The sequence below is a fragment of the Streptomyces sp. NPDC006207 genome (genome assembly GCF_040613835.1).
Taxonomy (GTDB): Bacteria; Actinomycetota; Actinomycetes; order Streptomycetales; family Streptomycetaceae; genus Actinacidiphila.
Window position 1 is genome coordinate 1 of the sequence record NZ_JBEXSX010000007.1, and the last position, 55,613, is coordinate 55,613.

Genomic DNA, 55,613 nt, shown 5'->3' on the forward strand with positions numbered 1-55,613 from the left:
GGGCAACTCCGCCCGAGGCACAGAATCCGCAGGAACGCGCGTACTCATATACACCAGCATCCCCCCACACCCCCCGACCGGCGAATTCAGACACCGCACGGCCCGGACGGCACGCGGCCCCTTCCGGCCGGCCCGGCCGGAAGGGGCCCCGCACCACGCGGAGATCAGGCGGGAGATCAGGCGGGCGCGCTGCCGAACTTCGGGTTCGCGCCGTACTGGTTCTCGGAGGGCTGGCCCTCGGTGCAGAAGAACACCAGCAGGACGATCGCGCCGACGACCGGGACGAGGGCGATCAGGATCCACCACCCGGACCGCCCGGTGTCGTGCAGGCGGCGGACGGCGACGCCGAGCCCGGGCAGCAGCACCGCGAGCGCGTAGATCGACTGGAGGAAGTTGAAGTCGATCGCGCGCCCGACGAGGACGAGCACGATGCTGATCACCACGTTGAACAGCGCGAACATCCAGTACTCGGTGCGGCGCGCGCGGCCGCCGAAGACGGCGTACTTCCTGAGCACGTCCACGTACCAGTGCATGCGGAACCCCCCAAGCCGACGAACGGATGCCCGTCCGGAGCGGCCGGGCAGGCGGAATGTACGGTTTTGTAGTGCACAGGTCAAGACATACGGCGGAAAAAGGCCCTGATCCGTTTCACGGCCTTCGGGCCGTACCGTCCTCATGGCGGTCCGGCAGTCATACACCGCGGTTTCCGGGGTAGACGCGGGCGGAACGGCCGGACCCACCGGCCGGTACGCCCACCGCGGAGGTCCTCCGATGTCCCCCGAGCCCCAACCGGGTCGGCCCACGGCGTCCATGACGTTCGACCACATGCTGGAGCGGGTGCGGTACGACGGCGTCTACCCCACCCGGGAGCGGGCCGAGGAGGCCGTGCGGGCAGTGCTCGCCGCCCTGGGCCGCCGGCTCATCGGCGACGAACGCGTCGCCCTGGCCGCGTGCCTGCCGGTCGAGGCGGCACTGGTCTTCACCGCAGAGATCCCGGAGATCCTGCCCATCGCCTGCAGCGCCTTCGTCGAGGACCTGGCCGCCCGCACCGGCGGCAGCACCGCCACGGCACGCTGGGACAGCTGCACCGTGCTCGCCGTGGTCGCCCGTCTTGCCGGACGCGACCTGACCACGCGGGTCCTCCACCAGCTGCCGTGCGACTACGCCCCGCTGTTCGGCCGCGACGACCTCGTCAGCGCCGCCTGAGACGGCCGCCGGGAGCGGCTAGAGGTGCCGCATCCACAGGTTGGACTCGGCGTAGACGCCCTGGTCCCGCTCGCGGTCGATCTCCACGAGGTCGAGGGCTCCCGGGACGACGTAACCGCCGGTCCGCGGGAAGGCCATGCCGGCCCACGACTCCCACTCGGCCACGGTGCCGGGGATCACCATGGAGCGCGGCGCGGGCGCGAGGACCCTCGCCCCGAGCCGTTGGTGGGTGCGGATCCAGGGGTCCAGGTGCAGCCCGTCCGGGCGCGCCCAGCCGGCGAAGTCCTCCATCGCCGCCAGCGGGTAGCGCGCCTTGAGGGTCGGCCGCACCGGTGCGATCACCCGCCGCAGTCCGGCGTCCACGGCGCGGTCGCGCAGCGCGGTCAGCACCGTGCCGGCCAGTCCGCCCCCGAGGCGGTCCGGACGCACGGTCGCGACCATGATGCAGAGGGTGTCGGGCACGACGGAGGCCTCGTGCCCGGTCACCGCGGCGGCCATCGCGCCGTCGTAGCCTTCCGGCAGCGTGCCGACGTCCCCGTCCCAGCGCAACGCCACACCCGCGCCGCCGGCCACCACCTCCCCGCCGTCCAGCAGCAGCACGTCGAACCGCGGGAAGTACGCCAGCGCCCGGCGCCGGTACACGGCCGAGGACGGCGCGTGCAGGATGAACTCCGGCCACCCGCCCCAGAGCGCGTCCTTCGCCTGCTCACGGAGGTCGGGGCGCTCACCGGATGTCACGATCTCTGTCTCGGGCACCCGGGGATCCTAGAGGGATCACGGTGCGTGCGGTATCCCGTCCCCTGGCACCGGTCTCCCCTGCGGGGAGTCCGCCGGGGGCCGCCTCACGCGGGAAGGTAACTCGGCCACCACGGCGGGACGTTGTCCGTGCACCAGGGGCTCGGGTAGGAGTCCGGCATGCCGAGCCACGTCACCAGGAACCACGTGAACCAGACGGTGAAGGCAAGACCCGCGACCAGTGCCGCCCGTCGGTGGCGTCGTCCCAGGGTGCCGTGCAGGACGACGACCCATGGGATCGCCGCCGCGACCCATATGAGGGGCGCGAGGAAGAGCAGCGTCAACGAGTTCGCGCCCGCGTTGACGCCGACGTCGCACGCGGCCCATGCCCTGCCGATGCCGACGACGGAAACCACCGAGGTCAGCGCGCCGTAGAGGATGCCGAACCCGATCCCCCTGGACCAGGGGCTCGGAGGCACCCGGGTTCCCGATTCCGCCGTCATCCGCCCCCCCGTTGCCGCGCGGAGGCGCAGCCTACCAACCGGCCTCGCGCCGGGGGCCCTGGCCGGACCGTGAGCCCGACCGAACCCACGTGGCGGGCAGCGGTCTCCCGCACGATGCCCGTCGCACCCCCGGGACAGCCCGTGAAAGCGGTCGCTCACGACTCCCGTGCGGAGGTGTACGTGTCCGCGGGGTCCTGCTCCGGCGTCCGCGGGGCGCGCCCGCCGGACGCCACGATCCTCGACGCGGCCCGTGCGCTCCCGCGCCGGTGCCGGGCGAGGAGCCGGGTGGCGACCAGCGCGGCCGCACCCGCGGCGACGAGCACGGGGATCGCGACCAGACCGGCCCGGTGCAGCAGTTCCGTGGCGGCCGCGCCGGCGAAGTAGCCGAGCAGCACGTTGCCGACGCCCCAGACCAGCGACGCGGCGCTGCTGTAGGCGAAGAAGCGGCGGAAGGGCATGCCGGACGCCCCCGCGACGAACGGCAGGAAGGTACGGACGAAACCGACGAACCGGCCGGTGAACACCGCCGCCCCGCCGTGGCGCAGCAGGAAGTGCTGGGCGCGTCCGATCCGGCTGTCGGGCCGTATCCGGTGCAGCCACGTGCCCGGGTGCCGCTCGCAGTGCCGGCCCAGTGCGAAGCCGAGGCTGTCACCGGCCATGCCGCCGGTGACCACGGCGGCGGCGAGGAGCAGGGGGTCCAGGTCCCCCCGGCCCGCGATGGCGGCCGCCAGGAGGATGACGGTCTCCCCGGGGAGCAGCAGGCCGACGAACGCGCTGGTCTCCCCCGCCGTCACGGCGAACACGACGACGTACGACCACCAACCGGCCGCCTCGATCAGGCCGTCCAGGTGCATGGCCGTCAGCCCGCCTGCCGCAGCGGCGCCGCTTCGGGTGCGCGTCGCGCCCCCCGCCGGTACGGCACGTGGCGTGCGGTGAACCAGGCGAGCACCGGCACGCCCGCGGCCAGCAGGGCGCCCGCCACCGGGTCGTCGGCGGTCGCCACCGCCGCCGCGACCGAGGACAGGGCGATCGCCGCCACGGCGATCCGCGCCCAGACGGCCGGGACGGTGGCGACGACCGCGAGCGCCGTCAGCAGGTACCAGCCCGCTCCCGCGCCGGGCAGCGCGAAGTAGTCCGCCAGGTAGTCGCGGGCGGGGGACGCCTCGCGCACCGGCACGCGTCCCATGGACGCGGAGAGGGCGAGCCCGGCCGCGCTCGACAGCAGCAGCGCGACGGCGACGCGGACGTAGACCGCGGGTTGCCGGTGGGACAGCCAGAGCAAGGTCACCGCCATCAGCGGCCAGGGGGCCACGGCGTGGATCCGGTCGAGCACGTGCGCCGCGTCCTGCCCCAGTGCCGTCCAGCCATCTCTCGCGGATGGGGATGGGTTCACGGCGGCCTCCTGATCAGCCGGGTCCGCGTCGCCACGGCGGCGCGTCGACTTCGTCTTCCGATCAGGTAACCGGACTTGGCCCTCCACTTATTTCCGCCGTGACGCACCTAACACCGCACGGGCCCGACGGTAGGTCAGCCGAGGCCGCGGCCCTCGCGGCCCGGCGCCCGCAGGCCCTTGGCCTCCGCGTTCCCCAGCAGCGCGCGCTGGGTCTGCATCGGGGTCGGCGCGGCCGGCAACGGACCGGTGTGGACCGGCCTGCACGCCTCCAGCAGGAACGCCACCAGGCGCCGCCACGCGTGGGGGGCGGCGCCCCGGGTCACCTCGATGACGCCCGCGTTCGCCATGAGGAACAGGAGGACGTCCTCCGGAACGACGTCCTCGCGCAGGGCTCCGGCCTCCTGTGCCCGGCGCACGAGTTCGCCCACGGCGCGGTTCTGGCGCTCACAGGAGCCGGCGGCCACCCGCGAGTTGGGAAGCCTGAGGACGAGCAGGTCGCTGATGCCGCGGTCGGCCGCCATGGCCCCGCACAGCCGCTCGACGAAGGTGGTGAAGCCGGTCCACGGGTCCTCGCAGAGCAGCGCCTCCTCGGCGATGGCTCCCACCTGCGTCAGCTCTTCCTCGAAAGCGGCCTCGACCAGCTCCTCGCGTGTCGGGAAGCGCCGGTAGAGCGTGCCGGCGCCGACCCCGGCGCGCTCGGCGACCTCGTCCAACGGGGCGTCCAGACCCCGCTCTTCGAAGATCTGACGCGCGGCCGCCACGATCCGCTGCCGGTTGCGCACGGCGTCCGCGCGCAGTCCCCGTTCTGCGGATCGGGGGCTCTCGGTCGCTGCCATACGCCCAGCCTACCAACCGGAGAACCTGCTCCGGATGGCGTCGTACGCCCCGCAGCGGCCCGGACGACGCGGTCGTGGGCCTACCGCCCGGCCGCGTCGTCGTCGGAGGACGTGGCGGGCGGGATGGGGAAGTTGCGGTTGAAGACGTTCCCCGGGTCCCACTCGGCCTTGGTCCGGCGCAGCCGCGTGAGGGCCGGCTCGGGGAAGGCGTCCTGGAGGCGGGCCGGGTCGGTGTCCGTCTCGAAGCTCAGGTACGTCCCGTCCAAGTGCGGGTACAGGCGGGCCCACTGGGCGTTCATGCGCGGGACGAGATCCGGCGCGGTGGCGGCGAGCACGGAGAACTCCTGGGTGCGGTGCGACCAGGCCGTCGCGTCGACGGGGACGTCGTGCACGGCACCGCCCATCGAGCGGAACTGCATGATGAGGAGGTCGCCGGACCTCATCATCGCCTCGACGGTCTCCGCCGCCTCGCGGGTCATGTGCGCGAGCAGTCCGCTGCGTGTGTCCTCCAGGCCCTGCCCGCGGTGCCGGTTCCCGGGCGGCGCCACGATCGCGTGGTACGGGGCGAGTTGGGCCTGCTGGTCGAGGACCGGCCCGGTGCCCAGGAACGGGGTGAGGGCCTGCTGCGCCTCCTCGACGTCGTCCCCCGCGTACACCAGGGTGATCCGCGCGGTCACCGGCGCGCCGCGCCGTCCTGGGAAGAGCGACAGGAAGCTGCTGATCTCCCGCGGGGCGGCCTCCACCAGGCGCCCCCATTCCATCAGGAAGTCCGCGGTGTCGGTCGCGTCGACGACGAGCGTGGCGTAGGCGACGTCCTCGACCTCGTAGGCCTCCAGCTCGAAGGCCGTGACGACGCCGAAGTTGCCGCCCGCGCCGCGTATCGCCCAGAAGAGGTCGGGGTGATGCCCGGCGTCGACGCGGAGCTTGCGGCCGTCGGCGACGACGATCTCGGCCGCGTTGACGTGGTCGATGGTGAGCCCGTACTTGCGGGCCAGGTAGCCGATGCCGCCCGCCGTGGCGAGCCCGCCGACGCCGACGTCGCCGTAGTCGCCGGAGCTCATGGCCAGTCCGTACGGGGCGAGGGCGCGCGCGACGTCCCCCCATCGCGCGCCGGGCCCGATGCGGACGCGGCCGGTGGACCGGTCGAGGACCTCGACCGCGTTCATCGCGGAGAGGTCGATGACGACCCCGCCGTCGTTCGTCGAACGGCCGCTGATGCCGTGGCCGCCGCTGCGAACCGCGACGGCGACTTCCTGGCCGCGCGCGTAGGCGAGGGCCGCCACCACGTCGTCGGCGCTCTCCGCGCGGACGACCAGGGCGGGCGAACCGGTGCGGGTGTAGGTGTGGCGCACGTCCTCGTAGCCGCGGTCGCCGGGTTCGACGACCTTGCCGGCCAGAGACTCCGGGACGGCGTCGTAGTCGAGCGTGTCGTGCCGCGCGGCGAGGGCGACCGCCGGGCGCCGCGGGGCGGTGCCCGTGCCCGCGGCGGCCCGTTCGCGTGCGACGGCCTCGCGCAGGGCGGGCGCCACCTCCTCGCCGAAGGTGCGGATCACGTGCGGGTCGTCCCGGCCGATGAAGAAGCCGGAGAAGCCGTGCTCCAGGACGAGCGGGAGGAGTTCCTCGACCCACTGCGCCGGCGGGCCCTGGAGGTGGCCGCGCCGCACCGGGGAGAAGTCCACCCGGAAGACGTTGAGCAGGCGCCGGATCTCCCCGGGGTCGCGGCCGGCCGCGAGCGCGGCCTCGTCGATCGTCTTGTTGGCCTCCGCCATCCCCGGGGTCCGCAGGTACTCCAGGGTGGGCAGCCATCCGTCGGCCTTGCGGCCCGTCAGGCGCAGCATCCGCGGCTTGTAGGCGCCGAGCCAGACGCCGATGCCGTGGGCGGGGCGCGGGCCGCGCTTCATCCCGGGGACGGTGTGGTGCCGGCCCTGGAAGCGCAGGGGGCCGGGAGCGTCGCCGTCCCACACACCGCGGATGACGTCGAGGGCCTCCTCGAGCGCCTCGGTCCCCTGGCCCGGCGTCAGGCGCCGGCCGCCCATGCCGTGCACGGCGTCGGGGAAGGCGCCCGCACCGAGGCCGAGTTCGAACCGCCCTCCGGACAGGAGGTCCAGGCTCGCCGCCGTACGGGCGAGCATCGCGGGCGGGCGCAGGGGCAGGTTCGTGACGTTCGCCGAGACGCGCAGCCGGCTCGTCCGCGCCGCGACCCAGGTCATGAGCGTGTAGGTGTCCAGGAAGTCCGGATTGTAGGGGTGGTCCTGGAACGTCGCCACGTCCAGGCCCGACGCCTCGGTGAGTTCGGCCAGGGCCACGGCCTGCGCGGGGTCGTGGGCGGTCGGGGTGATGAACGTGCCGAGCAGGAGCTCGTGACCGTGGTCGGGCATGACCTCGTCCCTCTTAGTGTGCTGCCGGACAGCTTATCTGTCTCGCAAATAATATATATTGCAGCACATCTGTGAGCACACGTATTCCTCGGCTCTCCCGGGGCGAGGGTGGAGGGTAAGGACGGCGGTACGCGAAGCCGCCGCCGTCCGAACGGACGGCGGCGGCAAAAGCATTAGGGCGGGGGCGCCACCACGGCACCCCTGACGGTCAGTTCGCGGGACGCCGCCGTCCGCGGCGCGGTGCGCGCGGCGACTCCTCGGCGATGCCGAACTCGACGACCACCTGGCAGGGGTCGACCACCGGGTCGCGCCCGGTCACATGACGGGCGAGGGTGCACAGCATGCCGTGGAACGCCTCCCGCGACTCCTCCGGCAGCACGCCGAGCAGGTGCTGCTCGACCAGGCCGACCCGGGCGCGCAACTCCTCCCAGCGTTCGGCGCCGTGCTCGGTGGCGAACACGTGCCGGCTCCTGCGGTCGGCGGGGTCGGGCCTGCGCTCCACCAGACCTGCCTCCTCCAGGTCGTCCAGGAGGTAGGTCATGACCGTCCGGTCGACCCCGAGGCGTTCGGCGAGGGACTTCTGGCTGCCCGCCTCGCCCGAGACGGCGGCCGCGAGCACGAAGTAGCCGCGGGGCCCGCCGGGGATGTCACCGACAGCGGCGTCGACCGCCTTCGCGTAGGCGCGGAAGACCGCGCCGATGGCGAAGCCGAAGTCGCCGTCCAGTCCGGACGGTCCGCTCTCCGGGGCCTCCGCACCGAGGCCGCGCTGTGAAGTCACGAGGACACCCTAATTCACCTCGGTGCGCATATCGTCTGCTTGACAGATCATCTTGTCTACATAAGATCTGGTTGGCATCTTTCTCCGGGACCCGAGTGCCGTCCGGCCTCCCGGGCGCCGGGACCGGCGGAACCCGCACCCGTTCGCAGAGAAGGCCCCATGCCACCCCTCGTTCCCCCGCGTCCCGCGCGCCCGCGCGCCGTCCTGGCCGTCGTCCTGCTGGGCGTCTTCGCGTTCGCCCTGCTCCAGTCGCTGATCAACCCGGTGCTTCCCCGGTTGCAGGAGGAACTGCGCACCACACAGACGCTCATCACCTGGGTCGTCACCGCCTTCCTCCTGTCGGCGTCCGTCTTCACACCCGTCGTCGGACGCCTCGGCGACCGGTACGGCAAGGACCGGATGCTCGTCGTGGCACTCGCCGCGCTCTCCGCGGGCTCGCTGCTCTCGGCCGTCGCCACGGACATCACCGTGATGATCGCCGGACGGGCCGTCCAGGGCATCGGCGGCAGCGTCCTGCCGCTCGCCTTCGGGATCATCCGCGACGAGTTGCCACGGGAGCGGATCCCCGGCGCGATCGGTCTCGCGTCGGCACTGACCGCGGTGGGCGGCGGCAGCGGCGTCGTCCTGGCCGGACCGCTCGACGACGCCCTGGGCATCCGGGCGTTGTTCTGGGCCCCGATGGTCCTCACCGCCCTCGCCGCGGTGGCGGCACGGCTCGTGGTGCCGCCCTCGCCGTCCCGGAACGACGGGTCCGTCAGCTGGGGGTCCGCCCTGCTCCTGGCCGGCTGGCTGCTCGCGCTGCTCGTGCCGCTGACCCAGGCCTCGGCGTGGGGGTGGTCGTCGGGCAGGGTGACCGGCCCCCTGGTCGCGGCCGTCGCGCTCGGCGCGGCCTGGGTCGTGACGGAGAGCCGTTCCGCGAGCCCGCTGGTCGACATGCGTATGCTGCGCGTCCCCGCGGTGTGGACCACCAATCTGGTCTCGCTGCTGCTGGGCACGGGCGTCTTCGCCGTGCTCGGCTTCATGCCCGCCTTCCTGCAGAGCCCCCCGGAGAGCGGCTACGGCTTCGGGGCGAGCGTCTCCCGCGCCGGGCTGCTCCTGCTGCCGATGACGGTGGCGATGTCCGTCTCCGGTCCGGTGTCGGTGCGGCTGACACGGCGGCTCGGCGCGCGCACGGTGCTCACCGCTGCGGCCGTGCTCGACGTGGTCGCGCTGGCCGGGCTCGCCTTCCGGCACGACCGCACGTGGCAGGTGGTGGTCGCGATGGTGCTGCTCGGCACCGCCTTCGGGGGAGCCGTCGCCACGATGTCGAACGTCGTCGTCGCCGCTGTCCGCCCCGAGCAGACGGGAGTGGCGGGCGGTGTCAACGCCAACCTCCGCACCATCGGCGGCGCCCTGGGTGCCGCGCTCATGGGCGGGATCGTCGGCGCCCGCGTCGGCGAAGGCGGACTGCCCGCCGAGTCCGGGTACACGTACGGCTTCGGCGCGCTCGCTCTCGCCGGACTGGGGGCGGTCCTCGCCGCATGGCTGGTGCCCCGTCGGAGCGCGGCCGGGCACACGCCCGCGAAGGAGGCGGTCGTCGCCCGCTCCTGACGGGACGCCGGCGGCCCCCTCAGCGCTGGTGGACCTCGACGAGCCGGGGGACCTGGGCGGTCGGCCCCTGGTGCACGAAGTCCGTCAGGTCCTGGAGGTCCTCCGCGCGGTGCGCCTCCAGGCCGTAGCCACGGGCGAGGTCCAGGACACCGATGCCGGCGATGTCCAGGTAGTCGCCCTCCGGGACGTGGAGGAGCCGGGAGAACTCCTCCAGTGCCCCGTACCTGCGGTTGTTGCAGACCACGAAGGTGACCGGCACCCGGTAGCGGGCGGCGGTCCACAGGACGGAGGTGGTGTACTGCATGGCCCCGTCGCCGATCAGGGCGACGACGGGCCGCTCGGGACGGCCGAGCCGCAGCCCGATGGCGGCGGGCAGGCCCCAGCCCAGGCCGCCGGGGGCAGGGTAGAACAGCGACGTGGGCCGGGTGATGGTGAGCCGGTCGCGCGCCATGTCCGCGGACGTCCACTCGAGGGCGAACACGGTGTCGTCGCTCTTGCCGCGCTCGATCGCGTCGAGGATCGCCTCGGCGGTGAAGGCCGGCCCGGAGGTGTCCGCCGCCGCGACGGTGCGCTCGGGGGGCCAGGGCCGGTCGCCCGGTGCGGCCGCCTCGGCCAGACGCACCAGCGCGTCGGACGGGTCGCCCACGGCGAGGCGGCCGAAGGGGGCGCGGGCCGCTTCGTCCGGGTCGTCGGTGACCCCGTACACGCTGATGCCCGGCGGAAGGAAGTCGCTGCCGCTGGGGGCGTGGTACCGGAAGACGGGCGCCCCGAAGCAGAGGACGACGTCGTGGCCGGAGAGCACCTCCGCGACCGCGCCGACGGCGGACGGCAACTGGCCCTGGTAGCAGCCGTGTCGCGTGGGGAACGGCGCCCGCGGCGGGCTGGGGGCCACCCACACGGGCAGCCGGGCCCGTCGGCCAGCGCGACCGCCGCGGGGAAGCCGGTCTCGGTGTCGGCCCCCGGGCGAGGACGAGCACCGGCGACCCGGCGCGGTCCAGCACGCCGGCCAGCGCGTCCAGCACGCGCGGCGCCACCACGGGACTGCCCTCGACCCCGCGATCCATGAGCTGGGCCAGGTCACCTTCCTCGGCGGGCTGGTTCCAGTCGTCCAGCGGTACGGACAGGTAGACCACGCCGCGCGGCGCGGAGCCGGCGAGCATCAGGCCCTTGGAGACCAGTGCCGGGCCGTCCTGCGGCCGCGGCGGTTCGCCGGACCACTTGACCAGCGGGTCGCAGAGCTTGGTCGGGTCGACGTTGGTGAGCATCGCACCCACGGGGACGTAGCGCCGGGGCTGCTGGCCGGCCATGACGACCATCGGGGTGTGGCAGCTCGCCGTGTTGGTCATGCAGCCCATCGCGTTGCCGGTGCCCGAGGCGGCGTGCAGGTTGAGGAAGCCGGTCGTGTCCGATGCCTGGGCGAAGCCGTCGGCCATCGCGATCGCGGCGCCCTCCTGGAGGGCCAGGTAGTAGGGGATGTCCTCGGGCAGTCCGGTGAGGAACGAGAGCTCGTTGGACCCGGGATTGCCGAAGACCGCCTTCACCCCGTGATGGCGCAGGATTCGGTAGAAGGCATCACTGACGGTGACCACGGCCGTCCCCTTACGCAAGGTGATGGACCCTGTCCCATGACCGTAGAAGTGCCGCAGGGAATCGGTAAATCGGCACGCCACCGCCATCGCCGGGCGCCGCTCACGAGCGACCCGCCGGAAGCGGGGCCGGTGCTGAATTCCGCCTGCACGGGCGGGAATTCATCGCCGCGGAAAGGCCTGTCGCAGGTATGCCCGGCATTCCTCACCGCACATCCCCGGACGGTGCACGGAAGCCGCCGCCACCCCATATGCTTGCAGCGTCAAGTAGATACCGGTCGCCGTTCCCTGTCAACTCCACGCCGGGTACCTGGCGCATGAGCAGCGGTGACACCTCTCATCGGACGCATGGTCAGTTCACTTGACCCTCAAGGAAGAAGCGCCCGGCCTCCCGTGATCCCCCATGCCGCGACATGGCCGGCGCATCACGACGACTTCCTGTGATCTTCCCCACCGCGACCCTCCGGAATACGGGAAACGAAACTCCCAGTTGTTGCGATGCGTTCGAGCACAACTGAACCGGAGGCAGAAATGAACGGCCCACTCCCCTCGTCGGACGGCAGTGGCAGAAACACCGACGGCAGCCGGATCGTCGTCCCGCTGTGGCGGGCCCCGCTCGCGGGACCCGGCGTCCGCGCGGAGTCGCACCCAGGCACCCAGAGTGACCGGCAGGGCTTCCGGACCCCGCGATGAGCGTCATCGCCCCCTACGCGCACCGCGCCCGCCACCTGGCGTACGACGCCGTCTCCTGCCGTGCGGCCCATGACGGGCCCCCGGCCGCCACCGCGTCCCGGCTGGTCCCGCGGAGCGCGGTCGTCGTGGCCGCCGTCATCGGCTACTTCGGCGTCCGGGGCCTGACCGACGGTTCGCAGGGCACGGCCCTGCACAACGCCGCCCGGGTCCAGGCCACCGAGCGGTTCCTGCACCTGGACTGGGAGTCCCCGCTGCAGGACCTGGTCGTCGACGACCGCACCGTCACGCGGGTCCTCAACTGGATCTACATCTTCGGCCACTGGCCGGTCATCGCGCTCACCCTGCTGTGGCTGCTCTCCCGGCACCCGGAGGTGTACACCCGGGCGGCCGGCGCGATGCTGATCTCGGGCGCGGCCGGGCTCGTCGTCTTCGCCGCGTTCCCCGTGGCCCCGCCGCGACTGGCGGCGACGGGCATGACGGACACCGTCACGCAGCAGTCCCATGCCTACCGGGTCCTGCAGCCGCCCGCCTTCACCGACCAGTACGCGGCGATGCCGAGCCTGCACGTCGGCTGGAACCTCCTCATGACGCTGGCGGTCCTCGCCGCCACCCGGAAGGTCTGGTTCCGCGTCCTCGCCGTCGCGCTCACCGTGTCGATGGACGCCACCGTCGTCCTGACCGCCAACCACTACGTCCTGGACGCCCTCGCGGGCGCCGCCCTGGCCCACGTCGGCTGGTACGCCGCCGGACACCTCGGGTCCCGGCCCCGGCCGCCCCGGCTCCGGAGCGGCGGGATCGCCTCGGCGGTCAGCCGGCGGGGCCTTCCTTCCGCAACGGGGCTCCACCGGCGGCCAGGCGCATGAGCGGGGTGTCGAAGTCGACGTCGGCGGCGGTGCGTTCGGCACGCGTGGCGTTGCCGCCGAAGCGGTGCTGGTAGCCGGACCAGGCCCGGTCCGCGATCGTGTCGGCGACCCCGCTGGCCATCAGCGCCGCGAGCTCGACCGCCGCCCGGCCGATGCGGTCCCCCAGCGCCGACGCGCCCCAGTCCTCGGGGGCGGCGAAGACCGACGTCGGGACGGAGAGGGCGCGCAGGTAGGCGAACATGGGGCGGACCTGGTCCTCGACCACCAGCGCATGACGCGCGCTGCCGGCCGTCGCGGCGAGCACGACGGGCCTGGCGACGAACAGGTCGCCGTCCAGGACGTCGAAGAACGACTTGAACAGGCCGCTCACCCCGGCGGTGTAGACCGGGGTGGAGGTGATCACGCCGTCCGCGGCGGCCAGTTCGCCGATCGCCGCCTGCAGGTCCTCACCGGGATGCCCGGAGACGATCGCCCGGGCGATGTCGACGGCGAGCGGGCCGAGTCCGATCGACCGGGTCGTGGCCGTACGCCCCTGCTCACGCAGCGCGGCGACGGCCCGGTGGGCGATGCGGCCGGCCAGCAGCCGCGACGAGGAGGGATCGCCGACCCCCGCGTCGAGGACGACGAGGCTGAGCGGGCGGGTGGCGGACGCGTCGGCGGCCGGGGTTCCGGTGCTCATGGCTCAGCCTGCCAGGGGCCGGTGCGCGGCGACCGACGGATCGCTGTCCTGGTACGGCGAGGCGCCGGTGACGTTGTCCCCGCGGTTGGGGTTCGGCCGCGGCTGCCGCGGCTCGGCGTCGCCGTACTTCGCCCGCACCAGGCTCGCGTGCGTGGGCGCGTCCGGCACGCCCGGGGCGCGCAGCGAGCCCATCTCCTTGCGGAGCACCGGCACCACCTCGGTCGCCAGCAGTTCCATCTGCTCCAGGACGACCTCGACGGGCTGCCCCATGCCGTCCACGTTCCACAACTGGCGCTGGTAGTCGCCGAAGCGCTCCCGGAAGTCCATCGTCTTGTCGATGACCTCCTGCGGACTGCCCACCGACAGCGGGGTGAGCTTGCGGTACTCGTCCAGCGAGTGCCCGCGGAACAGCGGGTGGCCCTCGAAGTACGGGCGGAACGCCGCGACCGCGTCCTGCGAGCGCCGGGCGATGTGGGCCTGGCCGCCGAGGCCGACGATCGCCTGCTCCGGGGCGCCGTGCCCGTGGTGCGCGAACCGCTGGCGGTAGAAGGCGACGAGCCGTTCGAAGTGCCCGTACGGCGCGAGGACGTTGTTGGCGAAGAAGCCGTTGCCGTAGTACGCGGCCTGTTCGGCGATCTCGGGCGTGCGGATGGAGCCGTGCCACACGAAGGGCGGCACGTCGTCCAGGGGGCGCGGGGTGGAGGTGAAGCCCTGCAGGGCGGAGCGGAAGTTGCCCTCCCAGTCGACCACGTCCTCCCGCCACAAGCGGTGCAGCAGGTTGTAGTTCTCCAGCGCGAGTTCGACACCCCGGTGGATGTCCTGCCCGAACCAGGGGTAGACCGGCGCCGTGTTGCCGCGTCCGAGGACGAGGTCGACCCGGCCCTTGGCGACGTGCTGCAGCATCGCGTACTCCTCCGCGATGCGCACCGGGTCGTTCGTCGTGATCAGTGTGACGGAGGTGCTCAGCGTGATCCGCCCGGTGAGCGCCGCGATGTGCCCCAGGATCGTGGTGGGCGAGGAGGGGATGAACGGCGGGTTGTGGTGCTCGCCGATGGCGAAGACGTCCAGGCCGAGCTCGTCCGCGCGCCGGGCGATGCGCACGATGGCGTCGATGCGCTCCGCCTCGCTCGGCGTGCGTCCGGTGACCGGGTCCCGGGTGACGTCGCCGACTCCGAAGATGCCGAATTGCATGGTGGTTCGTCTTTCTGGTGCGCGGACGGACGCCCGGGGGGTTCCGGGGTCCGCGCCGGCAGGCCCGCACCCCACGTCTTTGACTCGTCAAGCATACATATGCTTGACGAGTCAAAGACGTGGGTCGGGCGCGTGCGTCACGGCACGCGAGCGGTCCATTCCGCGGTGCCGAACTTCGCGGCGACGAGTTCCTCCGCGCGTGCGAGCTCCTCGGCGCTGATGCTCCCGTCCGTGAGGCCGTAGCGGGCACGGAAGGAGTCGATCATCCGGTCGATGACGGCCTCGCGCGGCAGCCCGGTCTGGCGGCGCAGCGGGTCGACGCGCTTCTGTGCGCTGCGGGTGCCCTTGTCGGACATCTTCTCCCGTCCGATGCGCAGCACCTGGAGCATCTTGTCGGCGTCGATGTCGTAGGACATCGTCACGTGGTGGAGGACGGCACCCGCGCCCCCGTCGGGGGCGACCACGCGCTTCTGCGCGGCGCCGGCGATCTTGCCGGCCTCGGTGGCGATGTCGTTCAGCGGCTGGTACCAGGCCTTGATGCCCATGTCCCCCAGGGCGTCGAGCACCCAGTCGTCGAGGTAGGCGTAGGAGTCGGCGAACGAGAGCCCCGACACCAGGGAGGCGGGCACCGACAGGGAGTACGTGATGGTGTTCCCGGGCTCCACGAACATCGCGCCGCCGCCCGAGATCCGCCGCACGACGGTCAGGCCGTGGCGCTCGGCGTTCCCCGCGTCGACCTCGTTGGCGAGGGACTGGAAACTGCCGATGACGACCGCGGGACCGCCCCACTCCCACACGCGCAGGGTCGGCGGCCGGCGGCCGGCCGCGACCTGCGCGGTGACGACCTCGTCGAGGGCCATGTGCAGGGCCGGGGACTGCGGTCCCTCGTGGATCAACTGCCAGTCGTAGTCCGTCCAGTCCGTGGCCTGGGCGAGGGCCCGCCGTACGGCGACGGCGACCCCCTCCGCGGTCAGGCCGTACATGACCGTCCCCTCGGGCAGGGCAGCCTCGATCCGGGCCGCGAGGCCGGCGGCGTCGGTGTCGGCGGGAGCGCCCTCGAGCGCCCGGTCGATGGCGGTGATCGCCTCGTCCGGTTCGAGGAAGAAGTCGCCTGCGACGCGAACATTGCGGAGCATCCCGTCGTGGTCGTCGAGGTCCACGACCACGAGCTTCCCACCGGGCACCTTGTACTCACCGTGCATGCTGACGACAACCGTCCCGGCCGCCCCTTTACTCCCGGCGGGTGCGCCGGGCACGCGCGCGGTGGGCACCGGGCACGCCGCCGCGATGCGGATGTGCCTGTACTGACGGGCCCGGCGATGGAACACTGAATCCGCAACCAGTCGTCCAGGGGGATCCGACATGACTGCCGCCCGGCCGGGCCACGCGCCCGCCACCGGTTCGCCGCTCGCCGCGCAGCGCGGCGGGCCGACGGTGCTCCGCATCGTCCTGGGCACGCAGCTGCGCAGGCTGCGCGAGTCCCGGCAGATCAGCCGCGAGGCGGCCGGCGAGGCGATCCGCGCGTCGCACGCGAAGATCAGCCGCCTTGAGCTGGGCCGGGTGGGGTTCAAGGAGCGCGACGTCGCCGACCTCCTCACCCTGTACGGCGTGACCGACGCGCAGGAGCGCGCCGACCTGCTGGGGCTCGCCCTGCGGGCCAACACCCCCGGCTGGTGGCACCAGTACGCCGACGTCCTGCCGAGCTGGTTCGAGACGCACATCGGCCTCGAGGAGGCCGCCCACACCATCCGCACCTACGAGGTGCAGTTCGTCCCCGGCCTGCTGCAGACCGAGGCGTACGCCCGGGCCGTCACCAGGCTCGGCCACCCCCGCGCGACCGAGCGGGAGATCAGCCGCCGTGTCGACCTGCGGATGACCCGTCAGGACCTGCTCGCCAAGGCGGACGCGCCGCAGCTGTGGGTCGTGCTCGACGAGGCCTGCCTCCACCGCCCGCTCGGCGGCGTCGAGGTGATGCGCGGTCAGCTGGAGCACCTGATGAAGGTCGCCGCGCTCCCCAACGTGACGCTGCAGATCGCCCCGTTCGACATCGGCGGTCTGGCCGCCGCCGGCGGCCCCGTCACCATCCTGCGCTTCTCGGAGCCGGACCTGCCCGACATCGTCTACCTGGAGCAGCTGACGAGCGCGCTCTACCTGGACAAGCAGGACGACGTGGAGCACTACCTGACCGTCATGGACCGGCTCGCCGCCGAGTCGCAGCCGCCCCGCAACACCGGCCGGATCCTGACCCGCCTCATCGACCGCATGGGCTGAGCACCACCGCCGGGGGTGAACTGCCCACGACCTTCCCTAGGATGACGGTTGCCCGGCGTCATCGCGGAGAAGGATGGGTGTCATGACGGACGACGTCTCCTGGGTCGACCAGACCAGACCAAGCATCGCACGCGTCTACGACTACCTGCTCGGCGGCAAGGACAACTACGCCGTCGACCGGGAGATCGGCGACGTGTTCAAGAAGGACCTGCCCGGCTCGGTGGCGATCGCCTTCGCCAACCGCGCGGCACTGATCCGCGCGATCCGGGAGATCGCCACCACGACCGGTGTACGCCAGTTCGTCGACCTGGGCAGCGGTCTGCCGACCGCGGACAACGTCCACCAGGTCGCCCAGCGCCACTCCCCCGGCTCCACGGTGGTGTACGTGGACAGCGACCCGATCGTGCTCGCCCACGGCCGGGCGCTGCTGGAGCAGAACGACGACACGCGCGTCATCCAGGCCGACATCCGCGAACCCGAGGTCATCCGGAACCACCCGGACACCCTCGAGGTGATCGACTTCGACAAGCCCGTCGCCGTCATCCTCAGCGCCATCCTCCACCACGTCAACGACGACGAGGACCCGGCGGGCATCGTCGGCTACTGGCGCGACCAAGTGCCCTCCGGCAGCTACTTCTTCGTCAGCCACTTCCGGTCCGGCAACAACGCGGAGACCGCCGAGTCCGAGCGGATCCTCCAGCAGACCTTCGGCCGCGGGCGGTGGCGCACCGACAAGGAGATCGAGGACCTGCTGGACGGCCTGGAGGTCCTGGAGCCGGGGATCGTCCCCGCGTCGCTGTGGCGACCGGACGCGAGCGACGGTGTCTCCCGCATCGGCGACACCGAGCGTGAACTCACCGTCTGGGAGCGTCTCATCGCCGCCGGGATGGCCAGGAAGCCGTAACCGGCGGCCCTTCCGGGCTCGCCGCCGGCGCGCTCGTCCACCCGCCGCGTCGACCACGCGCCCGTGAACTCCGCGGCGGGCGCCGGGTCGTCCGGGCAGGGCAGGGCCGGGCACGGCGGGAAGAGCGGCCCGGGGCCGAACCGGGGGCCACTCCGGGGCCCCGGGACCGCTGTGTTCATCAGACACCCCGGGGCGCGATCCGGCGAGCCGGGCTGACCCACCCGGGGCCCCCGCGGCAACCCGGCCCGGTGCACGCGACCGTGACGGGGCGTCCGCGACGCCGGGGACGGTCAGCGGCTGTCGCCGTGCCAGTCCCAGTGGTCGGTGTCGCCGTCGCGAGGGGCGTACCGGGCGCGGCCGCCCGGACCGAAGCGGCCGATGTCGGTGCGCAGCTCCGCGCCCGCCGAGTGCTGCGGCGCGGTCCAGCCGGTCACGTCGAGCAGCAGTCCGTCCAGCGGGCCGCCGACCAGTTCCCGGTAGACGTGCCCCGGCTTGGGGCCGGGATGCGGGTCGTCCACGTCGGCACCGTAGACCCTGGGGTGTATCACCTCGTCCATGGTGTCCACGGTGCCACCCGGCACCGACAATCCCCGGGGAAGCAGCCTGCGCCGGCCCGGATGGGGGCCGGACCGGCGCGGGAATGAGGCGGGTGCCGGTCGCCGCTCCCCGGCGGCAGCGTGGGGGCCGGACCGCTGCGCGGTCCCCACGGCGCCAGGTCGCGTACTCCCGCCACCGGTCACCCGCGTTATGTGCAACCGCCGCGCGGACGATGCCATTCCCGTCGCCGGCGGCGGGACAGCCGCGCACCGGTGTCACTTGTGGTGCGCGATCGGTCACGCACGGCGTTTGTTCAAAATAGGGCATTCCGCTTATACCTGGATAAAGAGCCCATAAGGCCCGACATCATGCCGCCTCCCCGTGCACCCCTAGGAGTCCCGGATGTCCCACGGAGCACTCTCCGCTCCCGCCGTCCCGCATCCCGACCTGGCCGCGGCACGCAGCTGCACGGTCTGCCTCGGGTGGGGCACCCGGATCACGGCGCGGGGGCATCAACTGTGCCCCGCGTGCCAGCGACCGGCGGCGCCGCCGGTGCCGGGTGTCGACGGGCCGGTGCCGGCGGACCTCCGGCAGTGCCGGCCCCCGGCTGCCTGAGCTCCCCGTCCTGCGGCCCGCCCGCGCACCGCCGGGCCTCCAGCGTCCCTGCGAGGTCGGCCAGCACCGGGTGGGCGTTGACGTCGGCGGGGGTGACGTCGCGGTCCAGCAGGATCGCCAGGCGCACCGCGGCCAGTGAGGTGCCGCCCCGGTCGAAGAAGTGGTCACCGCGGCCGACGCGGTGCTCCGCGATTCCGAGCGCCTGAGCCCAGGCGGTGGCCAGGCGGCGTTCGGCCGCCGTGTGCGGGGGCTGGTGGGCACCGGCAGGCTCCGCACGGCCGGCGAGCGCGGCCAGGGCCTCGCGGTCGGTCTTCCCGTTGCCGGTCAGCGGCAGGCGCTCCAGCCAGTGGAAGGCCGCCGGGATCATGTAGGCGGGCAGCGCCGCCGCCAGGTGTTCGTGGAGCGCGGCCGCAGGTACCGGCCGGTCCCCGGTGCAGAAGGCGGCCAGCCGGCTCCCGTGGTCGGTCAGGACCACGGCGGCGTCATGGACGCCGTCGGCGCGCGTGAGGGTGTTCTCGATCTCGCCGATCTCGATGCGGAAGCCCCGGATCTTCACCTGGTCGTCGGTCCGGCCGAGGAACTCCAGCCGGCCCCCGGGATGCCAGCGACCGACGTCACCGCTGCGGTAGAGCCACGCCCCGGGGTGGTGGGGGTCGGGCAGATAGGCCTCGCGGGTGCGCTCGGGGTCGTTCACGTAGCCCCGGCCGACGCAGATCCCCGAGAACGCGATCAAGCCGGGGGCGCCCAGCGGGACGGGCGCCAGGTGCTCGTCGACGACGTACACGCGGACGTTGTTGACCGGCCGGCCGACGGGGACCCAGTCGGACGCGGGGGGACGGTCCATGACCGCGTGGTTGGTGTCGTCGCTGGTCTCGGTCAGCCCGTACGCGTTCACCAGCCGGGTCCCCGGCACGGCGGCGAACCAGCGCTCGACGAGGTCCTTCTTCAGCGCCTCCCCGGTCACCGAGACGCAGCGCAGGTCCGGCAGGCGCCGCGGCCGGCTCTCCAGCGCGGACAGCACGACGTCCAGGTGGGAGGGGACGAGCTGCAGCACCTCGACCGGTTCCCCGGCGACCGCGTCGAGGAAGCGGTCGGCGTCCAGGACCACGTCCTGCTCGACGACGAGGACCCGCCCTCCGGCCAGCAGCGGGGCGGTCAGCTGCCACAGCGAGATGTCGAAGCTCTGCGGCGCGGTCTGCGCGACGACCTGGCCCTCCCCGATGCCGAGGTCGTCGATCTTGGCGTAGAGGTGGTTGAGGAATCCGGCGTGCTCGCACATCGCGCCCTTGGGCTCCCCGGTCGAGCCGGAGGTGAAGTACAGGTACGCCAGCTGGTCGCCGGCCACGGGGACACCGGGATCGGACGGCGGGTGATCCTGCGCGCGGGCCTCCTCCACGAAGACGGTCGTGGTGCCGGGCAGCCCGTGCAGGGCGCGTTCCAGGGCCTCGGTGCTGCCGTGCTCGGTGATGACGGTCGTGCAGGCGGCGCGGGTGAGGACGGCGGCGATCCGGCCGGGCGGCAGGTGCGGCTCGACGGGCAGGTACGCGCCCCCGGCCTTGAGCACGGCCAGCACCGCGGCCAGCCAGTCCAGGTTCCGCCCGGTGACCACCGCGACCACGTCCTCGGCCCGCAGCCCGCGGGCCAGCAGGGCGTGGGCCAGGCGGTTGGCACGGGCGTTGAGCTCCCCGTACGTCCACCTCCGGCCGGCGTGGACGGCCGCCACCGCCTCGGGCCGGCGAGCCGCCCGCTCCTCGAAGAGCTCGTGGAAGCGCCGGTCTGGCAGCCTGCGCCGGGGCCCCGCCATGCCGTCGAGCTGCAGCCGGGTCTCCTCCGCCGTGAGCAGGCTCTGGCGCGCGTGCTCGGCGTCGACGTCGGTGGCCATCAGGGTGAGGGCGGTCAGGTGGTACCGGCGATCCGGGCTGCCGCCGGTTCGTCCAGCACGTCGGTGCGGTAGCCCAGCTCCAGTACCGGACGGCCCTCGTGGGCGCCCAGGCCCACCCGCAGCACCGTGGACCGGTCAGGTGCCCCGTCCGCGCCGGCCAGCCCGGCGCCCACGCCCGCCGGGTCGCAGACGGTCTCGAACAGCGGGCCGGTCATCCCGAGCTCCCGGCTCAGCTCACCGACCGGGTAGTCCTGGAAGGCCAGCACCTGCGCCTCCACCCGGTGCGTGGCCAGCACCAGCCCGCGCCACGTGGCGGCGGCCGCCGACAGCCGGCACGGGAGCACCCTCCCGTCCTCGACGGCGTAGCCGGTCACCACCTCCGCCTCCCCCGACAGGGCCGCCAGCACCTTGGCGTGCGCGGCCGGCAGCATCGAGCGCAGCGGCACGCCGAGGCGGTACGCCTGCCGTCGCAAGGCCGCCACCAGCCCGTCCGGGAGCCCCAGCCGGTGCACGGCGGTGCCCGGTGGGGACGGCCGGCAGGTCCAGCGCGGTATCGAGGTGAACCCGCCGGTGGTCACCATGGAGTGCCAGAACCTGCGGCCGGTGTGGGCGTACGTGTCCATCGAAGTCGTCCTTCCGGTGCGATGCGGTGGCGTCGGGTCGTCGGTGTGCCGGGGGCGCCGCCCTCCAGTAGGCACCGGCGCCGACGGCCTGTCCTGCCCCGGCAATTCGGTACTTGACGTGTCGGCGTACGTCCCGACAATCCGCCCGCCCCGCCCGTTCGGCGCCCGCCCGTAACGGCGCTCCCGGACGGCGTCAAGTCACGGATTCCGGTGACATGACGGACAGCTCCCGATGGGTGTCACTGGGAGCACGACCACCCCCGGAAGGGAGACACCGTGCCGGTCATATCCGCACCCCAGGACTTCAACGAGGACGATCTGTACGTCGACCTCGAACCCGTCCTCGCGCAGCGGCTGTTCCTCAAGTGCGAGGGCTTCAACTTCGCGGGGTCGATCAAACTCAAGGCGGCCGCCGCCATGATCGGGGCCGCCGAGCGCAGCGGACGCCTCGGGGCCGGCTCGGTCCTGGTCGAGTCCTCGTCGGGCAACCTCGGCGTGGCCCTGGCCGTGATCGCCGCGAACCGGGGCCACCGCTTCGTGTGCGTGACCGACACCCGCTGCAACCTGGCCACCCGGCAGATGATCGCCGCCCTCGGCGCCGGGGTGCACCTGATCACCGAACCCGCTCCCGTCGGGGGCTGGCTGCGGGCCCGCATCGACCACGTCCGCGCGCTGTGCGCCGCCGACGACGGTTACGTGTGGCTGAACCAGTACACCAACCCCGACAACGGCCGGGCCCACTACAGGACGACCGCCCCGGCCATCGCCGCCCGCTTCCCCGCCCTGGATGTCCTGTTCGTCGGCGCGGGCACGACCGGCACGCTGATGGGCTGCGCCCGCTACTTCCGCCGCCACCATCCCCGCGTCCGCGTCGTGGCCGTCGACACCGCGGGCTCGGTCACCTTCGGCGGCGCCCCCGGCCGGCGCATGATCCCCGGGCTGGGCACGAGCGTCCGCCCGCCGCTGCTCGACACCGCGTGCGTCGACGAGGTCGTCCACGTCGCGGAGGCGGACGCCATCCGCACCTGCCACCGCCTGGCCCGCCGCGGCTTCCTCTTCGGCGGCTCCACCGGAACCGTCGTCAGCGCCGCCACCGACTGGCTCGCCGACCGCGGCCACGACGACCTCACGGCGGTCGCCATCGCCCCCGACCTCGGCGAACGCTACCTCGACACCGTCTACCACACCCCCTGGGTCAGGGACCTCTACGGTGACGACGCGCTCGCCGGCCCCGACGACCCCGCACCGCGCCCCGCCAGTGCCTCCACCGCCACCCCGGCCCACTGAACCACCGTCGCCCGAACGGCAGTTGAGTGCGCCTGCGGACCCGTGGGCCCGCCTGCCGGCCATAAGATCCACTTCAGTCGGGTCAACAGGCAGGCGGCAGCGGAGGACCGGGTACACGTACATGGCCGAACACATCGCCACTCCCCCGGGCCGTGCGCTCGCCGTGCGCTGCCGTCGCGTCGTCGACTCCGAGTGGTTCGGCGTCACCGTCTTCGCCCTCGTCCTGGCCAACGCGGCCGTCCTCGGCGTCGAGACGTACGACGGCATCGCGGCACGCTGGCACGGCCCCCTGAAACTGGTGGAGCACGCCTTCCTGGCGGCCTTCACCGCCGAGGTCGTCCTACGGGCCTGCGCCCACGCCGACCGCCCCGGGGACTTCCTCCGCGACCCGTGGAACATCTTCGACCTGGCCGTGGTGACGCTGGCCTACCTGCCCTTCGCGCGCGAGAACACCACGGTGCTGCGTCTGCTGCGGATGGCCCGGGTCGTGCGCGCCGCCCGCTTCCTGCCGCAGCTGCGCATCATCATCGTGGCCATCGGCAAGAGCCTGCCGGGCACGGTCAGTTTCCTGCTCGTCGGCACGATGCTGCTGTACGTCTACGCCATGACCGGCTGGGTCTTCTTCGCCGACGACGACCCCGAGCACTACGGGTCCGTCGGGCGGGCCGCCCTGTCGCTCTTCCTGCTGATCACCCTCGACGGCATCGGCGACGCCGTCCGGGGCGGCCTGGAGATCTCACGTTGGAGCCTGCTCTACTACGCCTCCTATGTGCTGCTCGGCTCGTTCGTGCTGGTCAACCTGCTCATCGGCGTGGTCATCAGCTCGCTGGAGGAGGCCAGGCAACTGGAGCGCGAGCGCGAGTCGCCGCCCCGGCCGACCGAGGGCGAGCCGCCCCCCGACCTACGGGAACGTCTCGCCGCCGCCCGGCGGGCCCTGGACGAGCTGGAAGCCGGGCTCGATCTCGTGGGCGCGCAGAGCGCGGGCCCCGTAGCCGCCGTCCCGGCCGCCCCGTCCGGCGGGCGTCAGGCCGGGTCACCGGCCCCGACCTGAGGACGGGCGCTCCGGCGTCCTGGACCATGTGCCGCCGGCGACCGGTCAGAGCGTCAGGACCCGGCCGAACATGCCCACGGCGATCAGGAGCGTGACGGCGAAGATCGCCACCAGGGCAACGATCTCCCAGGTCTTCGGGACCTCCGGGGGCTCGGTGTACGAGATGCCCGCGGTGGTGCTCTCCTCGCAGGCCGGCGTCGGGGTGGGCGCCACCCGGTCCCGGTGCGGGCGCAGGGCCGGCGCGGGCTGCGCCCCGGTGCCGGTCGTGACGCCGAACGCCGGGCCGATCGTGGGGCCGATCACCGGCCGGGGAGGAATCAGTGTCTTGGACATGCTCACCACTCCGGACGTTCCTGTGGCGGACGCGGGAACCGCTCCGCATGGCGTCACCTCGGGCCGCGGCGGCCGGGGTCCACGGAGGTCTCCGCCGCACACCGCCCGGGCGATTCATCTTATATCCGCATGAAGGGATCCACGATCAGGGATCCCACGTGACCAGCGCGTCACGCTGGGTGGCCGATGACACCCGTCCTCCTCGCGGGACCGGACGATCCGGCCGCCACGGGAGAGGATGGGACGAGGGCCGACGAGGGCAACGCCGAGGGAGAGGACGGAAGATGACCGACGCACTGGTGCTCGGTGGCGGGGGCGTCGCCGGGATCGCCTGGATCACCGGACTGCTGGCGGGGCTCGCGGACGCGGGGCAGGACGTGTCAGGAGCCGACGTGCTGGTCGGGACGTCGGCGGGGGCGACGGTCGCGGCGCAACTGGCCAGCGGGCTGTCGCTGCAGGAGCTCTACGCCCGGCAGACCGAGCCGGAGCTGCAGTCGGCCGAGATCATGGCGGACGTGGACCTGGCGAACTTCGGCGCGGGCATCGCCGACGTGCTGCAGGGCGCGGCCTCCGTCCCCGACATGCGGCGCGCGGTGGGCAGGTACGCCCTGGACGCCGAGACCGTGCCGGAGGCGGAACGGCGGCGGGTGATCGAGTCCCGTCTCCCCTCACACGACTGGCCCGCCTCCCGGACGGTACGGATCGTCGCCGTGGACGCGGAGACGGGGCAGCCGCGCGTCTTCGACGGCTCCTGCGGCGTGGGCCTCGTGGACGCCGTCGCGGCGAGCTGCGCCGTGCCGGGCATCTGGCCCCCCGTGACGATCGAGGGGCGCCGCTTCGTCGACGGCGGCGTACGGTCCGCCACGAACGCCGACTACGCCGGGGGCGCGTCGCGCGTGCTGGCGATCGCGCCGATGGGGACCACGGACCTGTTCCCCAGCGAACTGCCCCTCGAGCGGGCCCTGGCGGAACTTCGGGCCGCAGGCGCCGAGGTCGCGGTGGTCGAACCGGACGAGGCGTCACTGGCGGCGATCGGCACGAACCCGCTCGACCCCGCCACCCGCCGGCCCGCCGCCGAGGCCGGACGGGCACTGGGGCGCGCGCTGAAGATCGAGTGGAGCCGTGCGTGAGCACCCCGCGGGTGGCGCAGGGACCTCGCCCTCGCCCCTCCCCGAACCAGGAGTCCTGAAGGAGGCGGCCAGGCAAGGAGGCGCGGCCCACCTGCCACCGCTGGTTCAGCTCCGTGTGAGGTGCCCCACGGCCGCTCACGACCGCACCCCGGCCAGCCGGAGCACCGCCTCCAGCCCCCGGTGCCCGCCGGGGGCCGCGCCTGCGGGCAGGACGTACGAACGCAGTCCCGCGCCGGCCGCGCCGCCGTCCTTGGCCGGGTGGTCACCCACCATGAGCGTCTCGGCCGGATCGACGCCCAGTTGACGGCAGGCGTGCCCGAACAGGACGGCGTCGGGCTTCTCGGTGTCGTACGCGTAGGAGTGCACCCACGCCGAGAAGTGGTGGTCGAGCCCGTGATGGGCGAAGGTCGGCCGCAGATCCCAGCCCACGTCGCTGACGACGCCCATGGCGATGCCCGCACCCCGCAAGGCTTCCAGCGTGGCCGCGGCGTCGGCGTACGGCACCCAGTGGCCGGGCGCCCGCAGCTGCTCGTAGAGCGCGTCGGCGTACGGGGCGAGTTCGGCCACGGAGGCGTACCACGTCGTGAAAGCGTGACGATGCGCCGTCGAGGAGACGTCCCGGCCCCGTTGCGCGCGCACCACCTCGGGATCCGTGAGCCCCGCCTCCAGCCCGTCCAGCAGCCGGTCCATCTCCGCATCGCCCACGGGCCGTTCCAGCACCGCGCGGATCCGGTCCGCGTACGACGCGATCTGGAACAGCGTCCCGGAGAAGTCGAAGAGAACGGCACGCACGGGTGCGGACCCACGGGCGACGACCGCGGCACGCAGGGGCCCTTCGGGGCCGCAGACGGGAGGCTGTGTCATTCGATCTTCCTACCGCACGCCCCACGGCAGCCACCAGGCCCCGCGGAGGGCCGGACGGTGACAGCTCAGGACTGCTGCTGGGTTCTGCGCCGGGGCAGCCCCTCCTCCCCGCTCGCCGGCAGGCACAGCACGCGGACCCGACGGCGCACCAGCGGAACCACGGCGGCGCCGAGCGTGACCAGGCCGCAGCAGGCCAGCGCCGGCCGCACGCCGAAAGCGTGGGCCATCGGCGCGGCCGTCAGGGAGGCCAGGGGGACGGGGGCGAGCTGGAGCAGGGTGGAGAACGCGATGACCCGGCCGAACGCCTCGTCGGGAACGCGGCGTTGGAGCAGCAGGGTCCACACCGTCGACACCAGTGCCTCACCTGCACCGGCCAGGAAGTACCCGGCCCCCACGGCCGGAAGGCCCGTACCGGCCGCCATGGTGAGCATGGGCAGCGCCATCAGCGCGGTCCCCGCGCAGAGCAGCCGGCCCACGCGGCGCACGTGCCACCACAGCGCCACGGCGGCGCCCACGAGGATCCCCGCGGTGAAGCCGGTCATGGCCAAGCCCCACGCTGCCGCACCACCCATGTGTTCCTCCGCGTAGGCGGGCCCCAGCGTCTGGAACGACACCAGCCAGACGGGCACCACCACCGTCCCCTGGACCAGCAGCAGCCGGAGCCACGGACGCGCGGCGATCTCCCGCCATCCCTCGCCGGGCCGCAGGCCGCCGGTCCGCCGGCGCGCGTCGGGCAGCCGCGGGGTGCGGAGGCGGGTGGAGAGGAGTCCCGCGGCCAGGTACGTGGCCGCGTCCCAGGCGATGGCCCACTGCGGCCCGGCCGCCGCCACCACGATGCCGCCCAGCGCCGGGCCGGCCACCTTCACGGAGTTCTGCGCCAGCCGCAGCAGCGCGTTGGCCTGCCGGAGCTGTTCCGGCGGGACCACCGCACGGAGCACCCCGCTCGACGCGGGCCCGATGAACGCCCCCGCCACGCCACCGAGCGCCGCCGACACCGCCAGGTGCCAGACCTGGGCGGTCCCGGACCACACCAGCGCAGCCGCGCAGCCCTGCCCCACGGCGGCGACGACGTTGGCCGCGACCAGCACCGTGGACCGGGGCCACCGGTCCGCCACCGCGCCGCCGACCAGCAGCAGCGCCGCTCGCGCGGCCATGTCGGCCGCCAGCACGACCCCGAGCCCGCCGACGCCCCCGCCGATCCCGAGCACGGCGAACGCCAGCGCGATCGGCGAGACCGCGGTCCCGGTCCACGACAGCACCCGCGCCGCGAAGTGCCGCCGGAAGAGGGGACCGGACAGCGGAAGCCATGCGGCGGTGAAACGGGCGGTGAAGCGTGCTGAGGTCATCGTCCCCATCCCCCGATGCGTTGTCCGACGCGGCGTCAACTTCGGGCGCCGTCCATCCCGAAGCGGGCGAGGCAGTGCCACACCTTCTTGAGCGCCTGGGGGTCGTGGCGGCCGGTCGCGGCGGCCGTGCCGAGGACGCGGGGGTCGAGCAGGCCGTCGACCGCGATCCCGGCGCCCAGGTCCACGTACTCCCGGCCGCGGTACGCGGGGCGAAGCCGGAGTTCCTCGACGGTGAGCCGGAAGCCGCCGTGCCACTCCACGGGGCAGGGCAGCCGGCGGGCCGCGTCCTCGACGGCGGTGCCCCGGTAGCAGGGGTCCAGGACCAGCGCCTCGACATCGCGGTCCAGACGGACCGGTCCGTGGACCTGTGCCTCGATGTAGTCGTCGAGGGCGTCCCTGGAATCGGCCAGGGCGAGCGCGACCAGGCCCATGCGGTCCCCGACGCCGAAGTCCGAGGGTTCGAAGAAGCTGTCCGGGTAGCAGAAAGTCGTCCGGGTCACCGTCCCTGCGCTCAGGCGGAAGTGGGCGGACCCGAACCGCGGCGCGGCGCCGACCGTCTTGCGGCGGAAGTTCAGCGCCCCGTAGACGGGGCGTTCGGCGGGCGGCGCGGCATCGTACGCACCGTTGAAGATGCGGCTCTCCCACCGCCACCGGTCACCGCCCGGCCGGGCGGTCAGGCCGCCGTTGCTCGTCCCCGTGACGAACTGCGAGTGGTAGACGCCGCCTTCGGACAGGGCCTGCAGCACCGGCTTGCCCCGCGCGGCCCGGTCCGGGTGGAAGTTCAGCGTGACCCGCAGCGCCGGATCCACCGGAGGTCCCGACGACAGCCCCGCGACGTGCCGCAGGGCCCGCTCCCGCGGGGTCGGGGCGGTGGCGTCGGTGGTCATCCACGCAGTGTCCCGCGGACGACGGGGAGTTCGCACATCCGCATCACCGGCCAGGCATGATGTGTCCATGCGGAGATCATCTTTGGGTTCAGTCACCGTCGCCCTCGCCCTGACGGCCGTGGCCGGCGCCTGCGGGTCGGGGGACAGCAACCGGGCACGCGGCCTGGCCCGTGATGCGTGCGGGACCTACGAGATGTTCCTCCCCGGCGGCTTCGACACTCCCGAAGACCGGGACACCGTCCGCGAGCGGGACATACCCGCTCTCGAGGAAAGTGCGCGCGAGGCCGCCCAGGCCGCCCGCCTCGACTCGGACTGGCGGGAACTCGCCCAAGGGCTGTCCAGGACGGTGGAGTGGGCCTCGGCGAGCCTCGAACTCGCCGACCTGAAGGCGGATGTCGCGCCGACGTCGGACGGCACGGACGAGGCGGACGCACTGCAGGCCCGCGTCCTCAGCCTCGGCAGCGAGCTCGACGCCCACGATCCCCAGGCGCAGTGCCAGAAGGCCCAAGCCTCCTGACGCCGGGAGTGGCCGACGCGGCCGGCCGCGGACGACCCCGGCCGACTCACCGGCCACGACGCACCTTCACGCGGGGCCGCCCAAGTGGGCGGGGAGGAGGCGCAGCACGTGGTCGATGCTCTGTTCCGGGGTGTCGCCCTCCGTGCACACGACGTGCGTCGCGACGGCACGGCACATGGGGTCGTGGAGCCATGCGCGAGGAAGTCATGGCCGTCGGTGATCCAGTCGGTCCCCTTGGACGCCATCGAGCGGCGGCGCAGCACGGTGAGGGCGCGCTCCGGATCCGCGGCGGGGAGCAGCAGATGGACCGCGGTGCAGGGGTGGAGGGCGGCGCGGACCTGTGCGGCGTGGCGGGGGTCGGCGTAGCTCGTGTGGCCCGCGCCGAGCGCGACCACCGCCCCGGGGTGGTCGGCGAGGACCCGCCGCACCGCGTGGACCCGGGCGGGCTCCCACTCGCGTTCGGCTGCCACGCGGCCGAGGGCGGTGATGCGCTCGCGCAGGCGCGCGACGCTCCAGCCGACCTCGCGGTAGTAGGTGTCGGCGACCGCGTCGAGGCCCGTGAAGGGGCGCCCGAGCCGGGCGGCGACGCCCCGCCCGACGGTCGACTTGCCCGTCGCGGCCGGGCCCACGAGGACGAGCAGCGGTGCGGCTTCCATGGCGGGCCATGATGCTGCATCCCCCGCGGCGGGGGGAGGGCCGGGACGCGTCGGGCCGCCCCCGGTCCCGGGGGCGGCCCGACGTGCGCACCGTGCGGGGAGGGTCAGAGGTCGAACTCCGCCGGGGCCAGGTCGAGGGCGTAGCAGGCCTCGCGGACGACGGCCTGCTCGGTCTTGTCGAAGTTGCCGTCGGCGCCGCCGATGACGATGCCGATCTGGATGACGGCCCGCGCCTCGGCGGGCTTCTTCCTGGCCTTGGCGATCTCCTGGAGGATGCCGACCTTGCCGAAGTCGAAGTCGGCGGTGAGTTTGTCGAGGCAGTCGTCGAAGCGCCGCTGCAGGTCGGCGGCCGGGAAGTTCTGCAGGACCTCGTTGGTCGCGATGAGCTGCGCGACGCGCTGTCGTTCGGAGGGGTCCACGGTGCCGTCCGCGGCGGCGACCAGGGCGCACATCGCCATGCTCGCGTCGCGGAAGGCGCCGCTCTTCAGGTCGTTCTTCTTGGCGACGAGCTGCGTCTGCATCGTCGCGGCCGAGTCCTTGATGCGGTCCCAGAGGGCCACGGTCTCTCCTCAGGTGATGGTCCGGCGTTCACCGAGGAGGTAACGCAGGACGCGCGGCGCGAGTGCCGCGCCGCGCGGCGGCCGCGCCCTCGCGTCAGACCGCCGTCGTCAGCGCCTCGTACTGCTCGTCGGTGAGCCGGATACCCGCTGCGGCGATGTTGTGCTCCAGGTGCGCGACCTTGGACGTGCCGGGGATGGGCAGCATGACCGGGGAGCGCCGCAGCAGCCAGGCGAGGGCGAGCTGGGACGGCTGGGCGCCGTGCGCCTCGGCGATGCGGTCCAGGGGGCCGCCCTTCCGCGCCAGTTCGCCCGTGGCAAGCGGGAACCAGGGGATGAAGCCCATGCCGTGCCGCTCGGCGTGGGCGAGGACGTCCTCGGCCGCCCGGTCGGCGAGGTTGTAGCGGTTCTGCACGGAGACGATGGTGGCGGTCCTCGCGGCCTCCTCGATCTGGGCCGTGGTCACCTCGCTGAGCCCGATGTGCCGGATCTTGCCCTCCTGCTGCAGCGCGGCGAGTTCCCCGACCTGGTCGGCGATGGGCACCTCGGGGTCGACGCGGTGCAGCTGGAGCAGGTCGATGCGCTCGACGCCCAGGTGACGCAGGCTCAGCTCCACCTGCTGCCGCAGGTACGCGGGCCGCCCGACCGCGACCCACTGTCCGGGGCCCGGGCGGGCGAAACCCGCCTTGGTGGCGATCACCAGGTCCTGCGGATAGGGGTGGAGGGCCTTGCGCAGGAGCAGTTCGGCGGTGAAGGGGCCGTAGGCGTCCGCGGTGTCGATGAAGGTGACGCCGAGGGTGACCGCGCGCCGCAGGACCCGTACGGCCTCGTCGGGGTCCGCGGGGTCGCCCCACACGCCCTCGCCGGTCAGCTGCATCGTCCCGTAGCCCAGCCGGTGGACGGGCAGGTCGCCGCCGAGGTCGAAGGTGCCGGAGTCGCGGGCGTCGGCCTGCGCGCTCGTGGATGTCATGGGGGTCTCCTCGCGTCGTGCCGGCGGACGGCTGCTCACCAGCTTCGGGGCCGCGTCCGCTCCCCGCTCGGCGGACTACGCCGACCGGCGCCCCCCGGCCGGTCCCTCAGCTCACCGCCTGCCCGCCCAGGGCGCCCAGGGCGTACGTCGCGGCCGAGGCGGCGGCGACGATCAGCGGCTGGCGTGCCGCGGTCCAGGCGGCCTTGCGGGGGCCCGCGCCGGAGCCGAGGCGCCGACCAGGAGCGAGGCGAGGGCGGTCACGGCGGCGGACGCGGCCGTCCCGGAGGTGAGGAACCACGGCAGCAGCGGCACGAGGGCCCCCGTCGCGAAGAGCAGCGGCGAGCTGACGGCAGCGACCATGGGCGATCCGGCCTCCCGGGCGCTGACGCCGAACAGGATGCGCAGGGTCGTCTGCCGGGTGGTGCGCTTGGCGGCGGCGATGCCCCCGCCGGCCCGGACCGCGGTCTCCTTGTCGGGGCCGCGGTCGCGCATGCGGCGCGTCATGTGCGCCGGCACGACGAGGGGGCGACAGCGTCCACGCCCGGTGGAGCGCGTCCTCCATGCCGCCGGCGATCTCCCGCCGGCCGCGTACGGAGACCCGCTCCCCCGCGGCCATGGACAGGGCGCCGGCGAGCAGGCTCGCGGGGCCGGTCAGCCGTACCGTCCCGGGACCGGCGCTCGTACCCGCGACGCCGAGGATCAGGCAGAGGTTGGTGACCAGGCCGTCGTTGACGCCCAGCAGGGCGGCCCGCCGCCGCCCGCGACGCGGTGGGCGGTGCGGGCGAGCGCGGCGAGTTCGGACTCTGCGGCGGCGTCGCCCTGCGCGCTGCGCCGGGCGGGGGGTCCCAGCGCGGCGCGAGCACCGAACGGTCAGGACCCGTCGATGCCCTGCACAGCCTCCTCGCCGTTCGTCGCATCAGGCTGCGGTCGTGACCGGTGCGGGGGCGGGAAGGGCGGCGGGGCGGTGTGCCGGGCCCGCCGGGGGAGCGGCCGGCCGTCAGCCGACCGCGTCCTCGAGGCTGTCGTGACCGGTGGCGGCGAGGATCGACTCGCGGACCCCGGGGCAGCCCTGCTGCGCGGCGGCGTCGAAGTCCGCGGCCGTGCGCGGCTGCTGCTCCGGGTGGTCGGAGACCCAGGTGGCCAGGTCGATCGCCAGGGCGGCCTGCGCCCCGACGTCGGAGCCGATGTCCTTCACCTTGGGCTGCTCATCGGTGAGGAAGGCGCAGAAGGCCGCGGCGTCGACCGGGTTGCCGTCGCCGTCCTTCGCCGGGTCCTGCGCGGAGGCGCTCCTCGACGCGCTCGCGCTCGCGTCCGGCGCCGGCGTGCCGGCGGAGGGCGATCCGCCGCCCGCTTCGGCGCCCTCGCCGCCGCACGCGGTCAGGAGCAGCAACAACAGGGCGGCGGGCACTGCGTACTTCATGGTTCCCCCTCCTTCAGGACGCCCCCACGACGTCCGGTGCCGCCATCCAACGCCATCCGCCGGCGCATGTCCCGCGGGCACACGGGTTCGGTGCCCGACGGTGACTGTTCCGGGACGTCGCGGCCGTCCGGCCCTGCCCCCGCTATTGGTTGACGCTTCATCACCGGGACATCCGGCGAGGCTCGACGTGTCACCGCGGTTCGGGAAAGATGAGCCGAGCATGTCAATCAGGCCGTGCATTCCCCCACCGCGGTCGACCAGGAGGAAGCAAGTGAAGAGAAGCTCGCGTACCGGCAGGGTCCCGGCTGTCGTCGGCAGCGCGGTCGCGCTGGTGATCGCCCTTCCGGGGACGGCGTTCGCCGCCCCGCCCCCCGCCCTGCCCGCCAACGCGGACGGCCTGGAGCAGACGTTCCAGCCGGCGTTCGACTACGACACGGACGGCTGCTACCCCACCCCCGCCATCGGCCCCGACGGCACCATCAACCCGGGCCTCAACCCCACCGGCGCCCTGAACGGCAACTGCCGCGACCAGTCGGACCTGGACAACACCAACGGCTACGCCCGCTACAAGTGCAACAACGGCTGGTGCGCCATCATCTACGGCCTCTACTTCGAGAAGGACCAGGCCATACCCGGCATCAGCCTCGGCGGCCACCGCAACGACTGGGAGCACGTCGTGGTCTGGGTGAAGGACGACCAGGCCCAGTACGTGTCCACGTCGGCGCACGGCAACTTCAACATCTACGGCCGCGACCAAATCCGCTGGGACGGGACCCACCCCAAGGTCGTCTACCACAAGGACGGCGCGGGCACGCACTGCTTCCGTCCCGCCAACACCAACGACGAGCCGCCGGAGAACCACTACCACGGCTGGCAGTTCCCCGACCTGATCGGCTGGAACGGCTACCCCGCGGGCCTGCGCGACAAGCTGAGCCAGGCCGACTTCGGCAGCGCGGTCTTCGGCCTGAAGGACGGCAACTTCAACGGCCACCTGGCCAAGGCCAAGCCGGCGGGCATCCCGTTCGACCCGAACGCCTGACGCGTGCGCCGGGACGGGGCGGCGCACCGCCCCGCCCCGTCCCGGGCACGGCCGTGTCAGACGGCGTCCAGCTCCGCGATCTCCTCGGCGGTGAGCACGAGTTCCACCGCGGCCACCGAGTCGCGGATGGTCTCCGGCCGGCTGGAGCCGGGGATCGGGATCACGTAGGGGGACTTGGCGAGCATCCACGCCAGGCACACGCGCTGCGGGCTGACCCCGTGGGCCTGCGCGACCCGGGCGAACGGCGCGTAGGACGAGCCGAGTTCGCCTGCCTGGGAGATGCCGCCGAGCGGGCTCCACGGCAGGAAGGCGATGCCGAGCTCGTGGCACAGTTCGAGCTCCGGCTCACTGGAGCGGAAGGCCGGGGAGAACTGGTTCTGCACGGAGACCAGCCGGCCGCCCAGGATCTCGTCCGCCTGCCGGATCTGCTCCGGGTCCGCGTTGGAGACGCCGGCCATGCGGATCTTGCCCTCGTCGAGCAGGTCGCGCACCGCGCCGACGGACTCGGCGTACGGGACCTTGGGGTCGGGGCGGTGGAACTGGTACAGGCCGATGGCCTCCACGCCCAGCCGGCGCAGCGAGTCCTCGCAGGCCCGCTTGATGTGCTCGGGCGAGCCGTCGAGGGTCCAGCGGCCGTCGCCGGGGCGCAGGTGGCCGCCCTTGGTGGCGACCAGGACGTCGGAGCCGCGTCCGTGGGACGCCAGCGCCTTGGCGATCAGGGTCTCGTTGTGGCCGACCTCGTCGGCCCCCAGGTGGTAGGCGTCCGCCGTGTCGATCAGCGTGACACCGGCGTCGAGCGCCGCGTGGATGGTGTCGATGGACCGCGCCTCGTCCGGCCGGCCCTCGATCGACATGGGCATGCCGCCCAGGCCGATCGCGCTGACCTCGGTGGCGCCGATGCGGCGAGTCTCCATGTGTCCGTGGCCTTTCTCGGCTTGCGTCTCGGTCTTGCGCACTGATGGCGTGCCGGCACGGCCGGAAACGGGCCGCAGCCGTGCGGGCACGCACCCAAGCCTCGCCGGAGCTGCACCCACACGTCCAATAGAAGAAAGCGAACACATTCAGGAGCTAGGCTTCTGAATCATGGAGCTACGCCATCTGGAGTACTTCGTCGCGGTCGCGGAGGAGCACCACTTCACCCGCGCCGCCGAACGCCTCATGATCTCGCAGTCGGGTCTGTCCGCCTCCGTACGCGCCCTGGAGCAGGAGCTCGGCACGCCGCTGTTCGTGCGCAGCACCCGCAGCGTGGAGCTGACCGCGGCGGGCCGGGCCCTGCTGGACGAGGCCTGCCGCACGCTGGCGAGCGTACGGGCCGCCAAGGAGGCCGTGGCGGCCGTACAGGGCCTGATGCGCGGGGTGCTCACCATCGGCACCGAGCAGTGCCTGGCCGGCGTCGACGTGCCGGCACTGCTGGCCCGCTTCCGGGCCCAGCACCCGGGCGTGGAGGTCCGGCTGCGGCAGGCCGGGTCGGCCGCCCTGGTGCAGGACATCACCAGTGGCCGGCTGGACGTGGCGTTCACGGCCCTGAGCGGCGAGGCGCCCGAGGGAGTGCGGCTGATGCCGATCACCCGGGCCCCGATGGTCCTGCTGTGCCACCCCGGGCACCGGCTGGCCGGGGCGGACTCGGCCGGCTGGGCGGACCTCGGCGGCGAGGAGTTCGTGGACTTCCACCCCGACTGGGGCGCGCGCGGGCTCACCGACCGGGCCTTCGCCGCGAACGGGGTACCGCGCCGGGTCGCCCTGGAGGTCAACGACGTGCACAGCCTGATCGACCTGGTCCACCACGGGCTCGGGATCGCCGTCGTGCCACGGCCCATCGCCCGCAAGGAGCACGCCGCGGGACTGCGCACCGTGACGCTGGACGGCGCCGAGGACCACGTCTGGGAGGTATCGGCCGCCCTGCCCCAGGAGGACCGGGTCTCCCCCGCCGCCCGCAAACTGCTGTCCTACCTGCCGTGACGTCACCGTCCACGCCTTCGCCGGCGGCCCCGCCGTGGACCTGCGGGCACCCGCAGCCGCGCGCACACTGGTGCCGGGCGCGCGGTGCCGCGCTCCCGGCACGTACCCCCACCCCGTTCTCCGGAGGGGCATGAACAGCACGGCCCACGACCCGTACGTCCGGGTGCGCGGCGCCCGCGAGCACAACCTGCGCGACGTCGACGTCGACGTCCCGCGGGACGCGCTGGCGGTGTTCACGGGGGTCTCCGGCTCGGGCAAGTCCTCGCTGGCGTTCGGCACCATCTACGCCGAGGCGCAGCGCCGCTACTTCGAGTCCGTCGCCCCGTACGCCCGCCGGCTCATCCACCAGGTGGGCGCGCCGGCGGTCGACGACGTCCTGGGGCTGCCCCCTGCGGTCGCCCTGGAACAGCGCCGCGGGGCGCCCACCTCGCGCTCCTCCGTGGGCACGGTGACGACCCTGTCCAACACGCTGCGGATGCTCTTCTCCCGCGCGGGCCGCTACCCGCAGGGGGCGGAACCCGTGGACTCCGACGCCTTCTCCCCCAACACGGCCGCGGGCGCCTGCCCAGTCTGCCACGGGCTGGGACGGGTGCACCGGGCCACCGAGGAGCTGATGGTCCCCGATCCCTCGCTGAGCGTCCGGGAGGGCGCGATCGCCGCCTGGCCGGGCGCCTGGCACGGCAAGAACCTGCGGGACGTCACCCGCACCCTCGGGTACGACGTCGACCGGCCCTGGCGCGACCTGCCCGCGCAGGACCGGGAGTGGATCCTGTTCACCGACGAGCAGCCGGTGGTGACCGTGCACCCGGTGCGGGAGGCGGGCCGGATCCAGCGCCCGTACCAGGGCACCTTCCAGAGCGCGCGGCGCTACGTCATGCACACCTTCGCCGACTCCAAGAGCCCGGCGCTGCGCGCCCGCGCGGAGCGGTTCCTGGAGAGCTCGCTCTGCCCCGCCTGCGACGGCAGCCGGCTGCGCCCGGAGTCCCTGGCCGTCACCTTCGCCGGCCGGAGCATCGCCGAGCTCAACGCGATGCACCTCGCGCGGCTCGCCGACGTGCTGCGCCCGGCCGCCCGCGGCGCGGTGGACGACCTCCCCGAAGGCCCGGAACGGCAGATCGCCACGACGCTGTGCGCCGACCTCGTCGCGCGGATCGAGGTCGTCACCGAACTCGGCCTGGGCTACCTCAGCCTGGACCGCACGACGCCCACGCTCTCCCCCGGCGAGCTGCAACGCCTGCGCCTGGCGACCCAGTTGCGCTCCGGCCTGTTCGGTGTGGTGTACGTGCTGGACGAGCCCTCGGCCGGGCTCCACCCGGCGGACAGCGAGGCACTGCTGACGGTCCTGGTGCGGCTGCGGGAGGCCGGGAACTCGGTGTTCGTCGTCGAGCACGACATGGACGTGGTGCGCCGCGCGGACTGGATCGTCGACGTCGGACCCCTCGCGGGCGAGCGCGGCGGCCAAGTGCTGTACAGCGGCCCGGTGGACGGACTGGAGGCGGTCGCCGAGTCCGCCACCCGCCGGTTCCTGTTCGCCGCGGGACCCGATCCGGCCGCCGGTCGCACCGCACGGAAGCCGTCGTCGTGGCTGGGTCTGCGCGGCATCACCCGGCACAATCTGCGCGGCGTGGACGTCGAGCTGCCCCTCGGGGTGTTCACGGCGATCACGGGGGTGTCGGGTTCGGGCAAGTCGACGCTGGTGGGCGTACTGGCCGGGGTGCTGACGGAGCACCTGGGGCCTTCCGGCACCGCGGACGACGCGGCCGTTCGCGCGGACGCCGCCGACGGCGACGGCGACGACGACGAGGCCTGGGAGGGCGCCGGCGCCGGGCCGGCGTTCGGCGTCCTGGCGGACGGCCTGCAGGCGGTGGACCGGCTGGTGCGGGTGGACCAGAAGCCCATCGGCCGCACCCCGCGCTCCAACCTCGCCACCTACACCGGCCTGTTCGACGCGGTGCGCAAGCTCTTCGCGGCCACCGACGACGCGCGGCGGCACGGCTACAAGGCCGGGCGCTTCTCCTTCAACGTCGCGGGCGGCCGCTGCGAGACCTGCCAGGGCGAGGGCTTCGTCGCCGTCGAGCTGCTGTTCCTGCCCGGCACGTACGCCCCCTGCCCCACCTGCCACGGGGACCGCTACAACGAGGAGACCCTGTCGGTCCGTTACCGGGGGCGGAACGTCGCGGAGGTGCTCGGCATGAGCGTGGACGCGGCGGCGGAGTTCTTCACCGGCGTCCCCGCGGTCGCCCGCAGCCTGCGCACCCTCCAGGAGGTGGGGCTTGGCTACCTGCGGCTGGGGCAGCCGGCCACCGAGCTGTCGGGCGGCGAGGCGCAGCGGATCAAGCTCGCCTCCGAGCTGCAGCGCGGCCGCCGCGGGCACACCGTGTACCTGCTGGACGAGCCCACCACGGGCTTGCACCCGGCCGACGTGGAGCTGCTGATGCGGCAGTTGCACGAGCTGGTCGACGCCGGCCACTCGGTCTTCGTCGTCGAGCACGAGATGAGCGTCGTGGCGGGTGCCGACTGGGTCATCGACCTGGGCCCCGGCGGCGGGGACGCCGGAGGGAAGGTCGTCGCCACCGGGCGGCCCGCGGAGGTGGCCGGGGCCGGGGGCAGCCGTACGGCGCCCTACCTGGCGCGCCGGCTGACGGGCTGACCCTTCCCTCCGCGGTCCGCCCCCGGCTTCACACGGCCCGCCAGCCGCTCCAGCGCCGTACGGAGATCTCCACCACGGGCCCGGCGGGCGGACGGCGCGCGTACTGACCGTACTTGGCGGTCAGCAGGGCGACGCAGCGGGCGGCCGCTGCCGATCCGCAGGTCGGTCCGCCGGCCGGTTCTCCGACCGGGGGGAGGACGCGGGCCGTGCCGTCGGCGCGGGCCCACCACAGCAGCTCCCAGTCCTCGTCGTAGCGGTCGGCGAGCAGGCAGACCGACGGGTTGGCGTCGATGTTGGCCAGGCGTTTCAGGCGCGTGGTCCGTTTGGGTTTGTGGTCCACGGCCAGCGCGACCGTGTCGCCGTCCACGGCGAAGACCACCGGCACCAGGTGCGGCACACCGACGGCGTCGGCGGTGGCCAGGCGTGCGACGCGTGCCGCGGCGAAGCGCTCGCGTGCCTCGCCGCTCGTCAGGGCCGGCATCGGGTCCTCCCCTCGTCGGGGTCCCGCCGGGTCAGCGGAACCGGTCGGCCAGCGCGGCCAGTCCGTCCAGGTGCTCCAGGGTCTCCCGTTCGGGCAGCGTCGGCAGGTGGAGCAGCACCCGTTCGACACCGAGCCGCTGGTAGCCCTCGAGCTGCTCGGGGCCGCCGCGGACCCCGTACACCGTCACGGGCACGTCGCGTCCGGTGACCTCGTGCAGCCGCTCGATGCGCGGGCCGAGGTCGTCCGGCGCGTCACTGTTGGCGAGCCAGGCGTCGCCGAGCTCGGCGACCCGGCGGAACGCGCCCTCGCCGCCGCCGACGTAGATCGGCGGATGGGGCCGCCGTACCGGCTTGGGCCAGGCGAAGACGGGGTCGAAGTCGACGAACCGGCCGTGGAACTCGGCCCTGTCCGCGGTCCACAGCTCGCGGATGGCCCGCAGCCGTTCGTCGGTGAGCAGGCCGCGCGTGGCGGGGTCGGCGCCGTGGTTCCGCATCTCCTCGCGGTTCCAGCCGACGCCGACGCCGAAGACGGCACGGCCGTCGGAGACCAGGTCGAGGGAGGCCACCTCCTTGGCCGTGTGGATCGGGTCGCGCTGCGGGATCAGCGCGATCCCGGTGCCCAGCAGCAGACGCCGGGTGACGGCGGCGATCACGGAGAGGGCGACGAAGGGGTCGAGGGTGCGGTAGTACACCTCCGGCAGCTCGCCACCCATGGGGTAGGGGCTCTCGCGCTTGACGGGGATGTGGCTGTGCTCGGCGATGAAGACCGAGTCGAACGCCCGTTCCTCCAGGGCGGTGCCGAGCGGGGCGGGGCGGATGCCCTGGTCGGTGATGAAGGTGGAGATCCCGATGTACACGACGGCTCCGTGGGTTGCGACGAGCGGATGGCTCCTCTGTGCTGCCTACCCCGTCCGGGTGGCCGCGCGCCCACGACCACCCGGGAGGAGCATCGCGCCGGGTGTCCCTCAGCCGGCCGCCACCGGGCGCGCGGTCACCGGCGCCCGCTTGCGCCGGTGCAGTTCCACGGCGAGCGGCGCGGCGGTGAACACCGAGGACCAGGTGCCCACGGCGAGCCCGATGAGCAGGGCCAGCGCGAAGTCGGCCAGCGATCCCTCCCCCAGCACGGCGAGCGCGGCGAGGACGAACGCCGCCGCCCATCCCGGTGTTCACGGTGCGGGGCACCGTCTGCAGGACCGCCGCGTTGGCGACACGGGCGAAGGGGCGCCTCCGGTCGCGCCGGGTCAGTTCCCTGACCCGGTCGAAGACGACGACGGAGTCGTTGACCGAGTACCCGACGACGGTCAGCAGGGCCGCGACGAAGACGCCGTCGACGGGCTTGCCGAGCCAGGCGAACACCCCCACCAGGACGACGACGTCGTGCACCATGGCGACCACCGCCGCCGCGCCGAACGTCCACCGGAACCGGGCGGCCAGGTAAAGGAGTTGGGCGGCCAGGGCCACGGCGAGGGCGATGACGGCGCCGCGGCGCAGCTCCTTGCCGATGCCGGGCCCGACGGACTCGTCACGGAGTTTCTCCGCCTGCCCGCCGAGACCGCTGATCGTCGCGATGACGCGGTCCTCCTCCGGCTCGGTCAGGTCCGCGGTACGCACGGTGAGACGGTCGTCGCCCGAGGTCGGCACGACGGCCCGCGGGAACGCGGCACCGCCGAGGACCTCGCGTGCGCGGTCGGCGCTCACCGGCCGGTCCGTGGCGTACTCGATGAGCCGGCCACCGGTGAACTCGACCCCGAGGTCGGCACCCCGCACCAGCACGCCGGAACCCGCAAGGACGAGGACCGCCGCCGACACGGCGAGCCAGCGCCGTGGGCGCCGCATCAGGTCGGGGTCGCGGCGGGTGATCCGTTCCCGTACGGCGCCGATGCCCGCGATGCCGGACAGGTGCGGGCGCCGTCGGACGGAGCGGCGGGTGACGGCCGTTTCGGCGAGGGACCGGGTGATCACCAGCGCGCTGAGCATCGAACTGAGGACACCGATGCCGAGGGTGACGCCGAAGCCGCGCACCGGCCCGGACCCCAGGAAGAAGAGCAGCGCGGCGGCGATGAGGGTGGTGACGTTGGTGTCCGCGACCGCGCTGAAGGCCTTCCGGAACCCGGCGGTCAGCGCGGACCCCAGGCTGGCGCGGCGCCGTGCCGCGTACTCCTCACGGGCCCGGCCCGGATGGTGCTCGCCGACGTCGAGGCGGCCCTGGAGCGCATGCGCGAGGGGCGGTACGGGATCTGTCCGCTGTGCCGGGAGCCCATCCCGCTGAACCACCTGGTGGTCGTCCCCCAGGCCCGATACTGCGGCCGCTGCCTGCAGGCGCGGGGGGCCGAGTGATGAGCGCGCCGTGGCTGCCGGTGCGCCGGCAGACGGGCTTCGCCCTCGACCTGGGCAGTGCCCGCACGCGGGTCTGGGCCCTCGGCCGGGGCATGGTGCTCGACGTGCCCACGGTGACGTTCCCGGGCTCGGGCACCGTCCACCCCGTCCGCCGCGGCGTCATCGACGTCCCCGGCACCGCCCGGATGCTCGACCGGTTGCTCCGCCATCGGCTGCCCCGTCTCGGCCGCCCGCTGGTCGCGCTGACGGCGCCCGTCCTGGACGGCGTCGCCTACCGCGCGGCGGCCCGGGCCGCCGTGGAGGTCCTGCGGCCGCGCGCCGTCCTGACGGTGCCCACGGGGCGGGCCGTGGCCCTCGCGGCCCGCGAGGACCTGAACCGCCCGCTGCTCGTGGTGGACGTCGGCGCCCACCTCACGGAGACGGTCCTGCTGGTCGACGGCGCGGTGACCGACGCGCACCGCGCGGAGCTCGGCACCACCGGCCTCGACGCGGACCCCGGTGCCGCCGCACGCCTCGTCGACGCGCTGGTGGCCACCGTGGCGACCGTGCTGGAGGAGGACCGGACGGCGGCCGCGCCGGCCGCCCTGGCGCACGGCGTCCTCCTCGCCGGCGGGGGCGCACTGCGCCCCGAGGTCGTCTACCGTCTCGCGCGCCGGCTCGACGTCCCCGTCAAGGTGGTGCCGGCGCCGCACACCGCGGCGATGCGCGGCGCGGCCGAACTCCTGGGATCCGCCCGCCTCCACCCGTCGTTCACCGGCAACGTCCGCGCGCCGGTGCCGGAGTAGGAGCCGGCGCGGTCCACCGAGTTGCACCACCGGATGCGGGGTGGTGGCCTGAAGGGGTGTCGTGCCGGGGAGGCAGGGATGGCGACAGCGTCGATGCGTACGGTCCGGCTGTCCTCCAGGGACGTCCCCGCGCTCGGCCAGGGCACCTGGTACCTCGGTGCGGACCCGGGCCGCCGCCGCGAGGAGCTCGCCGCCCTGCGGCTCGGTGTGGACCTGGGCATGTCGATCGTCGACACCGCCGAGATGTACGGCGACGGCGCGGCGGAGGAACTGGTCGGGGAGGCGATCGCGGGACGCCGTGCCGAGGTGTTCCTCGTGAGCAAGGTGCTGCCGGACCACGCCGACCGCCGTGGCGTCGTCGCGGCCTGCGAGGCGAGTCTGCGACGGCTCCGCACGGACATCCTGGACCTGTACCTGCTGCACTGGCGGGGGCGGCATCCGCTGGAGGAGACGCTGGCCGGGTTCACCGAGCTGATGGCCGCCGGAAAGATCCGCACCTGGGGGGTCAGCAACCTGGACGCCGGGGACATGGCCGAACTGGTCTCCCTCCCGGGCGGTTCGGCCGTGGCGGTGGACCAGGTGCTCTACAACCTCACCCGGCGCGGCATCGAGTGGGACCTGCTGCCCTGGTGCCGGCGCAACCGGGCCGGAGTGATGGCGTACTCCCCCGTCGAGCAGGGCAGACTGCTGCGTTCCGCACCGCTGCTGGCCGTGGCGGACGGCCTCGGCGCCACGCCCGCCCAGGTGGCGCTGGCGTGGGTGCTGGAGCAGGGCGTGGCGGCGATCCCCCGCTCGGGGCGGCCCGAGCACGTGCGCGAGAACCGCGCCGCGGCGGACCTGCGGCTCCCCGCGGAAGCGCTGGCGGCGCTGGACGCCGCGTTCCCGCCGCCCCGCGGGCCCGTGCCGCTGGAGGTGCTCTGAGGGGTGCCGTGCCCGGTCAGGGGGCCGACGGCACGGGCGCGGGTACCGGTACGGGTGCGGCGAGGAGCCGTTCGATGCCCAGGTCGAGGGCGGCTTCCAGGTGCGTGAGCGAGCCCGTCGACATCAGGATCGAGACACCGCCCTGGATGCCCGCGAGGAGGGCGGCCGCGACACGGTCGGCGTCCAGCTCCGGTGAGATCTCCCGCTGCTCCTGCATGGCCCGGATGCCGGTGGTGATCTGGGCCTGCCACGAGGCGAGGAGTTCCCTGGTGACGGCCTGCGCGCCGGGCGTGGCGGGGCTCAGCTGCGAGATGAGCGTGCCGAGCGGGCACTGCTGCCCCTGCCGCCGGTAGCGGTCGACCACCGCGTCCCGCCAGTCGTACCAGGCCTGCCAGGAGGTGAGCGCGCCGAGGTGCGGCTGCTGGTCGGCCAGGACCCGGCCGGCCTCGTGCCGGGCCACGGCGAGCAGCAGCTCCTCCTTGCCGCCGGGGAAGTAGTGGAAGAGCTGGCTCTTGCTGGTGGCCGTGCGGGCGCGGATGTCGTCCAGGGTGGTCTCGACCGCGCCTCGCTCGCGGATCTCCTCCGCGGCCCCCTCGACGATGCGCTGCCGGGTGGCGGCGCCCTTGGCCGTCAGTCGTGCTGCCATGCCTCCATCCTGCCACTTTCTGGACTTGCAGGTCCAATTTCCGGGTGGCACCTTGGCCGTTCCCAGCCGGTTCACGGAGAAAGGTGCGGAAACATGACCCAGCGACTCACCGGGCGGACGGCCCTGGTCACCGGTTCCACCACGGGCCTCGGCGCCGCCATCGCGGCGGCCCTGGCCGCCGAGGGCGCGTTCGTCGTCGTCAGCGGACGCGACGCGGCCCGCGGTGCCGACGTCGTGGCACGCATAGAGAAGGACGGCGGCTCGGCGGCGTTCGTCGGCGCCGACCTGTCGGGCGGCGCCGACGCGGTCGGCCGCCTCGCCACCGACGCGCTCGCGGCGGCCGGCGGCCGGATCGACGTCCTCGTCAACAACGCGGCGCTCCTGCTCACACCGACGCCCACCGCCGAGGTCCCGCAGGAGACCGTCGACCAGGCCCTGGCGGTGAGCGTGCGGTCGGTGTTCCTCCTCACCGGCCTGCTGGCGCCGCCCATGGCCGAGCGCGGCCACGGCGCCGTGGTCAACCTGGGGTCCATCAACGGCATGCGGGGCATGGCGCATTCGGCGCTCTACAGCATGACCAAGGCGGCCGTGCACTCGCTCACCATGTCGTGGGCCGCGGAGTACGGACCGCACGGGGTCCGGGTCAACACCGTGGCCCCCGGTCCCACCCTGACGGAGAAGGTCGCGGCGATGGAGGAGCACCTGACCCCGATCATCGCGCGCATGCCCGCGCGCCGCGCCGGCGACCCGGCGGAGGTGGCATCGGCCGTCGTGTTCCTGGCGAGCGACGAGGCCTCGCAGATCCACGGCGCCACGCTCACCGTCGACGGCGGGTTCACCGCGGTGTAGCGACCGGCCGCCGACGGGTGACCGCGTCCGGTGCTTGCCACAATGAGGGCATGACCAGCGCCGGTCGCTACGGTGAGCGCTTCTTCCGCCCGGAGGACGCCGGCGAGGGCGACCGCATCGACCTCGCCGCCGCCACGTACGACGACACCACCCTCGCCCGCCTGCGACAGCTCGGGGCCGGCCCCGGGTGGCGCTGCCTGGACGTCGGCGCCGGCACGGGCACGGTGGCGCGCAGACTGCTGCGCGAGGCCGCGGTCAGCGAGGTGCTCGCGGTCGACCGGGACGTACGGTTCCTGGCGGCACGTCCGACGCCGGGCCTCACGGTGCGGCAGGCGGACGTCACCGTGGACGACCTCCCGCCGGGGCGGTTCGACCTCGTCCACGCGCGGTTCGTGCTGATGCACCTGCCGTCGCCGGAGCGGATGATCGCCACGCTCGGCGGCCTGCTCGCCCCCGGCGGCGTCCTGGTGGTCTGCGACGCCGTGGACCTGACCACCGCCGCCGCCCCCGGCACCCCGTACACGCTGGCCATGCGGGCGATGTGGCGGGGGCTGCGCGACACCGTCGGCACCGACGTCTCACGGGTGCCGCGCTACCCCGGGATGCTCAGGGCGGCCGGCCTCCGGTCGGTCGCGGCGGAGATCCACGTTCCGCCGCTCCTGCCCGGCAGCACGATCAGCCGGTTCTGGGCGGAGACCTGGCACCGGACCCGGTCCACCATGATCGCCACCGGTCTCGTCGACGACACCCTCGTCGACGAGGCCCTGCGCTACCTGGACTCCCCCCAGTGCGCAGACCTGTCCCCCGGCATGCTCACGGCCTGGGGCCGGTCGCCGCCCTAGGCGTGCCGCCGGGCACCGGCAGACGGCGTGACGCCACCCATGGGCGCAGGGAGCATCACCCGTCCGGCCCCCGGTGGCGTGCGAGCGCGCGGGCCCACGACGAGGCTGGGCAATGGTGTAGTTGGAGGGCTCCGACTCTCCCCGTTCGAGCCCTCATCGCCATGAGTCGGGCCCCTGCCGCAACGGCGCGGCGGGGGCCTGCGGCATGCCCGGGCGCCCCTCCGCCGTGAGCGCTGACCGCAGTCGGCGCGCTTCGGCGACCACACTCCGGATCGACGAACTCGCCACTGCGGAAGACGAAGAGCCCACCGAGTGACTGCCCGGAGTACCGCTACCCAGCCGGCGCGGCCGACCAGCCCCTGCACTGCGGGCCGCATCATTCGGCGAGGTCAGCCGATCTCGCACCCCGCAGTCACACCTTCACGAGCTGTACGTGCGGTTCTCTCCACGGCGGTCCGGCTTTACCAGCCGCGCCTCCAGGACACCGATCCCGGAGTCGTCGGCTGCGCGCCTCGTGCCGTCGCGATCGAAGCCCGCTCGTTCGTAGAACCGCATCGCCAGAGCGTTCGGAACGTACGCGTACACGCACAACGGACCGTAGCCGCGGCCCTCGAGGTCGGCCACCGAGTGTGCGAAGAGCCGGCGGCCCAGGCCGGTGCCGATGCGGTCGGGTTCGACGTAGAGGCCGTAGACTTCGGCGGCGCAGGGTCCCAGGTCCGAGTCCTGGTCCTGATCGGCCGGGCCGGTCCGGCAGAACCCGGCTACTGCGTCGCCTTGCTGTACGACCCACAGGCGGTGCTCGTCCGGGAGTTCGGCCAGGTAGTCGGCCCAGTCCTCGGCGTCGCTCACAGGGTCGAGCCCGTCGAGGAATTCCGGGCTCATGAAACCAGCGTACGCCGCTCTCCACGCACGGACCTTCAGTGCGCCGATGGTCCGTGCGTCCTCGGGAACGGCAGTGCGGATCATGGGCCGATCATAGGTACGGGTCGGTGTCCGATGCCCGGCGATTCCCTGACCCGAAGGGCTTGTTGCCGGGTACCGGGCCGCTGGAGTCATACCAGCCTGCGACCTCGGCGTCCTGTTGCGAAGCGGAAGGCAGAGTCCCCAGAGCCGGGGTGCTGGGGATGGACCATGCCGGAGGCCGCATCCACCGGTACGCCCGCGCCTGCGGGGTGCACCCGCGTTGAGCCCGGCCTCGCTGACCTCGCCGCGGACCGCGCCGCGAACGCATTGAAGTCCAGGTCTACGTCGAGCCGTTCGTCCGGGCAGCGAACTTCGCCTGCGGTGACCCGGGCGAGGTGAACTCGTCGCCCCCGTTCACCGCCTGATGATGCGCTCGCGGCACATCGCTCAATCGCGTCCAGCCCGCGTCCCATTACGCCCCTGCCCCGATCATCCACCAACGGCGCCCGCCAAGTCCCCCGGCACCAGGGAGAACACGACGAGGTCGACGCGGCCGGTGTGCACGAACCCCGCGTTGCGCAGGACGCCTTCACGGCGCAGGCCGGCCTTCGCGGCAACGCGCTGGGAGGCGGTGTTGCCCGTCGCCGCGCGGAGTTCCAGGCGCTGGAAGCCCTGTTCGGCCAGCAGCCAGGTCGCGAGGACCCGGGTCGCCTCCGTGGCGATGCCGCGTCCCCTCGCCCAGGGGGAGACCCAGTAACCGACCTCGCTCGTCAGTGCCCGCCAGTCGGTCCGTTTCAGGCCGACGGTGCCCACCAACCGCCCGCCGTCCGCTTCGGTGACGGCGAAGTGGATGCCGTCGCCGGACTCGCGCAGGGCGTGCGAGACCGTCGTACACCAGGCCGTCGCGTCGTCGAGCGTGTAGGGGCGGGGCAGGGGCAGCCACCGCTGGGTGTGGGGGTCCTCACAGCTGGCCCGGGTGTCTTGGGCGTCGTCCGGGGTGAACGGGCGCAGGAAGAGCCGTTCGGTGCGCAGGACCGTGTCCGGGAACACATCCGTCTCCGTCGTCGTCTCCGTCCGCCGCCCGCGGCCGGGTTGGGCAGACGCTAGCAGCACGCCGCGCCCTACCGGCACCCCCGCAGGGGCCGTGACGCACTGTCACAGCTCGCTCCCTGCGTGGTGACGGTGCACCGCGGCGACATTTCGGACCTATCGTCTCATTTACCACACATAACTCCCCAACTGAGAGTAGGCCCTTGACACTCCGCCCCCCGAGGTTCATGGTTCCTCACATCGCTCGTTTAAACCGGTTCAAACGCGAGGTGACGAGAGCCTTTCGCGTTGGTTGCCCCGGTATGCGAGTGCAAGAACGTGCTGCCTCCGGCGCCGAAGGTGCCGCCGGACGGTGTGCCCCTCGGGGTACGCCGGCCGACGGGACCCGCGGATGCGGATGTGGCGCCCTTCCGCCGCCGTACACGGAGAGTCCGCATGGCCAGACGCCCCACGATCGCCGATGTCGCCCAGCTGGCGGGTGTGTCCAGGGCGACGGTCTCCTTCGTCCTCAACGACCGCCCCGGCGTGGCCGCCGCGACCCAGGAACGGGTCCGCGCGGCGGCCGAGAAGCTGGGCTGGACGCCGAGCCGCAGCGCCCGCGCGCTGTCGACCGGGCGGGCCAGGGCCGTCGGCCTGGTCCTGACCCGCGAGCCCGACCTGATCGGCACCGACCCCTTCTACCCGGCCTTCATGGCGGGCATCGAGTCCGTCATATCCGAGTCCGGTGACGGCCTCATGCTGCACGTGACGGGCCCCCGCAACGAGATGGACACCTACCGCCGCCTGGTGGACGACCAGCGCGTGGACGGGGTGTTCCTCACCGACCTGCGCGTGGGCGACCCCCGCCCCGCGCTGCTGCGGGAACTGGGCCTGCCCGCCGTGGCCGTCGGCGCCGACGACGGTGTCGAGGGGATCGCCACCGTGAACCTGGACGACCGGCCGGTGGTCGCGGGCGCCGTCCACCACCTCGTCGGACTCGGCCACCGCCACATCGCCTACGTCGCGGGCCCCGAGGAGTACCTGCACGCCCAGCGGCGGCTGGGCGCCTGGCGGGACGCGCTCGCGGAGGCGGGCCTGCCCCCGGGCCCGGTACTGCCGGGCGGCTTCACCGCCGAGGGCGGCGCGCTCGCGACGCAGGCCCTGATCACGCGGGGCGACCGGCCCACCGCCATCGTGTACGCCAACGACCTGTCTGCCACCGCCGGCATGGCGGTCGCGCAGGAGGCCGGCCTGCGGCTGCCCGACGACCTGTCGGTGGTCGGCTTCGACGACGTACCGCTGGCCTCCTGGACCAGACCCTCGCTCACCACCTGCCGTGCCGACGCCGCCACCTGGGGCCGCGCCGCCGCACTCGCCCTGATCGAGACGATCGAGCAGGGCACCACCCCGCACGTGGAACTGGACCCGGCCGCGCTCATGGTGCGCGGCTCCACGGGCCCGGCTCCCGCCGGAACCGCACGCCCCTGAACGCGCGCCCGACGCGCCCACGACGTTCTCCGCTCCCCGGAGGGCCGTCACCGAGGCAGGACGACGCCCCGGAACGGCCTCTCCCCACCCCTTGAGAACCCGGAGCCACCGCAATGAAGAAAACCCTCCTGACCGTCCTCTCGGCCGTCGCCCTGACCGTGCCCCTCGCGGCGTGCGGCAGCGGCGGGTCGGACTCCGCCGGGGGCGGCGACGCCGCCCACGGGCCGATCACGGTCTGGTACTCCAACAACGCCCAGGAGGTCGCCTGGGGCAAGAGCATGGTCGCGTCCTGGAACTCCGCCCACCCCGACGAGAAGGTGAAGGCGCAGGAGATACCGGCGGGCAAGAGCTCCGAGGAGGTCATCGGCGCGGCCATCACGGCGGGCAACGCCCCGTGCCTGATCCTCAACACCGCCCCCGCGGCCGTGCCCGGCTTCCAGAAGCAGGGCGGCCTGGTGGCCCTGGACGACTTCCCGGGTGGGGAGGCGTACCTCAAGGCGCGGACCGGCGACCGGCTCTCGCAGTACGCGTCGCCCGACGGCAAGCACTACCAGATGCCCTGGAAGAGCAACCCCGTCATGATCTTCTACAACAAGGACCTGTTCAAGAAGGCCGGGCTCGACCCCGAGCACCCCAAGCTCTCCACCTACCAGGACTTCCTGACCACCTCGCGTGCCCTGGTGAAGGGCGGTGCGCACGCCGCCATCTGGCCGGCGCCCACCTCCGAGTTCTACCAGTCCTGGTTCGACTTCTACCCGCTCTTCGCGGCCCAGACCGGCAAGCAGCTCGTCGAGGACGGCAAGGCCCAGTTCGCCTCGCCCGACGGCGTCAAGGCCGCCGAGTTCTGGAAGACGTTGTACGCGGACCACCTGGCCCCCAACGAGCAGTACAACGGGGACTCCTTCGCCGACGGCAAGTCCGCCATGGCGATCGTCGGCCCGTGGGCCGTCTCCGTCTACGGCGACAAGGTCAAGTGGGGCGCCGTGCCGGTGCCCACCGCGACCGGCATCGAGGCCAAGGGCACCTTCAGCGACGAGAAGTCCATCGGCATGTTCACCGCGTGCAAGAACAAGGGCACGGCCTGGGACGTGCTGAAGTTCGCCACCAGCAAGGAGCAGGACGGCAAGCTGCTGGAGGCCACCGGCCAGATGCCGATGCGGCAGGACCTCCAGGCCGCGTTCCCCGACTACTTCGCCTCGCACCCGGACTACAAGACCTTCGCCGAGCAGGCCGACCGCACCGTCGAGGCCCCGAACGTGCCGAACTCCGTCGAGATCTGGCAGACGTTCCGCGACGCCTACACCAAGTCCGTGATCTTCGGGAAGGGCGACGTCGAGAGCGCCTTCCGCGAGGCCGCGGGCAAGGTCGACGGCCTGGCGAAGCAGTGAGTCACGGCCATGTCCTCCACGCACCATGACGTCCTCCGCCCCGGGTCCGCCCGGGGCGGGGCCCGCCCCCGGGCCGACCGCGAGCCGCGGCCGCGCCGGCTGCGGTTCGCGGGCCGGCAGCCGATCGGCCTGGCCTTCGTCTCCCCGTACCTGATCTACCTGGCCGCGATCTTCCTGTACCCGCTCGGCTTCGCGGTGTGGATCTCCTTCCACGACTACTTCTTCGCCGCGCCGGGCGCCCAGGTGGACCGTCCCTTCGTGGGGCTGGCCAACTACACGGCCGTCCTGACCGATCCGGCCGTGTGGCGTTCCTTCGGCAACATCGCGGTCTTCCTGGTCATCAACGTGCCGCTGACGGTGGCGGCGTCGCTCGTGCTCGCCACCGCCCTCAACTCCAAGCTGCGGGCGCGCACGTTCTTCCGCACCGCCTACTACGTCCCGTACATCACCGCCAGCGTCGCCGTCGTCGGTGTGTGGCTCTTCCTGTTCAACTCCAACGGCCTGGTCAACAAGGCGCTCGGGCCGCTCGCGCCGGACCCGTCGTGGCTGGTCAACTCGCACCTCGCGATGCCGACCATCGCGCTGTTCGTCGCCTGGAAGCAGCTCGGCTTCTTCATCGTGCTCTACCTGTCGGCGCTGCAGAACGTGCCCGGCGAGCTCTACGAGTCGGCCGCGCTCGACGGCGCGGGCAAGGTGCGGATGTTCTGGTCCATCACCGTCCCTGCGGTGCGCACCGCGACGCTGCTGGTGCTGGTCATGGCGACGGTGACGGGCGCGAACCTGTTCACCGAGCCCTACCTGCTGACCAGCGGCGGCGGACCCGACGGCGCCACCACCTCACCGGTGCTGCTGATGTACCAGCGCGGTCTGCAGCAGGGCCACCCGGACGAGGCCGCGGCGATCGGCGTGATCCTCGTCGTGCTGATCACCGGGATCTCCCTCCTCTACCGCCGTCTGCTGGAGAGGGACTGACATGGCCGACGCACACGCCCCCTCGCTCCCGCGCCGCTCGGCGCACCACAGGCCGCACACGCACTCGCGCGCCCGCCGGATCCTGTCGCGGCTGGCCCTGCTCACCGGGGCCTTCGCCTTCCTCTTCCCCTTCTACTACATGCTCATCGGCTCCCTGCAGCGCGAGCCGGACAGCAGCCCCGCCGGCGCCTTCCCGCAACCGGGGAACCTCTCCCTGCACAACTACGCGGAGATCAACTCGGCCATCTCGCTCGGCCGTTCCCTGATCAACTCCGGGATCTTCACCGGCGGCGTCATCGTCTGCACCACCGTCTTCGGCCTGCTGGCGGGGTACGCCCTGGCCCGGCTCCACTTCCGGGGCAAGGGCTCCACCTTCGCCCTGGTGCTGCTGGTGCAGGTCATCCCGTTCCAGCTGCTGATGATCCCGCTGTACGTGCTGATCGTCCGCGACTACGGCCTGGCCGACTCCTACATCGGGATCATCCTGCCGTTCGCGATCAACACCAGCGCGGTCTTCATCTTCCGGCAGTTCTTCCTGCAGCTGCCGCAGGCGATGTTCGAGGCCGCGCGCATCGACGGCGCGGGCGAGCTGCAGATCCTGTTCCGGATCGCGATCCCGCTGTGCAGGCCGGCGCTCGCCTCCGTGGTGCTGCTGAGCTTCACAGGGCCGTGGAACGAGTTCCTGTGGCCGTTCCTGGTCACCAAGGAGCAGGACATGCAGCCGCTGGCGGTGTCCCTGGCCAACTACATCAGCACGGTCTCCTCCGCCGCCGCCAACCCGTTCGGCGCCATCCTCGCCGGTGCCTGCGTACTGGCCGCGCCCGCGGTGGCCCTCTACCTCGTCTTCCAGAGCCGCTTCACCTCCACCGACCTCGATTCCGCCACGAAGGGCTGAACTCGCCGTGAACGACCGCACCACCAGCACCGCCCGTACCACCGGCTCCAGCAGTTCCGTGCCCTACCGCCTGACCCGCGTCGGCGTCGTGATGTCGCCGCTGGCCGGCGAGGCCAACGAAGCCGAGGGCGTGCTCAACCCCGCGTCCGGCCGTACCCCGGACGGCACCCTGCACCTGCTGCCCCGCCTCGTCGCGGAGGGCAACGTCTCCCGCGTGGGCCTGGCCGAGGTCGTGATCGAGGACGGCGTGCCCACCGGCGTCGAGCGCCGCGGCGTCGTCCTCGCCCCCGACGCCGGCTGGGAGCGCGGCAAGAACAACGCCGGCGTGGAGGACCCGCGCACGACGTGGATCGAGGCGCTCGGGCTGCACGTCATGTCGTACGTCGCCTACGGCCCGCTCGGCCCCAAGCCGGCGCTGGCCGTCTCGAAGGACCTGGTCACCTGGGAGCGCCTGGGCCCGATCCAGTTCGCCTACCAGGCCGACCTCGACACCGACCTCAACCTCTTCCCGAACAAGGACGTGGTGCACTTCCCCGAGCCCGTCCCGGGCCCGGACGGCGAGCCCGCCTTCGCCATGCTGCACCGCCCGATGTGGGACCTGGGCTGGTTCCGTCCAGGGGAGGGCGTCCACCTGCCGGCCGGCGTGACCGACGAGCGCCCCGGCATCTGGATCTCCTACGTCCCGGTGGCCGAGGTGGAGAAGGACCTCAGCGCCCTGGCCCGCCCCCGTGACCACCGTCTGGTCGCGCTGTCCGAGCACCCCTGGGAAGAGCTCAAGATCGGCGCCGGCCCGGCACCGATCCGCGTCGAGGAGGGCTGGCTGCTCATCCACCACGGCGTGTCCGGCACCATCGACGACCCCTTCGCCCAGCAGCAGAAGGTCAGCTACGCGGCGGGCGCCATGATCCTCGACCCGCAGGACCCGGCCCGGATCCTGGCCCGCACCGACGAGCCTCTCATGGAGCCGGAGACGGAGGAGGAGCGTTCCGGCACCGTGCCGAACGTCGTCTTCCCGACCGCGATCGAGGAGATCGACGGCGTGCGCTACGTCTTCTACGGCATGGCCGACGCCCACATCGGCGTCGCCCGCCTGGACCGTGCCGAGTGACCACGCTCGGTCTGGGCCTGGCCGGCTGCGGCGCGTTCGGCGCCTACCTGCTGGACGCCGTGGCCGACCTGCCCGGCGTACGCGTCGTGGCGTGCGCCGACCCCGACGGTGACCGTGCCGCCGCCCTCGCGCGGCGGCACGGCGCCACCGTCGCCGCCGACGCCGCGGCGCTGGCCGGCCTGCGCGGGGTGGACGTCGTGGCGATCGCCACTCCCCCGGCCACCCACGCGGAACTCGCCGTCGGCGCGCTGCGCGCGGGCCGGCACGTGTTCTGCGAGAAGCCGCTGGCCGTGACGCTGGAGGACGCCCTGCGGGTGGAGGCCGAGGCCGAACGCTCCGCCGGCGTCCTCGTCGTCGACCACGTCCTGCGCTACAACCCCGTCCTGCGGATGCTCGAGCGGCTGCGTGAGGAAGGGCTGCTGGACCCGCTGGTGCGCTTCGCCTTCGAGAACGACGCCGCCGACGAGGACCTGGGCCCCGGCCACTGGTTCTGGGACCCCGCCCACAGCGGCGGCATCCACGTCGAGCACGGCGTGCACTTCTTCGACGCCGCCCGCGCCCTCATGGGCAGCGAGCCCGTCGAGGTGCACGGCACGGCCGTGCGCCGCGAGGGCGGCCCGGTCGACATCGTCGTGGCCACCGCCACCCACCCCGGCGGCGCCGTCGCCACCCACACCCATTCCTTCACCCACGCCCATCGCGCCGAACGGCAGTTGATGCGCCTGGACTACGGATTCGCCGAGGCCCGGGTCACCGGCTGGATCCCGACCCACGCGACGGTCACGGCCTGGACGGACGAGCAGGGCGCCCGCCGCTGGGAGGACCTGCCCTCGCGTGCCGCCGCGCTGCTGGCCGTACCGGGGCTGCGGCCGCACGGCGAGGAGCGGATCACCGTCACGGTGGAACGCGACGCGGGACCGGCGGCGCCCGCCCGCGGCCGCGGTGCGGAGCGGAGCGTCCCGCACCGGGTGACCTGCGTGGTCGACCTGGGCGGAGAGGCGCGCAAGCAGCACGTGTACGCCGAGAGCGTGCGCGCCGCCTTCACCGACCTGCTGCGCTGCGCGACCGAGGGCGGCACCCCGGTGGCCGACGCGCGGTCCGGGCGGACCGCGGTCGCGGTGGCCGAGGCCGCCACGCGTTCCGCGGAGACCGGCCGCACCCTGCCGGTCCCGTCCGGCCCGACAGGAGCATGAGGAGCACCGTGAGCACCACCATTCCCGCACCGGACACGCCCTGGTGGCGGGACGCGGTCTGCTACGAGATCCACCCGCGCGCGTTCGCCGACGGCGACGGGGACGGCGTCGGCGACCTCGCCGGCGCCGCCGCCCGCCTGGACCACGTGGCCCGGCTGGGGGCGGACGCGGTGTGGATCACCCCGTTCTACCCGTCCCCGCTGGCCGACGGCGGCTACGACATCGCCGACCACACCGCCGTCGCCCCCGACCTCGGCACCGACGCGGACTTCGACGCCTTCGTCGCGCGCGCCCACGGCCTGGGGCTGCGGGTCCTGATCGACCTCGTCCCCAACCACACCTCCGACACGCACCCCTGGTTCCGGGAGGCGCTCGCGGCCGGCCCGGGGAGCGCGGCGAGGGACCGCTACCTCTTCCGCACCGGACGCGGCGCGGACGGTGAACTCCCCCCGAACGACTGGGAGTCCGCGTTCGGGGGTCCGGCGTGGACCCGTGTGCCCGCACCGGACGGCGGCCCGGGCGAGTGGTACCTGCATCTGCACGCGCCCGAGCAGCCGGACCTCAACTGGCGCCGGCCGGAGGTCGTCGCCGACTTCGAGCGGATCCTGCGGCACTGGCTCGACCGCGGCGTCGACGGTTTCCGCATCGACGTGGCCCACACCCTCTTCAAGGCCCCGGGCCTGCCCGACGCCGGACCCGGGCAGCACCAGGACGTCCTGCGCAACCACCTGCTGCCGTACCACGACCAGGAGGAACTGCACCCGCTGTTCCGTTCCTGGCGTCGGCTGCTGGACACCCATCCGGCACCGCCCGGCGCGGTCCCCCCGGGGCAGCGCGTGATGGTGGCCGAGGCCGCCGTGTTCGAACCGGCCCGGCTGGCCCGGTACGTCAGCCCCGGCGAGATGCAGCAGGCCTTCAACTTCGCCTTCCTGGAGTCCCCTTGGGACGGGAGGGAGATGCGCGCGGTCATCGGGCGGTCCGTCGCGTCGATGCGGGCCGTCGGGGCACCGGTCACCTGGGTCCTGTCCAGCCACGACGCGGTCCGCCCGGTCACCCGCTACGGCGGCGGGCAGCGCGGCCGGCGCCGTGCCCGGGCCGCCGCGCTGCTCATGCTCGCGCTGCCCGGCGCCGCGTACGTCTACCAGGGCGAGGAACTGGGGCTGCCGCAGGCCCACGTGCCGGACGAGCGGCTGCGTGATCCCCTCTGGGAGCGTTCCGGCCACCGCGAGCGCGGCCGCGACGGCTGCCGGGTGCCGCTGCCCTGGGAGGGCCCGGCGGCTCCTTACGGTTTCAGCAGCGCCCCCGCCGAGGCCTGCTGGTTCCCGCAGCCCGACGACTGGGCGGACCTGACGGTCCGGGCCCAGGAAGACGACCCCGCCTCGATGCTCGCCCTGTACCGCTCCGCGCTGCGGCTGCGCCGCGCCGCGCCGGTCCCGGCGGAGGCGGCGCCGGTTCCGCAGGGGCCCGCGGACGGTTCCTGGTTCGCCTTCGACCGCGCGCCGGGGCTGCGGTGCCTGACCAACTTCGGCCCGGATCCCCTGGCCCTCGCGGAGGGGGACGAGGTGCTGCTGGCCAGCACCCCGCTCGACGGCCGCTCGGTGCCCGCGGACACCACCGTGTGGCTCCGCCCCGCCGGGACCACGACCGGGGTCACGTCCTAGGCCGGCAGTCCCAGGGCGGACCGGGACTCGCGGGGGCACGGGGACGTGCGTCCGCGCTCCCGCCGCCGGGCGTCGTCGGCCGCGATCCCCGGCCTCACTGCATCCGGGGAAGCGACTCCAGCGGCTTGAGGTCGGCGTGCTGCGCGGTGGCGACCAGCGCCTGCACCATCACGGACTCGGGATCGCG

52 protein-coding genes and 4 pseudogenes (1 of these 56 running past the window's edge) are annotated in these 55,613 nt (G+C 73.5%); 24 read left to right on the plus strand and 32 right to left on the minus strand.

Annotated elements, in window-relative coordinates; translation table 11 throughout:
• Positions 1 to 176 precede the first annotated feature (176 nt).
• A complete protein-coding gene (locus tag ABZ312_RS07060) occupies positions 177 to 533 on the minus strand; it encodes a DUF805 domain-containing protein (RefSeq protein WP_500324903.1) in 357 nt (118 codons plus the stop codon).
• 277 nt (positions 534 to 810) lie between these two features.
• On the opposite strand from ABZ312_RS07060, the gene ABZ312_RS07065 reads away from it, so the two are divergent.
• Positions 811 to 1,206, plus strand: coding sequence for a DUF2267 domain-containing protein (locus tag ABZ312_RS07065; RefSeq protein ID WP_500324901.1), 396 nt, complete (start codon positions 811 to 813; stop codon positions 1,204 to 1,206).
• An 18-nt stretch (positions 1,207 to 1,224) separates the two neighbouring features.
• Here ABZ312_RS07065 and ABZ312_RS07070 read toward each other — a convergent pair whose 3' ends face one another.
• From ABZ312_RS07070 to ABZ312_RS07100, 7 genes are all read right to left on the minus strand, one after another.
• On the minus strand, positions 1,225 to 1,962 hold the full coding sequence (locus ABZ312_RS07070) for a hypothetical protein (protein WP_500324899.1): 738 nt from the start codon (positions 1,960 to 1,962) through the stop codon (positions 1,225 to 1,227).
• An 86-nt stretch (positions 1,963 to 2,048) separates the two neighbouring features.
• Positions 2,049 to 2,420, minus strand: coding sequence for a hypothetical protein (locus ABZ312_RS07075; RefSeq protein WP_500324897.1), 372 nt, complete (start codon positions 2,418 to 2,420; stop codon positions 2,049 to 2,051).
• Positions 2,421 to 2,599: 179 nt separating this feature from the next.
• The gene (locus ABZ312_RS07080; RefSeq protein ID WP_500324896.1) at positions 2,600 to 3,298 is read right to left on the minus strand and encodes a DedA family protein; all 699 of its coding nucleotides are present in this window, start codon (positions 3,296 to 3,298) and stop codon (positions 2,600 to 2,602) included.
• A gap of 5 nt (positions 3,299 to 3,303) precedes the next feature.
• Entirely contained in the window at positions 3,304 to 3,837 is a 534-nt protein-coding gene (locus ABZ312_RS07085; protein WP_500324894.1) for a hypothetical protein, read from the minus strand.
• Between the two features lie 134 nt (positions 3,838 to 3,971).
• Complete coding sequence (locus ABZ312_RS07090) at positions 3,972 to 4,673, minus strand: TetR/AcrR family transcriptional regulator (protein ID WP_500324892.1); 702 nt, start codon at positions 4,671 to 4,673, stop codon at positions 3,972 to 3,974.
• 80 nt (positions 4,674 to 4,753) lie between these two features.
• Positions 4,754 to 7,051: an LLM class flavin-dependent oxidoreductase gene (locus tag ABZ312_RS07095; protein ID WP_500436709.1), complete on the minus strand. Its 2,298-nt coding sequence runs from the start codon at positions 7,049 to 7,051 to the stop codon at positions 4,754 to 4,756.
• Between the two features lie 208 nt (positions 7,052 to 7,259).
• Positions 7,260 to 7,829, minus strand: coding sequence for a MarR family winged helix-turn-helix transcriptional regulator (locus ABZ312_RS07100; RefSeq protein ID WP_500324888.1), 570 nt, complete (start codon positions 7,827 to 7,829; stop codon positions 7,260 to 7,262).
• A gap of 159 nt (positions 7,830 to 7,988) precedes the next feature.
• On the opposite strand from ABZ312_RS07100, the gene ABZ312_RS07105 reads away from it, so the two are divergent.
• On the plus strand, positions 7,989 to 9,419 hold the full coding sequence (locus ABZ312_RS07105; protein WP_500358634.1) for an MFS transporter: 1,431 nt from the start codon (positions 7,989 to 7,991) through the stop codon (positions 9,417 to 9,419).
• 19 nt (positions 9,420 to 9,438) lie between these two features.
• Here ABZ312_RS07105 and ABZ312_RS07110 read toward each other — a convergent pair whose 3' ends face one another.
• On the minus strand, positions 9,439 to 10,251 hold the full coding sequence (locus ABZ312_RS07110) for a thiamine pyrophosphate-dependent enzyme (protein WP_500436711.1): 813 nt from the start codon (positions 10,249 to 10,251) through the stop codon (positions 9,439 to 9,441).
• A 475-nt stretch (positions 10,252 to 10,726) separates the two neighbouring features.
• Positions 10,727 to 11,095, minus strand: a pseudogene (locus tag ABZ312_RS07115) (thiamine pyrophosphate-binding protein); the annotation flags it as partial.
• A gap of 599 nt (positions 11,096 to 11,694) precedes the next feature.
• Between ABZ312_RS07115 and ABZ312_RS07120 the strand changes: the two are divergent.
• Complete coding sequence (locus tag ABZ312_RS07120; RefSeq protein ID WP_500324882.1) at positions 11,695 to 12,561, plus strand: phosphatase PAP2 family protein; 867 nt, start codon at positions 11,695 to 11,697, stop codon at positions 12,559 to 12,561.
• Here ABZ312_RS07120 and ABZ312_RS07125 read toward each other — a convergent pair.
• From ABZ312_RS07125 to lplAB, 3 genes are all read right to left on the minus strand, one after another.
• Positions 12,506 to 13,240 carry a CE1759 family FMN reductase gene (locus tag ABZ312_RS07125; RefSeq protein ID WP_500324881.1) on the minus strand — a complete coding sequence of 245 codons (735 nt, stop codon included), beginning with the start codon at positions 13,238 to 13,240 and terminating at the stop codon, positions 12,506 to 12,508. The genes ABZ312_RS07120 and ABZ312_RS07125 overlap by 56 nt on opposite strands.
• Positions 13,241 to 13,243: 3 nt before the next feature.
• Positions 13,244 to 14,431 carry a CE1758 family FMN-dependent luciferase-like monooxygenase gene (locus ABZ312_RS07130; RefSeq protein ID WP_500324879.1) on the minus strand — a complete coding sequence of 396 codons (1,188 nt, stop codon included), beginning with the start codon at positions 14,429 to 14,431 and terminating at the stop codon, positions 13,244 to 13,246.
• A 137-nt stretch (positions 14,432 to 14,568) separates the two neighbouring features.
• Positions 14,569 to 15,633: a lipoate-protein ligase LplAB gene (lplAB, locus tag ABZ312_RS07135; protein WP_500324877.1), complete on the minus strand. Its 1,065-nt coding sequence runs from the start codon at positions 15,631 to 15,633 to the stop codon at positions 14,569 to 14,571.
• Positions 15,634 to 15,793: 160 nt separating this feature from the next.
• Here lplAB and ABZ312_RS07140 point away from each other — a divergent pair, with 160 nt between their 5' ends.
• Entirely contained in the window at positions 15,794 to 16,702 is a 909-nt protein-coding gene (locus tag ABZ312_RS07140; protein ID WP_500324875.1) for a Sco1979 family transcriptional regulator, read from the plus strand.
• An 82-nt stretch (positions 16,703 to 16,784) separates the two neighbouring features.
• On the plus strand, positions 16,785 to 17,606 hold the full coding sequence (locus ABZ312_RS07145) for an SAM-dependent methyltransferase (RefSeq protein WP_500324874.1): 822 nt from the start codon (positions 16,785 to 16,787) through the stop codon (positions 17,604 to 17,606).
• A gap of 290 nt (positions 17,607 to 17,896) precedes the next feature.
• On the opposite strand, the gene ABZ312_RS07150 is transcribed toward ABZ312_RS07145, so the two are convergent.
• Positions 17,897 to 18,163 (minus strand): hypothetical protein, encoded by a 267-nt coding sequence (locus tag ABZ312_RS07150; protein ID WP_500324872.1) that lies wholly within the window; start codon positions 18,161 to 18,163, stop codon positions 17,897 to 17,899.
• 476 nt (positions 18,164 to 18,639) lie between these two features.
• Positions 18,640 to 21,263 (minus strand): annotated as a pseudogene (locus ABZ312_RS07155) (non-ribosomal peptide synthetase).
• A 276-nt stretch (positions 21,264 to 21,539) separates the two neighbouring features.
• Here ABZ312_RS07155 and sbnA point away from each other — a divergent pair.
• Together sbnA and ABZ312_RS07165 are read left to right on the plus strand one after the other, a co-directional pair.
• Positions 21,540 to 22,550: a 2,3-diaminopropionate biosynthesis protein SbnA gene (sbnA, locus tag ABZ312_RS07160; RefSeq protein ID WP_500324868.1), complete on the plus strand. Its 1,011-nt coding sequence runs from the start codon at positions 21,540 to 21,542 to the stop codon at positions 22,548 to 22,550.
• 121 nt (positions 22,551 to 22,671) lie between these two features.
• Entirely contained in the window at positions 22,672 to 23,601 is a 930-nt protein-coding gene (locus tag ABZ312_RS07165) for an ion transporter (RefSeq protein ID WP_500324866.1), read from the plus strand.
• 45 nt (positions 23,602 to 23,646) lie between these two features.
• Here ABZ312_RS07165 and ABZ312_RS07170 read toward each other — a convergent pair whose 3' ends face one another.
• Positions 23,647 to 23,934 (minus strand): DUF6480 family protein, encoded by a 288-nt coding sequence (locus ABZ312_RS07170; protein ID WP_500436713.1) that lies wholly within the window; start codon positions 23,932 to 23,934, stop codon positions 23,647 to 23,649.
• A gap of 284 nt (positions 23,935 to 24,218) precedes the next feature.
• On the opposite strand from ABZ312_RS07170, the gene ABZ312_RS07175 reads away from it, so the two are divergent.
• Positions 24,219 to 25,064 carry a patatin-like phospholipase family protein gene (locus ABZ312_RS07175; RefSeq protein WP_500324862.1) on the plus strand — a complete coding sequence of 282 codons (846 nt, stop codon included), beginning with the start codon at positions 24,219 to 24,221 and terminating at the stop codon, positions 25,062 to 25,064.
• A gap of 135 nt (positions 25,065 to 25,199) precedes the next feature.
• Here the strand turns inward: ABZ312_RS07175 and ABZ312_RS07180 are convergent, their stop codons facing one another.
• The 3 genes from ABZ312_RS07180 to ABZ312_RS07190 form a co-directional block, all read right to left on the minus strand.
• Positions 25,200 to 25,928: an HAD family hydrolase gene (locus ABZ312_RS07180; protein ID WP_500324860.1), complete on the minus strand. Its 729-nt coding sequence runs from the start codon at positions 25,926 to 25,928 to the stop codon at positions 25,200 to 25,202.
• 65 nt (positions 25,929 to 25,993) lie between these two features.
• Positions 25,994 to 27,274 carry an MFS transporter gene (locus tag ABZ312_RS07185; RefSeq protein ID WP_500436715.1) on the minus strand — a complete coding sequence of 427 codons (1,281 nt, stop codon included), beginning with the start codon at positions 27,272 to 27,274 and terminating at the stop codon, positions 25,994 to 25,996.
• Between the two features lie 35 nt (positions 27,275 to 27,309).
• Positions 27,310 to 28,161 (minus strand): DUF3626 domain-containing protein, encoded by an 852-nt coding sequence (locus ABZ312_RS07190; protein ID WP_500324856.1) that lies wholly within the window; start codon positions 28,159 to 28,161, stop codon positions 27,310 to 27,312.
• An 82-nt stretch (positions 28,162 to 28,243) separates the two neighbouring features.
• On the opposite strand from ABZ312_RS07190, the gene ABZ312_RS07195 reads away from it, so the two are divergent.
• Positions 28,244 to 28,678, plus strand: coding sequence for a hypothetical protein (locus tag ABZ312_RS07195; RefSeq protein WP_500436717.1), 435 nt, complete (start codon positions 28,244 to 28,246; stop codon positions 28,676 to 28,678).
• Between the two features lie 302 nt (positions 28,679 to 28,980).
• Positions 28,981 to 29,346, plus strand: coding sequence for a hypothetical protein (locus tag ABZ312_RS07200; RefSeq protein WP_500436719.1), 366 nt, complete (start codon positions 28,981 to 28,983; stop codon positions 29,344 to 29,346).
• 92 nt (positions 29,347 to 29,438) lie between these two features.
• Here the strand turns inward: ABZ312_RS07200 and ABZ312_RS07205 are convergent, their stop codons facing one another.
• The 5 genes and pseudogenes from ABZ312_RS07205 to ABZ312_RS07225 form a co-directional block, all read right to left on the minus strand.
• Entirely contained in the window at positions 29,439 to 29,894 is a 456-nt protein-coding gene (locus ABZ312_RS07205; RefSeq protein WP_500358628.1) for a tellurite resistance TerB family protein, read from the minus strand.
• Between the two features lie 94 nt (positions 29,895 to 29,988).
• Complete coding sequence (locus ABZ312_RS07210; RefSeq protein WP_500324848.1) at positions 29,989 to 30,861, minus strand: aldo/keto reductase; 873 nt, start codon at positions 30,859 to 30,861, stop codon at positions 29,989 to 29,991.
• Between the two features lie 171 nt (positions 30,862 to 31,032).
• Positions 31,033 to 31,365 (minus strand): VIT1/CCC1 transporter family protein, encoded by a 333-nt coding sequence (locus ABZ312_RS07215; protein ID WP_500324846.1) that lies wholly within the window; start codon positions 31,363 to 31,365, stop codon positions 31,033 to 31,035.
• Between the two features lie 76 nt (positions 31,366 to 31,441).
• Positions 31,442 to 31,735 (minus strand): annotated as a pseudogene (locus ABZ312_RS07220) (VIT1/CCC1 transporter family protein); the annotation flags it as partial.
• A gap of 123 nt (positions 31,736 to 31,858) precedes the next feature.
• Positions 31,859 to 32,281, minus strand: coding sequence for a hypothetical protein (locus tag ABZ312_RS07225; protein ID WP_500436721.1), 423 nt, complete (start codon positions 32,279 to 32,281; stop codon positions 31,859 to 31,861).
• Between the two features lie 271 nt (positions 32,282 to 32,552).
• On the opposite strand from ABZ312_RS07225, the gene ABZ312_RS07230 reads away from it, so the two are divergent.
• On the plus strand, positions 32,553 to 33,320 hold the full coding sequence (locus ABZ312_RS07230; RefSeq protein WP_500436722.1) for an NPP1 family protein: 768 nt from the start codon (positions 32,553 to 32,555) through the stop codon (positions 33,318 to 33,320).
• Between the two features lie 56 nt (positions 33,321 to 33,376).
• Here the strand turns inward: ABZ312_RS07230 and ABZ312_RS07235 are convergent, their stop codons facing one another.
• Positions 33,377 to 34,234, minus strand: coding sequence for an aldo/keto reductase (locus tag ABZ312_RS07235; RefSeq protein ID WP_499515961.1), 858 nt, complete (start codon positions 34,232 to 34,234; stop codon positions 33,377 to 33,379).
• A 169-nt stretch (positions 34,235 to 34,403) separates the two neighbouring features.
• Here ABZ312_RS07235 and ABZ312_RS07240 point away from each other — a divergent pair, with 169 nt between their 5' ends.
• Positions 34,404 to 35,279, plus strand: coding sequence for a LysR family transcriptional regulator (locus tag ABZ312_RS07240; RefSeq protein WP_500356608.1), 876 nt, complete (start codon positions 34,404 to 34,406; stop codon positions 35,277 to 35,279).
• 130 nt (positions 35,280 to 35,409) lie between these two features.
• On the plus strand, positions 35,410 to 37,929 hold the full coding sequence (locus ABZ312_RS07245) for an excinuclease ABC subunit UvrA (protein WP_500436724.1): 2,520 nt from the start codon (positions 35,410 to 35,412) through the stop codon (positions 37,927 to 37,929).
• Between the two features lie 28 nt (positions 37,930 to 37,957).
• Here the strand turns inward: ABZ312_RS07245 and ABZ312_RS07250 are convergent, their stop codons facing one another.
• From ABZ312_RS07250 to secF, 3 genes and pseudogenes are all read right to left on the minus strand, one after another.
• A complete protein-coding gene (locus ABZ312_RS07250) occupies positions 37,958 to 38,410 on the minus strand; it encodes a TIGR03668 family PPOX class F420-dependent oxidoreductase (protein WP_500436726.1) in 453 nt (150 codons plus the stop codon).
• Between the two features lie 31 nt (positions 38,411 to 38,441).
• A complete protein-coding gene (locus ABZ312_RS07255; protein WP_500436728.1) occupies positions 38,442 to 39,266 on the minus strand; it encodes an LLM class F420-dependent oxidoreductase in 825 nt (274 codons plus the stop codon).
• A gap of 108 nt (positions 39,267 to 39,374) precedes the next feature.
• A pseudogene (gene secF / locus ABZ312_RS07260) lies at positions 39,375 to 40,581 on the minus strand (protein translocase subunit SecF); the annotation flags it as partial.
• 164 nt (positions 40,582 to 40,745) lie between these two features.
• Here secF and ABZ312_RS07265 point away from each other — a divergent pair.
• Positions 40,746 to 41,531 (plus strand): hypothetical protein, encoded by a 786-nt coding sequence (locus ABZ312_RS07265; RefSeq protein WP_500436730.1) that lies wholly within the window; start codon positions 40,746 to 40,748, stop codon positions 41,529 to 41,531.
• 78 nt (positions 41,532 to 41,609) lie between these two features.
• Positions 41,610 to 42,452 carry an aldo/keto reductase gene (locus ABZ312_RS07270; protein WP_500324831.1) on the plus strand — a complete coding sequence of 281 codons (843 nt, stop codon included), beginning with the start codon at positions 41,610 to 41,612 and terminating at the stop codon, positions 42,450 to 42,452.
• A 16-nt stretch (positions 42,453 to 42,468) separates the two neighbouring features.
• Here the strand turns inward: ABZ312_RS07270 and ABZ312_RS07275 are convergent, their stop codons facing one another.
• Positions 42,469 to 43,098, minus strand: a complete 630-nt coding sequence (locus ABZ312_RS07275; RefSeq protein ID WP_500324830.1) for a TetR/AcrR family transcriptional regulator — start codon at positions 43,096 to 43,098, stop codon at positions 42,469 to 42,471.
• Positions 43,099 to 43,191: 93 nt separating this feature from the next.
• Here ABZ312_RS07275 and ABZ312_RS07280 point away from each other — a divergent pair, with 93 nt between their 5' ends.
• The gene (locus ABZ312_RS07280; RefSeq protein WP_500324828.1) at positions 43,192 to 43,947 is read left to right on the plus strand and encodes an SDR family NAD(P)-dependent oxidoreductase; all 756 of its coding nucleotides are present in this window, start codon (positions 43,192 to 43,194) and stop codon (positions 43,945 to 43,947) included.
• Between the two features lie 50 nt (positions 43,948 to 43,997).
• On the plus strand, positions 43,998 to 44,789 hold the full coding sequence (locus tag ABZ312_RS07285) for a class I SAM-dependent methyltransferase (RefSeq protein ID WP_500436732.1): 792 nt from the start codon (positions 43,998 to 44,000) through the stop codon (positions 44,787 to 44,789).
• A 420-nt stretch (positions 44,790 to 45,209) separates the two neighbouring features.
• Here ABZ312_RS07285 and ABZ312_RS07290 read toward each other — a convergent pair whose 3' ends face one another.
• Positions 45,210 to 45,755, minus strand: coding sequence for a GNAT family N-acetyltransferase (locus ABZ312_RS07290; protein ID WP_500436734.1), 546 nt, complete (start codon positions 45,753 to 45,755; stop codon positions 45,210 to 45,212).
• Positions 45,756 to 46,181: 426 nt separating this feature from the next.
• Positions 46,182 to 46,742 (minus strand): GNAT family N-acetyltransferase, encoded by a 561-nt coding sequence (locus ABZ312_RS07295; protein WP_500324823.1) that lies wholly within the window; start codon positions 46,740 to 46,742, stop codon positions 46,182 to 46,184.
• Between the two features lie 435 nt (positions 46,743 to 47,177).
• Between ABZ312_RS07295 and ABZ312_RS07300 the strand changes: the two genes are divergently transcribed.
• The 7 genes from ABZ312_RS07300 (at position 47,178) to ABZ312_RS07330 (ending at position 55,426) form a co-directional block, all read left to right on the plus strand.
• Positions 47,178 to 48,209: a LacI family DNA-binding transcriptional regulator gene (locus ABZ312_RS07300; protein WP_500324821.1), complete on the plus strand. Its 1,032-nt coding sequence runs from the start codon at positions 47,178 to 47,180 to the stop codon at positions 48,207 to 48,209.
• Positions 48,210 to 48,322: 113 nt separating this feature from the next.
• The gene (locus tag ABZ312_RS07305; RefSeq protein WP_500436736.1) at positions 48,323 to 49,597 is read left to right on the plus strand and encodes an extracellular solute-binding protein; all 1,275 of its coding nucleotides are present in this window, start codon (positions 48,323 to 48,325) and stop codon (positions 49,595 to 49,597) included.
• A 9-nt stretch (positions 49,598 to 49,606) separates the two neighbouring features.
• The gene (locus ABZ312_RS07310; protein ID WP_499515940.1) at positions 49,607 to 50,569 is read left to right on the plus strand and encodes a carbohydrate ABC transporter permease; all 963 of its coding nucleotides are present in this window, start codon (positions 49,607 to 49,609) and stop codon (positions 50,567 to 50,569) included.
• A gap of 1 nt (position 50,570) precedes the next feature.
• On the plus strand, positions 50,571 to 51,464 hold the full coding sequence (locus ABZ312_RS07315; protein WP_500324817.1) for a carbohydrate ABC transporter permease: 894 nt from the start codon (positions 50,571 to 50,573) through the stop codon (positions 51,462 to 51,464).
• 91 nt (positions 51,465 to 51,555) lie between these two features.
• Positions 51,556 to 52,572: a glycoside hydrolase family 130 protein gene (locus ABZ312_RS07320; protein ID WP_500324916.1), complete on the plus strand. Its 1,017-nt coding sequence runs from the start codon at positions 51,556 to 51,558 to the stop codon at positions 52,570 to 52,572.
• On the plus strand, positions 52,569 to 53,765 hold the full coding sequence (locus ABZ312_RS07325; RefSeq protein ID WP_500324816.1) for a Gfo/Idh/MocA family protein: 1,197 nt from the start codon (positions 52,569 to 52,571) through the stop codon (positions 53,763 to 53,765). The genes ABZ312_RS07320 and ABZ312_RS07325 overlap by 4 nt, the downstream gene beginning before the upstream one ends.
• A complete protein-coding gene (locus ABZ312_RS07330; RefSeq protein WP_500324815.1) occupies positions 53,762 to 55,426 on the plus strand; it encodes a glycoside hydrolase family 13 protein in 1,665 nt (554 codons plus the stop codon). Before ABZ312_RS07325 ends, ABZ312_RS07330 begins: the two co-directional genes overlap by 4 nt.
• A gap of 94 nt (positions 55,427 to 55,520) precedes the next feature.
• On the opposite strand, the gene ABZ312_RS07335 is transcribed toward ABZ312_RS07330, so the two are convergent.
• Positions 55,521 to 55,613, minus strand: the end of a protein-coding gene (locus ABZ312_RS07335) for a LysR family transcriptional regulator (RefSeq protein ID WP_500324814.1). The gene runs 825 nt beyond the window's last position; only the last 93 of its 918 coding nucleotides appear in the window; the start codon falls outside the window, past its right edge; it ends in the stop codon at positions 55,521 to 55,523.

Coding starts and splice junctions, on each gene's coding strand:
- ABZ312_RS07060 (WP_500324903.1), bottom strand. CDS start 533: ATGCACTGGTACGTGGACGTGCTCAGGAAGTACGCCGTCTTCGGCGGC.
- ABZ312_RS07065 (WP_500324901.1), top strand. CDS start 811: ATGACGTTCGACCACATGCTGGAGCGGGTGCGGTACGACGGCGTCTAC.
- ABZ312_RS07080 (WP_500324896.1), bottom strand. CDS start 3,298: ATGCACCTGGACGGCCTGATCGAGGCGGCCGGTTGGTGGTCGTACGTC.
- ABZ312_RS07090 (WP_500324892.1), bottom strand. CDS start 4,673: ATGGCAGCGACCGAGAGCCCCCGATCCGCAGAACGGGGACTGCGCGCG.
- ABZ312_RS07095 (WP_500436709.1), bottom strand. CDS start 7,051: ATGCCCGACCACGGTCACGAGCTCCTGCTCGGCACGTTCATCACCCCG.
- ABZ312_RS07105 (WP_500358634.1), top strand. CDS start 7,989: ATGCCACCCCTCGTTCCCCCGCGTCCCGCGCGCCCGCGCGCCGTCCTG.
- ABZ312_RS07120 (WP_500324882.1), top strand. CDS start 11,695: ATGAGCGTCATCGCCCCCTACGCGCACCGCGCCCGCCACCTGGCGTAC.
- ABZ312_RS07125 (WP_500324881.1), bottom strand. CDS start 13,240: ATGAGCACCGGAACCCCGGCCGCCGACGCGTCCGCCACCCGCCCGCTC.
- ABZ312_RS07130 (WP_500324879.1), bottom strand. CDS start 14,431: ATGCAATTCGGCATCTTCGGAGTCGGCGACGTCACCCGGGACCCGGTC.
- lplAB (WP_500324877.1), bottom strand. CDS start 15,633: ATGCACGGTGAGTACAAGGTGCCCGGTGGGAAGCTCGTGGTCGTGGAC.
- ABZ312_RS07140 (WP_500324875.1), top strand. CDS start 15,794: ATGACTGCCGCCCGGCCGGGCCACGCGCCCGCCACCGGTTCGCCGCTC.
- ABZ312_RS07145 (WP_500324874.1), top strand. CDS start 16,785: ATGACGGACGACGTCTCCTGGGTCGACCAGACCAGACCAAGCATCGCA.
- ABZ312_RS07150 (WP_500324872.1), bottom strand. CDS start 18,163: ATGGACGAGGTGATACACCCCAGGGTCTACGGTGCCGACGTGGACGAC.
- ABZ312_RS07165 (WP_500324866.1), top strand. CDS start 22,672: ATGGCCGAACACATCGCCACTCCCCCGGGCCGTGCGCTCGCCGTGCGC.
- ABZ312_RS07170 (WP_500436713.1), bottom strand. CDS start 23,934: ATGTCCAAGACACTGATTCCTCCCCGGCCGGTGATCGGCCCCACGATC.
- ABZ312_RS07175 (WP_500324862.1), top strand. CDS start 24,219: ATGACCGACGCACTGGTGCTCGGTGGCGGGGGCGTCGCCGGGATCGCC.
- ABZ312_RS07180 (WP_500324860.1), bottom strand. CDS start 25,928: ATGACACAGCCTCCCGTCTGCGGCCCCGAAGGGCCCCTGCGTGCCGCG.
- ABZ312_RS07185 (WP_500436715.1), bottom strand. CDS start 27,274: ATGACCTCAGCACGCTTCACCGCCCGTTTCACCGCCGCATGGCTTCCG.
- ABZ312_RS07190 (WP_500324856.1), bottom strand. CDS start 28,161: ATGACCACCGACGCCACCGCCCCGACCCCGCGGGAGCGGGCCCTGCGG.
- ABZ312_RS07200 (WP_500436719.1), top strand. CDS start 28,981: ATGGACCGCGGTGCAGGGGTGGAGGGCGGCGCGGACCTGTGCGGCGTG.
- ABZ312_RS07210 (WP_500324848.1), bottom strand. CDS start 30,861: ATGACATCCACGAGCGCGCAGGCCGACGCCCGCGACTCCGGCACCTTC.
- ABZ312_RS07215 (WP_500324846.1), bottom strand. CDS start 31,365: ATGACGCGCCGCATGCGCGACCGCGGCCCCGACAAGGAGACCGCGGTC.
- ABZ312_RS07225 (WP_500436721.1), bottom strand. CDS start 32,281: ATGAAGTACGCAGTGCCCGCCGCCCTGTTGTTGCTGCTCCTGACCGCG.
- ABZ312_RS07235 (WP_499515961.1), bottom strand. CDS start 34,234: ATGGAGACTCGCCGCATCGGCGCCACCGAGGTCAGCGCGATCGGCCTG.
- ABZ312_RS07240 (WP_500356608.1), top strand. CDS start 34,404: ATGGAGCTACGCCATCTGGAGTACTTCGTCGCGGTCGCGGAGGAGCAC.
- ABZ312_RS07245 (WP_500436724.1), top strand. CDS start 35,410: ATGAACAGCACGGCCCACGACCCGTACGTCCGGGTGCGCGGCGCCCGC.
- ABZ312_RS07250 (WP_500436726.1), bottom strand. CDS start 38,410: ATGCCGGCCCTGACGAGCGGCGAGGCACGCGAGCGCTTCGCCGCGGCA.
- ABZ312_RS07265 (WP_500436730.1), top strand. CDS start 40,746: ATGAGCGCGCCGTGGCTGCCGGTGCGCCGGCAGACGGGCTTCGCCCTC.
- ABZ312_RS07270 (WP_500324831.1), top strand. CDS start 41,610: ATGGCGACAGCGTCGATGCGTACGGTCCGGCTGTCCTCCAGGGACGTC.
- ABZ312_RS07275 (WP_500324830.1), bottom strand. CDS start 43,098: ATGGCAGCACGACTGACGGCCAAGGGCGCCGCCACCCGGCAGCGCATC.
- ABZ312_RS07280 (WP_500324828.1), top strand. CDS start 43,192: ATGACCCAGCGACTCACCGGGCGGACGGCCCTGGTCACCGGTTCCACC.
- ABZ312_RS07285 (WP_500436732.1), top strand. CDS start 43,998: ATGACCAGCGCCGGTCGCTACGGTGAGCGCTTCTTCCGCCCGGAGGAC.
- ABZ312_RS07290 (WP_500436734.1), bottom strand. CDS start 45,755: ATGATCCGCACTGCCGTTCCCGAGGACGCACGGACCATCGGCGCACTG.
- ABZ312_RS07300 (WP_500324821.1), top strand. CDS start 47,178: ATGGCCAGACGCCCCACGATCGCCGATGTCGCCCAGCTGGCGGGTGTG.
- ABZ312_RS07305 (WP_500436736.1), top strand. CDS start 48,323: ATGAAGAAAACCCTCCTGACCGTCCTCTCGGCCGTCGCCCTGACCGTG.
- ABZ312_RS07310 (WP_499515940.1), top strand. CDS start 49,607: ATGTCCTCCACGCACCATGACGTCCTCCGCCCCGGGTCCGCCCGGGGC.
- ABZ312_RS07315 (WP_500324817.1), top strand. CDS start 50,571: ATGGCCGACGCACACGCCCCCTCGCTCCCGCGCCGCTCGGCGCACCAC.
- ABZ312_RS07320 (WP_500324916.1), top strand. CDS start 51,556: ATGTCGCCGCTGGCCGGCGAGGCCAACGAAGCCGAGGGCGTGCTCAAC.
- ABZ312_RS07330 (WP_500324815.1), top strand. CDS start 53,762: ATGAGGAGCACCGTGAGCACCACCATTCCCGCACCGGACACGCCCTGG.